The sequence below is a fragment of the Streptacidiphilus alkalitolerans genome (assembly GCF_042511045.1).
GTDB lineage: Bacteria > Actinomycetota > Actinomycetes > Streptomycetales > Streptomycetaceae > Streptacidiphilus > Streptacidiphilus alkalitolerans.
Genome location: NZ_JBHEZX010000013.1, coordinates 56,235 through 113,905, shown reverse-complemented (window position 1 = coordinate 113,905; position 57,671 = coordinate 56,235). Strand labels below are relative to the sequence as shown.

The 57,671-nt window shown below is 68.8% G+C and carries 45 protein-coding genes and 1 pseudogene (2 of these 46 cut by a window edge); 35 read left to right on the top strand and 11 right to left on the bottom strand.

Going from position 1 to position 57,671, the window contains the following annotated elements; all coding sequences use genetic code 11:
- From ACEZDG_RS26520 to ACEZDG_RS26450, 15 genes are all read left to right on the top strand, one after another.
- On the top strand, window positions 1-195 hold the final stretch of the coding sequence (locus ACEZDG_RS26520; RefSeq protein ID WP_380513882.1) for a hypothetical protein. Its footprint begins 1,434 nt before the window's first position; the window shows 195 of its 1,629 coding nt (coding positions 1,435-1,629); the start codon falls outside the window, past its left edge; it ends in the stop codon at window positions 193-195.
- The gene (locus tag ACEZDG_RS26515; RefSeq protein ID WP_380513881.1) at window positions 192-1,676 is read left to right on the top strand and encodes a hypothetical protein; all 1,485 of its coding nucleotides are present in this window, start codon (window positions 192-194) and stop codon (window positions 1,674-1,676) included. The genes ACEZDG_RS26520 and ACEZDG_RS26515 overlap by 4 nt, the downstream gene beginning before the upstream one ends.
- Before the next feature lie 32 nt (window positions 1,677-1,708).
- On the top strand, window positions 1,709-6,229 hold the full coding sequence (locus tag ACEZDG_RS26510; RefSeq protein WP_380513879.1) for a DNA translocase FtsK: 4,521 nt from the start codon (window positions 1,709-1,711) through the stop codon (window positions 6,227-6,229).
- Between the two features lie 196 nt (window positions 6,230-6,425).
- A complete protein-coding gene (locus ACEZDG_RS26505; protein ID WP_380513877.1) occupies window positions 6,426-11,732 on the top strand; it encodes a sacsin N-terminal ATP-binding-like domain-containing protein in 5,307 nt (1,768 codons plus the stop codon).
- Between the two features lie 366 nt (window positions 11,733-12,098).
- Window positions 12,099-12,248 carry a pirin gene (locus ACEZDG_RS26500; RefSeq protein ID WP_380513875.1) on the top strand — a complete coding sequence of 50 codons (150 nt, stop codon included), beginning with the start codon at window positions 12,099-12,101 and terminating at the stop codon, window positions 12,246-12,248.
- 557 nt (window positions 12,249-12,805) lie between these two features.
- The gene (locus tag ACEZDG_RS26495) at window positions 12,806-14,107 is read left to right on the top strand and encodes a glycoside hydrolase family 15 protein (RefSeq protein ID WP_380513873.1); all 1,302 of its coding nucleotides are present in this window, start codon (window positions 12,806-12,808) and stop codon (window positions 14,105-14,107) included.
- Between the two features lie 34 nt (window positions 14,108-14,141).
- The gene (locus ACEZDG_RS26490; protein WP_380513871.1) at window positions 14,142-16,067 is read left to right on the top strand and encodes a GMC family oxidoreductase; all 1,926 of its coding nucleotides are present in this window, start codon (window positions 14,142-14,144) and stop codon (window positions 16,065-16,067) included.
- Complete coding sequence (locus ACEZDG_RS26485) at window positions 16,064-17,128, top strand: ferritin-like domain-containing protein (protein ID WP_380513869.1); 1,065 nt, start codon at window positions 16,064-16,066, stop codon at window positions 17,126-17,128. The genes ACEZDG_RS26490 and ACEZDG_RS26485 overlap by 4 nt, the downstream gene beginning before the upstream one ends.
- Window positions 17,128-17,652, top strand: coding sequence for a hypothetical protein (locus ACEZDG_RS26480; protein WP_380513867.1), 525 nt, complete (start codon window positions 17,128-17,130; stop codon window positions 17,650-17,652). The genes ACEZDG_RS26485 and ACEZDG_RS26480 overlap by 1 nt, the downstream gene beginning before the upstream one ends.
- Window positions 17,649-18,563, top strand: a complete 915-nt coding sequence (gene iolE / locus ACEZDG_RS26475; RefSeq protein ID WP_380513865.1) for a myo-inosose-2 dehydratase — start codon at window positions 17,649-17,651, stop codon at window positions 18,561-18,563. Before ACEZDG_RS26480 ends, iolE begins: the two co-directional genes overlap by 4 nt.
- Window positions 18,564-18,593: 30 nt before the next feature.
- Window positions 18,594-19,616: a sugar phosphate isomerase/epimerase family protein gene (locus ACEZDG_RS26470; RefSeq protein WP_380513863.1), complete on the top strand. Its 1,023-nt coding sequence runs from the start codon at window positions 18,594-18,596 to the stop codon at window positions 19,614-19,616.
- Window positions 19,606-20,433 carry an MBL fold metallo-hydrolase gene (locus tag ACEZDG_RS26465; RefSeq protein WP_380513861.1) on the top strand — a complete coding sequence of 276 codons (828 nt, stop codon included), beginning with the start codon at window positions 19,606-19,608 and terminating at the stop codon, window positions 20,431-20,433. The genes ACEZDG_RS26470 and ACEZDG_RS26465 overlap by 11 nt, the downstream gene beginning before the upstream one ends.
- 23 nt (window positions 20,434-20,456) lie before the next feature.
- The gene (locus ACEZDG_RS26460) at window positions 20,457-22,112 is read left to right on the top strand and encodes an alpha-keto acid decarboxylase family protein (protein WP_380513859.1); all 1,656 of its coding nucleotides are present in this window, start codon (window positions 20,457-20,459) and stop codon (window positions 22,110-22,112) included.
- Between the two features lie 25 nt (window positions 22,113-22,137).
- Window positions 22,138-22,446 (top strand): EthD family reductase, encoded by a 309-nt coding sequence (locus ACEZDG_RS26455; protein WP_380513857.1) that lies wholly within the window; start codon window positions 22,138-22,140, stop codon window positions 22,444-22,446.
- A 105-nt stretch (window positions 22,447-22,551) separates the two neighbouring features.
- Window positions 22,552-24,267 (top strand): esterase-like activity of phytase family protein, encoded by a 1,716-nt coding sequence (locus ACEZDG_RS26450; protein WP_380513855.1) that lies wholly within the window; start codon window positions 22,552-22,554, stop codon window positions 24,265-24,267.
- A 72-nt stretch (window positions 24,268-24,339) separates the two neighbouring features.
- Here ACEZDG_RS26450 and katG read toward each other — a convergent pair whose 3' ends face one another.
- Window positions 24,340-26,574 (bottom strand): catalase/peroxidase HPI, encoded by a 2,235-nt coding sequence (gene katG, locus ACEZDG_RS26445; protein ID WP_380513853.1) that lies wholly within the window; start codon window positions 26,572-26,574, stop codon window positions 24,340-24,342.
- A gap of 328 nt (window positions 26,575-26,902) precedes the next feature.
- On the opposite strand from katG, the gene ACEZDG_RS26440 reads away from it, so the two are divergent.
- The 3 genes from ACEZDG_RS26440 to ACEZDG_RS26430 all read left to right on the top strand — a co-directional run bounded on the left by ACEZDG_RS26440 (window position 26,903) and on the right by ACEZDG_RS26430 (window position 30,179).
- Complete coding sequence (locus ACEZDG_RS26440) at window positions 26,903-27,346, top strand: Fur family transcriptional regulator (RefSeq protein WP_380513851.1); 444 nt, start codon at window positions 26,903-26,905, stop codon at window positions 27,344-27,346.
- A gap of 138 nt (window positions 27,347-27,484) precedes the next feature.
- Window positions 27,485-29,500 (top strand): glycosyl hydrolase family 18 protein, encoded by a 2,016-nt coding sequence (locus ACEZDG_RS26435; RefSeq protein ID WP_380513849.1) that lies wholly within the window; start codon window positions 27,485-27,487, stop codon window positions 29,498-29,500.
- Between the two features lie 91 nt (window positions 29,501-29,591).
- On the top strand, window positions 29,592-30,179 hold the full coding sequence (locus ACEZDG_RS26430; protein WP_380513847.1) for a hypothetical protein: 588 nt from the start codon (window positions 29,592-29,594) through the stop codon (window positions 30,177-30,179).
- A 46-nt stretch (window positions 30,180-30,225) separates the two neighbouring features.
- Here ACEZDG_RS26430 and ACEZDG_RS26425 read toward each other — a convergent pair whose 3' ends face one another.
- Window positions 30,226-31,626, bottom strand: a complete 1,401-nt coding sequence (locus ACEZDG_RS26425; RefSeq protein WP_380513845.1) for a class II fumarate hydratase — start codon at window positions 31,624-31,626, stop codon at window positions 30,226-30,228.
- 725 nt (window positions 31,627-32,351) lie between these two features.
- Between ACEZDG_RS26425 and ACEZDG_RS26420 the strand changes: the two genes are divergently transcribed.
- Window positions 32,352-32,822, top strand: coding sequence for an NUDIX domain-containing protein (locus ACEZDG_RS26420; RefSeq protein ID WP_380513843.1), 471 nt, complete (start codon window positions 32,352-32,354; stop codon window positions 32,820-32,822).
- Between the two features lie 93 nt (window positions 32,823-32,915).
- Here ACEZDG_RS26420 and ACEZDG_RS26415 read toward each other — a convergent pair whose 3' ends face one another.
- Entirely contained in the window at window positions 32,916-34,577 is a 1,662-nt protein-coding gene (locus tag ACEZDG_RS26415) for a fumarate hydratase (RefSeq protein ID WP_380514104.1), read from the bottom strand.
- A 101-nt stretch (window positions 34,578-34,678) separates the two neighbouring features.
- On the opposite strand from ACEZDG_RS26415, the gene ACEZDG_RS26410 reads away from it, so the two are divergent.
- Both ACEZDG_RS26410 and ACEZDG_RS26405 read left to right on the top strand, forming a co-directional pair.
- Window positions 34,679-35,383 carry a DUF1707 SHOCT-like domain-containing protein gene (locus ACEZDG_RS26410; protein WP_380513841.1) on the top strand — a complete coding sequence of 235 codons (705 nt, stop codon included), beginning with the start codon at window positions 34,679-34,681 and terminating at the stop codon, window positions 35,381-35,383.
- A 213-nt stretch (window positions 35,384-35,596) separates the two neighbouring features.
- Complete coding sequence (locus ACEZDG_RS26405; RefSeq protein ID WP_380513839.1) at window positions 35,597-35,944, top strand: WhiB family transcriptional regulator; 348 nt, start codon at window positions 35,597-35,599, stop codon at window positions 35,942-35,944.
- Window positions 35,945-35,968: 24 nt separating this feature from the next.
- On the opposite strand, the gene glpX is transcribed toward ACEZDG_RS26405, so the two are convergent.
- Window positions 35,969-37,009 (bottom strand): class II fructose-bisphosphatase, encoded by a 1,041-nt coding sequence (glpX, locus tag ACEZDG_RS26400; RefSeq protein ID WP_380513837.1) that lies wholly within the window; start codon window positions 37,007-37,009, stop codon window positions 35,969-35,971.
- 192 nt (window positions 37,010-37,201) lie between these two features.
- Here glpX and ACEZDG_RS26395 point away from each other — a divergent pair, with 192 nt between their 5' ends.
- Window positions 37,202-37,771, top strand: coding sequence for a DUF4245 domain-containing protein (locus tag ACEZDG_RS26395; protein ID WP_380513835.1), 570 nt, complete (start codon window positions 37,202-37,204; stop codon window positions 37,769-37,771).
- Between the two features lie 82 nt (window positions 37,772-37,853).
- Here the strand turns inward: ACEZDG_RS26395 and ACEZDG_RS26390 are convergent, their stop codons facing one another.
- The 3 genes from ACEZDG_RS26390 to xseA all read right to left on the bottom strand — a co-directional run bounded on the left by ACEZDG_RS26390 (window position 37,854) and on the right by xseA (window position 40,089).
- The gene (locus ACEZDG_RS26390; RefSeq protein ID WP_380513833.1) at window positions 37,854-38,450 is read right to left on the bottom strand and encodes a malonic semialdehyde reductase; all 597 of its coding nucleotides are present in this window, start codon (window positions 38,448-38,450) and stop codon (window positions 37,854-37,856) included.
- Between the two features lie 142 nt (window positions 38,451-38,592).
- Window positions 38,593-38,832: an exodeoxyribonuclease VII small subunit gene (locus tag ACEZDG_RS26385; RefSeq protein ID WP_380513831.1), complete on the bottom strand. Its 240-nt coding sequence runs from the start codon at window positions 38,830-38,832 to the stop codon at window positions 38,593-38,595.
- Between the two features lie 36 nt (window positions 38,833-38,868).
- Entirely contained in the window at window positions 38,869-40,089 is a 1,221-nt protein-coding gene (xseA, locus tag ACEZDG_RS26380) for an exodeoxyribonuclease VII large subunit (RefSeq protein ID WP_380513829.1), read from the bottom strand.
- 55 nt (window positions 40,090-40,144) lie between these two features.
- Here xseA and ACEZDG_RS26375 point away from each other — a divergent pair, with 55 nt between their 5' ends.
- Together ACEZDG_RS26375 and ppgK are read left to right on the top strand one after the other, a co-directional pair.
- Window positions 40,145-41,116 carry a 4-hydroxy-3-methylbut-2-enyl diphosphate reductase gene (locus tag ACEZDG_RS26375; RefSeq protein WP_380513827.1) on the top strand — a complete coding sequence of 324 codons (972 nt, stop codon included), beginning with the start codon at window positions 40,145-40,147 and terminating at the stop codon, window positions 41,114-41,116.
- 68 nt (window positions 41,117-41,184) lie between these two features.
- Window positions 41,185-41,925 (top strand): polyphosphate--glucose phosphotransferase, encoded by a 741-nt coding sequence (ppgK, locus tag ACEZDG_RS26370; RefSeq protein ID WP_380513825.1) that lies wholly within the window; start codon window positions 41,185-41,187, stop codon window positions 41,923-41,925.
- A gap of 36 nt (window positions 41,926-41,961) precedes the next feature.
- On the opposite strand, the gene ACEZDG_RS26365 is transcribed toward ppgK, so the two are convergent.
- Window positions 41,962-42,609: a DUF6542 domain-containing protein gene (locus tag ACEZDG_RS26365; RefSeq protein WP_380513823.1), complete on the bottom strand. Its 648-nt coding sequence runs from the start codon at window positions 42,607-42,609 to the stop codon at window positions 41,962-41,964.
- 240 nt (window positions 42,610-42,849) lie between these two features.
- Between ACEZDG_RS26365 and ychF the strand changes: the two genes are divergently transcribed.
- The 5 genes from ychF to ACEZDG_RS26340 all read left to right on the top strand — a co-directional run bounded on the left by ychF (window position 42,850) and on the right by ACEZDG_RS26340 (window position 45,234).
- Window positions 42,850-43,923: a redox-regulated ATPase YchF gene (ychF, locus tag ACEZDG_RS26360; protein WP_380513821.1), complete on the top strand. Its 1,074-nt coding sequence runs from the start codon at window positions 42,850-42,852 to the stop codon at window positions 43,921-43,923.
- 97 nt (window positions 43,924-44,020) lie between these two features.
- Window positions 44,021-44,215 (top strand): hypothetical protein, encoded by a 195-nt coding sequence (locus ACEZDG_RS26355; protein WP_380513819.1) that lies wholly within the window; start codon window positions 44,021-44,023, stop codon window positions 44,213-44,215.
- On the top strand, window positions 44,212-44,580 hold the full coding sequence (locus tag ACEZDG_RS26350; protein WP_380513817.1) for a type II toxin-antitoxin system death-on-curing family toxin: 369 nt from the start codon (window positions 44,212-44,214) through the stop codon (window positions 44,578-44,580). The genes ACEZDG_RS26355 and ACEZDG_RS26350 overlap by 4 nt, the downstream gene beginning before the upstream one ends.
- A gap of 121 nt (window positions 44,581-44,701) precedes the next feature.
- Window positions 44,702-44,983: a type II toxin-antitoxin system Phd/YefM family antitoxin gene (locus ACEZDG_RS26345; RefSeq protein ID WP_380513815.1), complete on the top strand. Its 282-nt coding sequence runs from the start codon at window positions 44,702-44,704 to the stop codon at window positions 44,981-44,983.
- Window positions 44,980-45,234: a Txe/YoeB family addiction module toxin gene (locus ACEZDG_RS26340; RefSeq protein WP_380513813.1), complete on the top strand. Its 255-nt coding sequence runs from the start codon at window positions 44,980-44,982 to the stop codon at window positions 45,232-45,234. The genes ACEZDG_RS26345 and ACEZDG_RS26340 overlap by 4 nt, the downstream gene beginning before the upstream one ends.
- 165 nt (window positions 45,235-45,399) lie before the next feature.
- On the opposite strand, the gene ACEZDG_RS26335 is transcribed toward ACEZDG_RS26340, so the two are convergent.
- Entirely contained in the window at window positions 45,400-46,227 is an 828-nt protein-coding gene (locus ACEZDG_RS26335; protein WP_380513812.1) for a class I SAM-dependent methyltransferase, read from the bottom strand.
- Between the two features lie 225 nt (window positions 46,228-46,452).
- Here ACEZDG_RS26335 and ACEZDG_RS26330 point away from each other — a divergent pair, with 225 nt between their 5' ends.
- The 6 genes and pseudogenes from ACEZDG_RS26330 to ACEZDG_RS26305 all read left to right on the top strand — a co-directional run bounded on the left by ACEZDG_RS26330 (window position 46,453) and on the right by ACEZDG_RS26305 (window position 55,923).
- Window positions 46,453-46,830: a VOC family protein gene (locus tag ACEZDG_RS26330; RefSeq protein ID WP_380513810.1), complete on the top strand. Its 378-nt coding sequence runs from the start codon at window positions 46,453-46,455 to the stop codon at window positions 46,828-46,830.
- Window positions 46,831-46,841: 11 nt separating this feature from the next.
- Window positions 46,842-47,609: pseudogene (locus ACEZDG_RS26325) on the top strand (carbon-nitrogen hydrolase family protein); the annotation flags it as partial.
- Between the two features lie 283 nt (window positions 47,610-47,892).
- A complete protein-coding gene (locus ACEZDG_RS26320) occupies window positions 47,893-49,599 on the top strand; it encodes a purine-cytosine permease family protein (RefSeq protein WP_380513808.1) in 1,707 nt (568 codons plus the stop codon).
- 165 nt (window positions 49,600-49,764) lie between these two features.
- The gene (locus ACEZDG_RS26315; protein ID WP_380513806.1) at window positions 49,765-50,265 is read left to right on the top strand and encodes a (deoxy)nucleoside triphosphate pyrophosphohydrolase; all 501 of its coding nucleotides are present in this window, start codon (window positions 49,765-49,767) and stop codon (window positions 50,263-50,265) included.
- A gap of 97 nt (window positions 50,266-50,362) precedes the next feature.
- A complete protein-coding gene (locus ACEZDG_RS26310; RefSeq protein WP_380513804.1) occupies window positions 50,363-53,089 on the top strand; it encodes a SpoIIE family protein phosphatase in 2,727 nt (908 codons plus the stop codon).
- 341 nt (window positions 53,090-53,430) lie between these two features.
- A complete protein-coding gene (locus ACEZDG_RS26305) occupies window positions 53,431-55,923 on the top strand; it encodes a SpoIIE family protein phosphatase (RefSeq protein ID WP_380513802.1) in 2,493 nt (830 codons plus the stop codon).
- A 143-nt stretch (window positions 55,924-56,066) separates the two neighbouring features.
- Here ACEZDG_RS26305 and ACEZDG_RS26300 read toward each other — a convergent pair whose 3' ends face one another.
- Both ACEZDG_RS26300 and ACEZDG_RS26295 read right to left on the bottom strand, forming a co-directional pair.
- Window positions 56,067-56,831 (bottom strand): succinate dehydrogenase/fumarate reductase iron-sulfur subunit, encoded by a 765-nt coding sequence (locus ACEZDG_RS26300; RefSeq protein ID WP_380513800.1) that lies wholly within the window; start codon window positions 56,829-56,831, stop codon window positions 56,067-56,069.
- Window positions 56,828-57,671 carry the final stretch of a fumarate reductase/succinate dehydrogenase flavoprotein subunit gene (locus ACEZDG_RS26295; protein ID WP_380513798.1) on the bottom strand. 1,118 nt of this gene lie beyond the right edge of the window, so 844 of the gene's 1,962 nt are visible here — the last part of the coding sequence; its start codon lies off the right edge, out of view; its stop codon occupies window positions 56,828-56,830. Before ACEZDG_RS26295 ends, ACEZDG_RS26300 begins: the two co-directional genes overlap by 4 nt.

Genomic DNA, 57,671 nt, shown 5'->3' with positions numbered 1-57,671 from the left:
AAGAAGCCTCGCTCAATCTATTCAGACCGCGAACAAGAGGCCCTGGATACGGCACTTGATCTGTTCATTGGTCAAGCACCCGTTAGTCCTGGGTTCGACCCCGAGATCGTAGCTGTCGACCACTCGACCGGGGTGACAACAAGGATGACTGTGCGAGGCGGATCGAATCCAATGTTTGAGGTGGCTCCCTCGTGACATTCATCGCAGGGTTGAACTTGACGGAATGGTTCAAGGATAGCATTTCGTCGACGCTTGGATTTACGACTGCCACAGTTAACGCCGAACCGGTTCATATTCTTAATGGCGTGCTAGCGCAAAGCCTGGAAGGGCCAAGGGCACCGAAGCTTGCACAAGCACTTATCTCCAAGAAATCTGGATCGTGGGCGACGAGCGATAGCATCCTGCGTCGTACAGCTGAGCGTTCAAACATTCCGCTGGTACTTCCCGCCGACCCTCTTGAACTTGGGTCCCTTAGGAACCTTCTACGGGAACTTCTTGGTAGCGATGGTGCTGTATTCACGGCAGAGCAGTCTTACCAGGTAGCGCATCCGGGTTTTGTTACTACTGATCGCACGGGTGCTCAAATGGGCCGCCTATGCGCTTCCCTATTGCTTCACCATGCGCACGCTGGGCCGGAAGTAATGGCTTTGGCAGAGCGACTGTGTAGCCCTCAGCCGAACCCGTATTGGGCTGTCCAGTCCGCCCTTGTCGGCGAACTCACTATAGATCAATTTTCAATTCCCGAGGTCGAGCCTGTTCCATGGGCACACGACGCGAAGACTGATCAATTTGCAAATGATCTCGGTGGGTTGCTTCGGCGCACTGTGCAGCTTGGCTCGGTGGCGGCTGACAGTCTTGATGCCCTCAAGGTTTTGGCCAACGCTGCGGAATTTGTTTGCGTCCTGGCTTATGCGCAAGTGCCGAGCTTGATGATGTATGGCGCTCATACACCATTGCTAGTTGCAGTCTCACAGGACGCTCAGACTGTCAGAGACGCATCTGCACGCGGGTCGCTACCGTCCGTGCACGCGGCAATGGATACTTGGGTTGCATCGAGACTGCAGAAAACCGTTTCCGAACGACTCGGCGCCGAAGTTACTGACAGATCCACTGTTGAGAGTTTCCTAGCGTCCACCATTCCCTACGGAAGAGGAGCCCAGCAGAAGAGGAGCGAGAAGAGCCAGAAGGTCATCGAGAAATCAAAGGAGATGCTGGCCCAGTATCTTCCAGTGGGATTGTCGGGTGAGTTTGACCTTAGTGAACCTGCTGCGCTAGCGCTACTCGATATGTTGCGCGCAACCATGGCACAGGGCTATTCTCACTGGTTTGAGCATCACGCGAAGCGTTGCGGATTTCTTGCACCCAGGCGCGGACGCACGATCAAGCGCCTATGTGTCGAGGCGACGCTCGCCACCACCTTGGTTCTGGCGGCTGTTGAAGAGGACGAGGCGAGTCTTCCCTACAACGAATGGCTCACGCGCCTTCACTCTCGATATGGAATCATCGTTGGGCCGGCAAGCCAAGCTCGCCATATGTCGCCGAGAGCTTCCGAATATGATCTCGAAGAGAACAGAGATGCGCTTGCCGTCTTGCTTACACGCATCGGCTTGGCCCGCGCGTATAGCGACAATACCGTAGAAGTGCTCAATCCACTTCAGATCTGGAAAACTGCGTGATGGACTCTCAGAGCGGAGAGATGATGCCGTCGATGAACGCCGGTGAACTTCTGACTTCGGTGATTGCCGAATCGATCACCCAGAAGTATAATTCAGGCGCTGGATTCATCCGCCTGCCTCAAATGGTTGAGTCAATTTCGTACGGTGAGATTGTTGATAGTCTCACAGTCCGTTTTTCAGATCTGCGTGTCGCTGATTTCACTAAATCGCTCCCCGAGTCCGACCGTATTACTGGTCACGTGACTCGAGCGATTCATTGGCGAAATAGGGGATACTTTCCCATGCTAATTCTCGGAGATTTGCATCGCAATCGCGCTCAGGGACTCGCGGGTGTGCCGCAGATCAACGAAGTAGAGATCCGGTATGGCCTCTTCCGTCTTCTGGCGGCTAATCAGGAAAATGGGGTTAGCCACAAGGCGGTTCAACTTTTCGACGTTCTTCGCCGTCGAAATATTCCTCTGGAACTCGTTGCCGACTACTGCGTTGCGCTTTCCCCGCTCCGCCCAGGTAGCGGAGATACTGCCCGTAAAGAGCTCTGGCGGCTGGGTCTGTTGCCTGATGAGCGCTTTTCTCAAGACATCAATCTCGCTCGAATTCAACTCAACGAGCAAACGGTCGACATCATCCGGAACGCGGATCCCGCGACCCTTCAGCGTCTAATCGCAGCTTCGACCCCTTCATACGCGAGACTTCGCACATTCGCGAGGCAAGGGGACCGGGAGTTGTTGAAATCCCTGAATCTCGATGAAGTTAGGGGCGCACTACTGTCGGCGCAGTCCAGGGCAGGAGTCTCTCAAGAGGAAGTCGGAGAAGAAGAAAGCAGAACCAGCATTGTCGACGTGGCTCAGTCAGGCGAGATCTCAGTGGACGACTTGCTAGAGGCTGTTCGGAACCATGATGGTTCTGGCACCCTCGATGTCAATGGCCAAGACATCGAGTGGGAAGCAGTCAGTCCTGCGGAAGTTCTCGACGATCCAACCTTGACAGGAGACCAGCCCACGCCGGCATCCGTCGGCGAAGGGTTTCTCGATGAGGACTTGAGTGAGACCAGCGGGGAGGACTGGCACTCGGGATTCTATGCATCGATCGCGGGTGGAGAGACTGCCAAATTCGGCACGGTAACTGCATGGCATTCATTTTCTGACGTTCGCACGAGGCTTGAGGACCTAGCAGAGAACGCTCCTATTTCGGGCAGGCGTGCACTAGACGCCCTCAATAGGTTGATTGAAAGGCGGGAGTCTCTCACTCCTTACATGGGATCGATTTTGGCTAAGGGCGTTGAACTCTTCCTTGCCTTTGATGAGTTGCTTTCTCGCGCCGATGATCTAATTCAGGCATGGGAAGACCTTTGGTCCGCCATGGGAGAAATGCGCGCTGAACTGCCTAAGCGCGAAGCTCCGTATGTGCGGCATTTGGCGAACGCGCTGACCATTGTTGATCTGGTGATTGAGCAGGGAGAACGCGGGACAAGGGCCAGGGTTCTCCCGCTGCACCCGGTCGTGCTGGAACCCAGGGTCCGTGCCGCAACCCTCTTCAGGGAGATGCCAGAAACGCCCGACGGCGATTTTCTAGAGACCGTCGCTGCGAACCTTGACCCAGCTGCTCCGTCCCTGGGGATCGTGGTGGGTAAGGACCCGGAAGCCCTGGCTTTCTCTGGAATCGCGGGCACCGGCGAGCCGGTCTATGGACGTCGGCGGCTTGCATCGGGTACACCAGAGACAACTCAAGTACTACGTCAGGTTATCGATCGCTTTCTAGTCGTTCACCCTTTCGCCGTTCTGAGTCTCTGTATTGCTCTCGTCGAGCCGACCCCTGAAGTGGCAAAGCGACTGTACGAGCAACTACAGGACCCGAAGTCCTGCGCAGCAGAGCAGATCACTCTGAGGATCTACGGCGTCAGTAACGTTGAGGAAATCCGTTCGAAGCTCGCGGCCACGGCCGCTGAGCACGATGATCGGATGCGCGTCCAAGTCGAGATTTTTGAGACTGTGCCTACGGCTGAAGCCCTTAAATCGGGCGGGGCGCCACACCTGGCCGTCCTTTTTGATCTTGCAGATTCCGGGACGGCAGGCTTTGGCGAGCTTTTCTCCTCTCCCCACCAGGGCAGTGTGGTGACTCAGTGGGAATTTGTTACACACAACAAAACTACCGTAATCAAGCCATCTGCATCAGGGCGACTTGCTTCTCTCCTTATTAAGCAGGCCGATCTGTCTAGTGCCGGACAGGTTGAGCTTGATCGCAGTCCGCTTCTTTCACAACAGGAAACTGATCGCCTTTCGTACTTGGGGAATGCGGCGAGTTGGCTTGTTCTAGTTGAATCAACTAGTGCGTTGGCAGCGCCAGAGGTAATCGATCCTCCCGAGAGTACGGTAGATCTAGCAGACGATGAGCTGGAGCGTCTCCATCTCCTCGGTCGGCTCGGAAGCGGTGCACATACAGCATATGTATATTGTCGTGACCTGCGACTTCTTGTGGAGCCCCCGCTGCAGATGATGCAAGGGAATAGCTGGCTCGACCCAGAGCCGGATAGCCTTTTGATGTTTTTGGCCAACACGGTTAGGCGAGCACTTCCTGAAGGGTTGCTTGGATTCTTTGGAATGAAGGGGGCTCTGGGAGATGACGCAATTCTCGGCAGGGTAGGTGTGGCCGCCGTACTTGCTGATCTCCAAGAGGACGAAGATAGTCTGGTTCTCAGCCTGGATACTGACGCTGCCAGAAAATGGCTTCAGAGAAGAAAGAGTAATCGGCGGGCGGACCTCCTTCAGCTCAAGTGGACCGATGAAGGTCCACTTGTGAAGGTAATTGAGGTGAAGGCGACCAGCGATCCGCTTATCGATGGAAACCTTCCGCCCCAGGTCCTGGAAGACGCGCCGGCTCAGGTCATTGAAATGATGGAGGTTCTCTCCGGAGTATTCCATCAGTCTGAGAGGGATCCATTTGCAGCAAGTCGCAGGGAAATCCTGAAGCGTCAGGTTTTCCTTGAAGCATTGCAGCAATGGGAAGATATCCGGCGTGTCGATTGGGCAGAGTATCGTCGCCGAGTGGTTCGCCTCAACGATCTTTTCGACAGCTCCGATGAGAGTGATTTGGTCACCATTCAAGGCGAGGTGGTTTTGGTCGGCATCGATGCGCCCGATTCAAGCTATCCTGAGCACATCGGCTCTAAGGGACTGCCTCTAAAGGTCTTGGGTGGCGACTGGTTGCGCCAAGCCCTACGACATGGTCGTGACACCGTGATGATCCCAGCAAGCCTTGGAGACTTGCTGCCTTCCCTGGTCGATCAAGTCAAGCCAAGTGATGCTGGCGAGCAACAGGCTTTTGACCTGAAGGGGGCAGATCTCGCGTCAGCGGATGTATTGGCCTCAGACGCTGAGCAGATTGACTCCCTTATTCCTCTGGAGAAGGCAGCAGAAGAGCAACAGGCGACGATCGTCTCGGATCTATTGGACGGCGTGGAGAGGGAGGAGCTTGCGCACCAGGTGGTTTCGGCCCTGCGGGCGCGGAACGTCCCTCTGCGTCGACTGGAAGCCGGGGACATCACTGTTGGCCCCTCTGTGCTGAGAGTTCCATTTGAGCTTGAGCCGGGGGCGCGGCTGGCCGTTATCGCCAATCAGGAGACTGATCTGGCGAGGGATCTAGGTGTTACCGGTATTCGGGTGGACAATCTTCCGGGTCGCGCGCGTTACGCCGTGTTGGAGATCCCACGGCGTCAGCGGTCGATTGCTGCCGTGACGGGACTGTCAGCCCCCGATGGAGAAACGCTTTCGGTGGCTCTCGGGGCCGACTTTGAGTTTCGCCCATTCTGGGTTCCAGTGCACGAATTGCCACATTTGTTGATCGGCGGTACTACAAACAGTGGCAAGAGTACTCTTCTTCGATCTATGCTCTGGCAGCTGACCCGTTTGCATTCTGCGACTTCTTTGGATCTGGTATTGATTGACGGAAAGGGAATCGGCGATTTTCGCGATCTTGCGCGAACGCCTCAAATCCGTCGAGGGTCCGACTATCACGTGGGTGCGTCTGGAGCCCTAGATCTGCTTGCTGAGATCGTCGAGCAGCGACTCCCCGAGCGTGTTGATGACTTCAACAGGTATGCTGACGCCGCTTTGTCGAGGACCGAGCCTAAGATCATCACCGATGTTGTTGGGTTGATGGCAGATGCCGCCGAACGTGGTGTTGAAGCGCCGCTGCGTCCGCTGGTGATCGTTATCGACGAGTTTTCCGAAATCTCGTTGTCCACCTCGGACAGGCGGCGTTTTGAAACGCTTGTGACTAGATTCGTTCAGCGTGCTCGAGCAGTAGGTGGACACCTCATCGCAGCAACCCAGCGTCCCAGTGTTGAAGTTGTTCCTGGAATCATGAAGGCCAATTTTGCTCGACTTTCTCTGCGAGTTCAGACCGCGATTGACAGTAGAGTAGTCATCGATGCCCTGGGTGCTGAGCGACTTCTCCCCTACGGGGACATGCTCTTCGCTTCACCGGGGCGGGGCTTGGTGCGACTTCAGGGATACTCAGCGGCTGGGCCCTACCCGCCAGTGGTGGAGCATCAGTGAGAGGTAAACTCTGGTAAACGGGCGGCGTTTCCATGCGGGCCTTGATCAAGTTCCGTAGTGGTCCGAATTGTTGGTGACGCCCACCGGTCACCGTGCAGTCCCGACGAGAGGGCGCCGGTCGGCTAACTCGCAGCTCACACGGCGACTGTCGCGGCGTGCGATAGCGTTTGAATGGACTCTGGGTTGAGGGGGTTTGGTGATCGACGGTGAGTATGCGGCCGCGCTGCGGGAGTACTCGCTGGAGGTGCTCGCGGACTGGCAGGGGATGAAGCGCTGGCGGGCGGCGGAGCAGTTGAGGGCAGCGTCGTTCAGCAATGCTCGGGACTACGCCGGTCGCTTCTTGCTGGAACTTCTGCAGAACGCGCACGACGCGCACCCGCGGCAGCAGCACGACGGTCGGGTGCATGTTCTCCTCGACGAGGACGACGGCGAGTTCGGCTCCCTGCTGGTCGGCAACGGCGGCACGCCCTTCACCTGGGACAGTGTCGAGGCTGTCTGCAAGCTGGCGATCAGTGAGAAGGTGGTCGGAGAGGGCATCGGCAACAAAGGAGTGGGGTTCCGGAGCGTCCTGCAGATCACGGACGCACCTGAAATTTGCAGCGCCCGCAGTGCGGGGCCGGGCCCCGTGGTGCTGGATGGCTACTGCTTCCGGTTCGCCCTGGAGGAAGAGCTGGCGGCTCTGCTAGAGGACCGGGATACGGCCCGGCGAGCGATGAAGGAACTGCCGCCGCTCCAGATCCCCTATCCGGTGGCCGAGGTGCCGGAGTCCTGTGAACGACTGGCTGCGGCGGGGAGCGTGACCGTGGTCCGGCTCCCGCTGCGCCACGCGGCCGCGCTCACCGAAGTGCGCCGCCGCCTGCAGGAACTGGCTGCGATCAAGGTCCCGGTGATGCTTTTCCTGGACCGGTTGTCCTGCCTGGTACTGGAGCGGCGTGTCGCCGGTGTGGTGGAGACCGTCAGCGAACTGACCCGCGTCGAGCGGCCGTTGGACCTGGTTGACCCCTCCCCGGCTGGCGCAGTTTCGCTCGCCGGGGTCGACCTCGGTCCGGCCGGGCGCTTCGTGATCGCCCGCCACACCGTCGACGACGACCGGCTGCGGTCCACCGTCGAGGCGGCGGTGGACCTGGGCCGGCTGGACGAATCCTGGCGGGAGTGGGCTGAGCCGGCCGTGGTCGAGGTGGCGCTGCCGGTGGTGGCCGCCAGGTCGCGGCGTGGGCAGACCTTTACCTTCCTGCCCCTTGGGGAGGGAGTTCTCGCACCCTTCCCGGGCCATCTCAATGCCCCCTTCTACACCAAGATGGACCGTACCGACCTGGACCACGAACACCCGCTGAACAGACTGCTGTTCGAGTTGGCAGCCGAGACTTGCCTGTCGGCGTCGGAGTACCTGCGAGCGTTGCCGGAACTGCGGATGCGGCAGATGGCGGTGGACCTGGTGAGCTGGGAGTGGACGGGTAGGTACGTGGGACTGCTGTCGGCGGCGGCCCAGCGGGTTCACGGCCGTGATCTGGACGAGGTGCCCATCGTGCCGACGGTGCGGAGCACAGGCACTCCGCAGGAAGAGCGCTGGGCAACGCCGAGGGAGGCGACGCTCTGGCCGGATCATGAACTCGCCCTGCTCACAACTGAGAAGGCGCACGCGGTCGGAATCTCCGTGGTGGATCCGGAGGTCGGCACCGACCGGCTCAAGCGACTGGCGGCGGTGTGCCGGGCGCTGAAGTACCCGCTGGATCCCGAGCCGTCGGAACTGGCGGAGTTGGTGGAACGGATCGTGGCTGCCGTGCCGCTGCCCAGGCCCGGCGAATCCTTGCAGGGATGGGACGTTCTGTATTCGGATCTTGCCACGCTCTTCGATGGCAACGGGGAAATGTTGCGTGGACGAATGATCCTGCTGGCCGAGGACGGGACGCTGCGGAGCGCGAACGGCGTCGGCGCCAACGGAAAACCGGAGCAGCGGCGGCAGGCGTTCTTCCAGCCCGGGCCCGCCGCACGCGGTGACAAAGGGACGCCCGCGGTGCCCGCGGTGCTCGGCAAGCGGCTCTTCTGCCTGCACCCCGATTTGAGCTGGGCCGAGAACGGCGACGGCGGGCACCGGCAGCGAGCCCGGTTCTTCCTGCAGTCGGCCGGTCTGGTCCGGCCCTTCGACTCCACGGGCCTGCTGGAACACGTCCGGCTGGCCCTGACCGGCAGCACGGACCAGAAGCTGCGATTGCAAGCCCTCCGTTTCGTCTTCCGGCTGTGGTGCTCGAAACAGCTCACGGGGGAGTCGGGGCTGCCCTCGGTGGGGCTGTATGTACCCTCTGCGGACGGGGCGCTGATCAAGGCCTCCGGGGCGGCTTTCGGCATGGGATGGAGGGGTACGACCGGGGACGACCTGGCGACGGTGGTGGCGGACGGGCGTGAACAGTCGGCTGCGCTCCGGTGGATCGCGCAGCGCCTTATCGCGCCGCCGGACGAAGTGGTGAAGCGGGGCGAGACTCTGGACGAATGGCGCGACTTCCTTACCGCCCTCGGGGTCACCGACGGACTGATACCCGTCATCACGCCAGGGGCCGGGCGCCGGGCCAACGGCGGAGCCTTGACGACGCGCAATCTGCTCAGGATGGCGAGCGTTCCCAAGGGGGTCGACGAGCAGTGGCTTGCGCACATGGGGCGGTCGTGGTCCACCGCGTGGTACCCCCAGACGCCTTACAATGGCGGCCACGCCTACCGGCTGCCGGGTCAGGAGGTCGTGGGGCGGCTCGGCGAGGCGGCCCGCCTGGCGTACGCCCGACTCGTGCTGCGCGGACTGGCGACCTGGAAGTCGGATCGTTTCACCACGGTCTGGACGAGTGAGAGCAGCCGCAAGACGGACCACGAGCTTGTACCAACGCCATTGGAGGCCTTCGTCCACGGGCAGCCCTGGCTGCCCGTACGGGGTGCCGGCAGCGCTGTGCGCTGGGTATGCCCGGCCGAGGCCTGGTACTGCCCGCCCGGGGCGGAGGATGAGTCCGCCTTCGCGCCGACGGTCGACCGGCGGCTGCGCTACCTGTTTGAGCCGAAGACCGTTCGGGATCGCCTCGGCAAGGCCGGCCTGTCCAACTGGGGAGATCCCGAGCACAGCGCGCGCCTTATCGTGGCCCTCGGCCGGCTCCTGGAGGACGGCGCGATCCGCGGCGATGACTGGCCCATGGCCCAACGAGCCAACGAGCGTGCCTGGAAGGAACTCGTCGCACAGCCCGACCCTGAGCTCCCGGAGAACGCCGTCCTGCTCGCCGAAGCGGGCGACCGGATGGTGGCCATGTCCCTCGCCGAACTCGCTGACGACAGCGCGGTGGTGTACGTCACCGGCGACCGCGACAGCCTCGCCGCCCGTCTGATCCGCGAGATGGAACAGCCGCTGCTCGTGCTCCCGGGCATCGCGCGGCAGGCCCGTGACCTGCTCGAAGAGATCTGCTCCGGCACGTTCCGGACTGTGGACTCCCTGGAGTTCTCGGCCACCGTCGACGGCGAGTTGGTGGACCCGGCGACTATGGGTGAGCCACTAGTCGACGAATACCCCTGGCTGACCCTGGCGATAGCCGCACTCGCCGATCACGATCCACACGCACCCCGGCCGAGCGATACCGCCCTCACAGAGCTGACGGGCGCGCTCCGCGCGGTTCGACTGCACCGCTACATCGACTGGGAGGTCACCCTCGACAAAGAACCTATCACCGTACCGGACCGGCTGGACGGAGTGCTGCCGCTGTCCGACGCTAAGCACCCACTGCTGCTGACGCGGGAGGGCGACCGGAACTGGCGCGAGGTCGCCCGGTTCTCCGTCGCCATGGCCGACCTGATCGGACACCGCGGCTTCGGCGACCGACTGCAACTGGCCGCTCTGAAACTCGGGGACGCCCACGCAGACCTGCGGGAACCGTCTGAGCAGGAACTCGCCCGGGCCCTTGGCCTCTCCATCCACCAGCTTGACCAGACCGGCCGGCGGATCGACGGGGCGGTCGGAGGCGTCCTGCAACGCGGCTACCCGCTGCTCGCGCACTTGCTCGGCCAGCCGAAGGCGGATGAGCTGACCGACCCAACACCCCGCGACGTCCAGGACCTCACCGCTGTGCTTCGCTCCTATGAGAACGAACTTCCGTTGGTTGCTGAGCAGTTTGTCGGTGAAGCCCGCGTGGCCAGGTCGACAGACGAACTCAGAGCGGCGCTCGGGATCGACTTCGCTGCGCTGAACCACACCCTGGCCACGCTGGCTCCGCGGTACCGGCCGATCAGCCACGGCGAGGCACACGAGGAAGCACTTCGGGCGTTCGTGGACCTGCACCGAAAGGAGCTGCTGAACCGGCTCCGCTGGTCAGCCCTGAAAGATTTCGACGCCAGGCGACCGCCGGCCGACTGGCCGGAGCTCCGCACCCTCGACTGGATCACCGCGCCCTCGGATTGGGCCCTGACCGTCGACGTCGCGGACACCGCGCTGCTGCGGGCGCAGGTCGAAGCAGCACTCGCCGTACGGCTGGGCGGGCCGGCTCCGGAGACGGGAGACTCGCTGCCGCCGATCGACCATGCGCGCGGCCGGAACAAGAGCGTGATCGCGGGCACAGCAGAGGACCTCGCCGCCCTGGTGACGGCGTCCGGGCGGACACTTCCCGCAGCACTGGCAGCCCCCTCCCCGGCAGAGCAGATCACCACCCGGTTGGAGGCGGTCGGTGCCCTCGACTTCCGCGTGCTGGGCCCGGACGATGTGGTCGCCTGGCTGGCCACGCTCGGACAGTGGCCGGCTGGCCTGCCCTGTACGGCTGACCTCGACCGCCACGGGCTGACGCCAGAGGACCTGGACCAAGCGCGGAACGAGACGAACCGGGCCCGCGCAGCACGGGAGCGTGCCCGACGGCTCATCTCGGTGGGAAGCCGGGAACTCGACGTGCACTCCGGGGACTTCACCGAACTCAACGCCGTCCTGCGCGAAGCGCTGGAGGGCAGGCCCGAGCTGGTCGGCGGCAACCACCACTTCGCCCACCTCACCCCGCTCGCGCCGCGAAGCAGGGAAAGCCGCGCCGGGCACCGACCGGGCGGCAGCCGGAGCCGTGCCGACAGCGGACTATCCCAAGCCCAGCGGACAGCGATCGGGTACGCGGGCGAGTGGTACGCCTACCACTGGCTGTGCCGCCAGTACCCCGGCACCGACGAGAGCAGTTGGGTATCCACCAACCGTCGCGGCGCGTTCCCCGGAACACCGGGGGATGACGGACTGGGCTTCGACTTCCGGGTCGGCTCAGGTAAGCAGCCGCGGATGTTCGAGGTCAAAGCGACACAGGGGCAGGGCGGACAGATCGAACTGGGTGAGAGCGAGGTCCGGACAGCCCAGCAGCATGCTGGCCACGACCGTTGGCGGTTGCTGGTGGTCACGTCGGTCCTCGATGCCGCGCGGCTCCAAATGCACATGCTCCCCAACCCCTTCGGCGCGCGGGGGCGCGGGTACTACCGGGAGGAGGGAGGTGCGTTGCGCTTCACCTATCGCTTGTGATTCCGAGCTGCCGTTGATCGCGCCGTGTCGATCCGCACGGGGGTCTGGCCGGATAATCACCAACGGGCGAGTCCGGAGCAGGCTCCCGCACGTCCACGAAGGCGGTGATTTTCCGGCCAGACCCAAGGAATGCACAGAACCGCTGAGCCCGGCAAGGCGCAACTCCACCCGGTAGCGGAGAGACGAAGCGTCCAGCGCCGCAAACGTGGAGACCGTGCTGATGAGGTGCTGCCATGCCCCAGAATCCACAAATTGTGCTAAATGGGATGCAAGCGAGGTGGTCCGATGCTGACTTATGCTGACTTGATCGACATTGCAAGCATCTGACCTGCGAAAACGTGGCGAACGAAGTGGTGGTGGAACTTCGTGGCCCGCACCGGTGAGGAGATCGGGCAGGCCCGCGAGGAGTGGATGAACGGCGACCGCTTCGGCACCGTCCACGGGTACGACGGCGCGCCGATCCCGGCTCCCGCGCTGCCCCCGGTGCCGCTGAAGGCCCGGGGACGCGAGCGCTGACCCTGTGGCGGGGGAAATCGGAATCCGGAGATTCTCAGGCGAACCACCAGGGTTCAATGCGCAGATTTGCCACAGTGGGCCGCATGCGCCCGTCCCGGCCCCATGCGCAACATTCGAGTTTTCCCTTGCGACGCCTATCGGCCTGTCGTAGGCTGCGCTACGAAAAGCATGAATGCCGCCAAAGGCCATGTCCACCGGGTTGGACGGCCACGTCCCAGGCTGCTTCGGAATGGCTTTGTGCCGCCCAGGAAAAGCTGCTGGTGGGACCCTTCCCTGCATCACGCGCTTGAGGGGGGTGTGTGGATGCATTTCCTTTGATCTGCCTTTTTCGGTGAACTGTAGAGTATACGTTCGCTAACGAACAGACATGCCTCGCCGCTGCGCGCTGTCCGTTCGGATGACGGTTATGGATCTGCTCGGAAAATCGGAGGCCAGCAATGTCGGAGTTCACACCCATGTCCGCCCGTACGAATCGGCCGGCCGAAACCTCCCGCGTGCGGGCGAGCGTCCAGACCTCTCTTGCCCCGGGGGCGGTCGACCTGCCGACGCTCGTGCCGATGATGTTCACCTTCCTGTTCCGGAACATCGCCAGCGACGGTTTCCTCTTCAGCGATCCGCAGTCGCCGGGCGACGTCTCCCGGGACTCGAAGCCGGGCTGCGTCATCGCCGCCCCGTCCTTCCCGGCCGACACCCCCGGCATCGACGAGGACTACGTCTTCAACTGGGTGCGCGACGGGGCCATCACGGCGATGGAGGTGGCCAAGGCCGACCTCCCCACCCGCCCGGGCGGGACGGTGCAGACGCTCAACGACTACGTGCAGTTCGCCGACCTCTGCCACTCCAACGCCCGGCCGCCGTTGACGAAGGGTCATGCCTGCTTCAACATCGCCGGCGACGCCCGCCCGTGGACCGAGCAGAACGACGGCCCGGCCCTGCAGACGCTCACCGTCCTGGCCGCCTACGACCAGCTCGACCTCGGCACCCAGAAGCGGGCGGTCGACCTGGTGAACGCGAACGTGGCCTACCTCCTCGGCGTCTACCGCGACCCCACCACGAACCTGTGGGAGGAGCACAGCGGGTACAGCTTCTTCGCCCGGTCCGCCCAACTGCGCTGCTTCGAGGCGGTCCAGGCCTCGGCCGTCGTCGGTGTCGACAAGCCGACCGGGCTGCGGCCCGCCGTCGACTGGCTGCGCCAGGCCCTCGCCGACCACTGGGACGGCAGCAAGTACGTCAGCATGATGGCCGACCCCGGCGACGGCTCCCAGCCCTCGCCGCAGAACCCGGTGGTCAGCGGCTACGACCCGAACATCGACATCGTCCAGGCAGCCGTCTACGGCGCCGTCCCGGTCACCGACACCAGGCTGCTGGCCACGGCGGCCCAACTGCGCGCGCAGTGGGAGGAGGGCGGCATCGCCTTCTACCCGATCAACAAGGCGGACAAGGAGCAGTTCGGCATCGGGCCGCTGTTTGGCCGCTACCCAGGGGACGTCTACGACGGCGACACCGCGCACCCGGTGCTCGGCGGCCACCCCTGGGCCCTCTCCACCTGCAACGTCGCCGAACTGCACTACTCGCTGGCCGCCGCGATCAGGTCCAGCGGCGCGGTGCCGGTGGACGACCTGTCCGGGCCCTTCTTCGCCCAGTCGGGCATCGACGCCTCGACCGCCCCGGCGGTGGCCGCCGCGGCGCTGACGGCGACCGGTGACGCCATGATGCAGGCCGTCGTCTACCACAGCGACAACCTGGAGCTCTCCGAGCAGTTCGACGGCAGCTCCGGCTACGAGCGCAGCGTCCACAACCTGACCTGGAGCTACGCCGCCTACCTGTCCGCCGTGCGCGCCCGCGCCGGGGCCGTGTGACCCATGGCCGACCGAGAGGAGGGGTGACCGCCCCATGTACGCGAGATTCCCGGACGGGGCGGCGCGGGCCACCGATCCCGCGGCGGCGGCCGAGGTCGTCTACGACGCCGTCGTGGTCGGCGGCGGGATCGCCGGCGCCCTCATCGCCTCGCGGCTGAGCGAGGCCGGCCGCAGGGTGCTGATCCTCGAAGCGGGTCCGGCCGAGGACCTCACCCTGAGGGGCTACGAGAGCTACCTCGACCGCTTCTACTCGGCGGTCAGCAAGGACAACCAGTCCCCCTACCCGGTCGCCGCCAACGCCCCGATGCCCCGCGGCACCGACGCCCGGCGGATCTTCCCCGGCGCGCCCGACGCCTCGGCCTACCTCGTCCAGAGCGGGCCGTTCGCCACCGACACCACCTACACCAGGGTCCTCGGCGGCACCACCATGCACTGGGAGGGCAAGACGCTGCGGATGCTGCCCGAGGACTTCCGGATGCGCACGCTCTACGGCGAGGGGGCCGACTGGCCGCTCGGCTACGAGGACCTCGCCCCGTACTACAACGAGGCCGAGCGCGAGATCGGCGTCTCCGCCGACGTGGCGGACCAGGACTACCTCGGGATCACCTTCGACCAGGACTACGTGTTCCCGATGAAGGGGCTGCCGCTGTCGTACCTGGACCGCATGGTGGCCCGGGACCTGGACGGGATGCCGGTCGAACTCGACGGTGAGCGACGGGAGTTGAGGGTCCGCCCGTTCCCGCAGGGGCGGAACGGGATACCCAACCCGGCCTACGACGGCGGTAAGGGCTATCTGCCGCGAGGGGCGGTGAGCACGTACCAGGTCGAGGTCGGCGGGCGCTGCCAGGGCAACAACAACTGCGTGCCCATCTGCCCGGTGCAGGCCAAGTACAACGCCGGCAAGACCCTCGCGGCGGCCCTCCGGAGCGGCCGGGTGGACCTGGTGGCCCAGGCGGTGGCCTACAAGGTGCACGTCGACGAGCAGACCCAGCGGGTGACCGAGATCGAGTACCGCCGCTACGACCGGCCCGACAGTCCGGGCTTCACCACGATGCGGGCCCGGGGCCGGCTGTTCGTGCTGGCCGCCAACGCGGTGGAGAACCCCCGGCTGATGCTGGCCTCCGGCCTGCGCGGTTCGAGCGGTCTGATGGGGCGCAACTTCATGGACCACGCCTACCTGCTGGCGTGGGCCCTGCTGCCGGAAGTGGCCGGCGCCTTCCGGGGCACCAACTGCACAGGCGGCATCACCGACCTGCGCGGGGGCCGGTTCCGCCGCCGCCAGGCGGCCTTCAGCGTCGACATCCACAACGACGGCTGGGGCTGGGCCAGGGGCGCGCCGATGACCGACCTGATCGACCTGGTGGACGCCGGCGGACGCTACGGCGAGTCGCTCCGCCAGGGCCTGGTGGACCGGGTGTCCCGTCAGCTGCAGTTGGCGTTCATGGTCGAGGTCCCCGCCAACCCGAGCAACCGGGTCACCGTGGACCCGGAGTTCACCGACGACCTGGGGAACATGCGGCCCATCCTCACCTACGACATTCCCGACTACACGATGCGGGGGGTGGCCTACGCCCGGCAGCTGTCGCGGCGGATCTTCGCCCGCCTCGGGGCCGAGGACCACACCGAGTACAACCCGAACTTCTGGGGCTACTCGGTGTACGCGGGCGAGGGCTACGAGATCCGAGGGGGCAACCATCTCGCCGGCACCCATGCGATGGGCAGCGACCCGTCGGCCTCGGTGGTCGACGCGGACCAGCGCTGCTGGGACCACCGGAACCTCTACCTGGTCGGCGGCGGGAGCATGCCCACCGTGGGCACCTCGAACGTGACGCTCACCATCGCCGCCCTGTGCCTGCGCAGCGTCCGGGCCATGCTGGCCCAGCTCGACTCCGAGACCGCGCCGATCGAGGTCGGCTCCAACGGCACGGCCCAGGGCCGGACCCAGGAGGTGTCCCGGTGACCGCGTCGACCATCGGCAGCCGTGACGACCTGATCAGCTATCTGCAGGCGGCGCTCGCGCTCGAACACGCGACCATCCCCACCTATCTGACCGCGTACTACTCCATCCGCTCCACCACCAACTCCGACGCCGCCCACATCATCCGGGTGACCGCGGTGGAGGAGATGCTGCACCTGGCGCTGGTCGCCAACGTCCTGAACGCGGTCGGCGGGCAGCCCGACCTGACCCGCCCCGGCTTCGTACCGGCCTACCCGGCCCACCTCCCGGACGGGGAGCAGGACTTCACCGTCGACCTGCGGCCGTTCTCCCCCGAGGCGGTGGAGACCTTCTGCAGGATCGAGCGGCCGGGCCGTGCCCCCAGCGCCGACGCCCGGCTGGTGCCCACCCCGGACCGGGAGCGGCCGCCCCTGGTCGCCAGTCCGACGGCCGAGGGCATGCACTTCTACAGCATCGGCGAGTTCTACGCGGAGATCATCGAAGGGCTGGCGGAGCTGGCGGCCGGCGACCCCGAGCTCTTCTGCGGCAAGCCGGACCTGCAGCTGGGGCCCGAGTACTTCTACTCCGGCGGCGGGGTGCTGATCACCGTCTCCGACCTGGACTCGGCCCAGCGGGCGCTCCGCTTCATCGCCGCCCAGGGCGAGGGCCTGGACTCCGGGATGTACGACGCGGACGGGGAGCTGGCCCACTACTACCGGTTCCGGCAGCTGCAGCTCGGCCGCTACTACCAGCTGGGCGACCGCCCGGACGCGCCCTCGGGCCCGCCGCTCGGCATCGCCTGGAACGAGGTCTACCCGGTGAAGGTGAGCGCCCGGCTGGCCGACTACCCCGAGGGATCCGAACTAGCCGCTGTGGCAAGGGAGTTCAACGCCGATTACGGAGCCTTCCTGGCCCTGCTCACCAGGGCGTTCAACGGGGAGCCGAGCCTGCTGGAGGAGGCCGTCTGCGACATGTTCCGGCTGCGCGACGGGTTCAACCGGCTGGTACGCAATCCGCTGCCGGGCAGCGACGGACTGCATGCCGGGCCCACCTTCGAGATTCCGACCGACCGGGCGGTGGGGTGATGAGCAGTCAGTCGTTCAAGGGGTTCCTGCTGCTGTCGGTCGACCTCACCGCCTTCGAGGAGTCCGACCTGCTCGGCACCGGGCTGGCCCGCCAGTACCTGGCCAAACTGCGGGCCACCTGCGGCGACAAGGTGGTCGCCGCGCTCCTGGACGCCCACCGGGCGGCCCGGGCCGACGCGGGCGGTGCCGCTGCGGGCGACGACTCGACGCCGCTGGACCGGGCCCGGCTGGACCGGGCCCTGCGCCACCGGATCTTCAGCGACGACTGCCTCGGCCCGGTGGCCCGCAATGTGATCAAGCTCTGGTACGCCGGGATGTGGTACGGGCTGCCGGCCGGGTGGATCGACACCTACGGGGCCCACACGGCGGCCGAGACGTCCACGGTCACCGCCGCCTCCTACCAGGAGGGGCTGCTGTGGCGGGCCATCGGAGCCAATCCGCCGGGCGCCAAGGCACCCGGCTACGGCTCCTGGGCCCGGCCGCCCCGGATCGAGGAGCGCTACCTGAAGGGGACGATCCAATGACAGGACTGGCCGACCGCCTCGGCCCGGACAAGGTGAAGCTCGGGGTCTGCTGCACCCTGTGGTGGAACGACGACTTCCCCGCCATCGACGCCGGCGTCTCCTTCGAGCAGGCCGTGAGCGAGATGGCCCTGGCCGGCTTCCAGGGCTGCAGCATCGGGCACAAGTATCCCGCGGACCCGGCCGTGCTCAAGGCCGCGCTCGACCTCCGCGGCCTGCAGGTGTCCGAGCCCTGGACCAGCACCTACTTCACCGTCAGCAGGATGCGGCAGAAGACGGTCGCCGCCTTCGAGGAGACGCTGGCCCACATCGGGGCGCTGGGCGGGACCGAGCTGGTGGTGGCCGAGTTCGGCGCCTCCTCGCACCTGCTCCCGGTCGACGTGTTCGCCAACCGGCCGGTCTTCACCCACGCCCAGTGGGACGCCCTGGCCTCGGGCCTGAACGAACTCGGCAAGATCGCCAACTCGGCCGGGATGAAGCTCAGTTACCACCACCACATGGGCACGGGCGTGATGACCCGGGCCGAGGTCGACCGGCTGATGGCCTCGACCGATCCGGCCCTGGTGCACCTGCTGCTGGACACCGCCCACATCGCCTTCGCCGGCGACGATCCACTGGACCTGGCCAGGGCCCACGCCGACCGCATCGGCCACGTCCATCTGAAGAGCATCCGGCCCGAGGTGGTGAGCCGGGTGCGTGAGGAGGGCCTGTCCTTCCAGGAGGCCGTCGAACTGGGCGTGTTCACGGTGCCCGGGGACGGCGCGATCGACTTCCGGCCGATCCTCGAGGTGCTGGCCGACGCCGACTACCGGGGATGGCTGGTCGTGGAGGCCGAGCAGGACCCCAACAAGGCCCTCCCGCTCGCCTGTGCCAAGAAGGCCCGGGCCCATCTGGCCGACGTCCTGGGCTGGTAGCGGACCGTCAGAACAGCGAGGACACCAGGGATGAACGCGATACCCGGACGAGACGTATTCTTCAGCTTCTTCATGTTCACCGCCGACCTGAGGCCGCAGGACCCGCGCTACACCAGGATCCTGATCGATCATCTGAAGGCCCTCACCGACATCGGCTACGACGGCTTCGACGTGCACATCGCCTCCCGGCCGGAGACCGTCGACCACAAACTCGAGACCGACGGCTACGTAGCCCTCAGGAAGGCGTTCGACCAGGCGGGGCTGCAGGGGGCGAAGTTCACCACCAACGTCGGGACCACCCGCACCTTCGACCCGACCTCGCCCTACGAGGAGCAGCGCCGGCAGGCCCTGTCCTACCTCAGGTCACGCGTGGACATCACCCGGATCCTCGGCGGCGACTCGATCATGTCGGGGCCGTTCCTCTACCCCTACGGGGTCTTTCCGCTCACCGACACCGGGGAGCCGCTGTGGAGCGACGCCCTCCAGGACTGGATGGAGCCGCGCTACCGCTCGGCGCGTTCGGTCTTCGAGGACCTGGCGGAGTACGCCGCGGCACGCGGGGTGACCCTCGCCATCGAACCCGTCAAGAGCTGGGAGACGCCGCCGCCCAACATGGTCTCGGAGGTACTGGACTTCCTGGAGGGCCTCGGCCTCCCGCAGGGCGGGGTGACCGTCGACACCGCGCAGGTCGTGATGGAGAGTCAGGGCCCGGCGGTCTTCCGGGAGAACGTCGCCCGGGCGGCGCGGCAGGGCCGGCTCTCCTACGTCCACATATCCGCGCCCGACCGGGGCGCGGTGAAGGACAGCTGGATCCCGTGGGACATCGTCCTGGACGAGATCGAGCCGGTCTACCGCGGGCCGTACCTGATCGAGGTGTTCAACGCGATCCCGCCGTTCGACAGCTCCATGCGGATGGCCCGCCGGCGCTTCTGGCGGCCCGGCGAGGACGAGCCGGTGCCCCACGCCGACAGCGCCTACGACGTGGCGCGGGCCGCGTTGGAGGAACTGCGGGAGCGGACCACTGCCCGGGGAGGGGCCCGGCATGCAGACTGAGGCCACGGATCCCCTCGTCCTGGTGGTGAAGCGGACCGGTGATGTCCGTATCCACACCTTCGTCTCCTCCTTCGCGGCCGGCAACATCGCGAACGCCACCCACATCGTCGAGACCAGGAACCAGCTGGTCCTGGTCGACGCGCAGTTCCTCACCCCCTACGCCAGGGCGTTCCGGGACTACGCGGACAGCCTCGGGAAGCCCATCGAGCGGCTGTACCTCTCGCACCGGCACCCCGACCACTGGTTCGGCCTGGGCGCGGCGTTCAGCGACGTCACGGCCTACGCGCTGGCGGAGACCATGGGCTTCATCCAGGACCACGGGGAAGCCTCGATCAACGACCACTGGAAGCTCGGCGACCTCGTCCCCGACCGCATCGTGGTGCCCAAGCACGCGGTGAGCCCCGGCACCGAGACCATCGACGGGGTGCGCTACGTCTTCGACCTGGTGACCGACACCGAGATCGACTTCCAGCTCACCATCGGGCTCCCCGAACTGGGGGTGTTCTTCGCCCAGGACCTGCTCTACAGCGGCACCCACCTCTATCTGACGAAGCACCTGGACCGCTGGATCCGGGTGCTGCGGGGCCTGCTGCTCTCGGACTACGAGGTGTTCCTGCCGGGCCACGGCCTGCCGGCCGACAAGAACGAGGTCGCCCGCAACGTCGAGTACCTCTCGGCGGCCCGGCAGGCGATCGCCGGCGGACTCGCGGACGACGCCTTCAAGGAATTCCTGCTCCAGCGGTATCCCGAACGCAGATGCCCGGGAATCTTCGACATCTACCTGCCGCGGCTGTTCGGCGGTGCGAGCGACTACTGACGACACGCGGAGGTGTCCGAACCATGGACGAGAGCTGCACGGTAGGGAAGTACCTGGTGGAACGGCTCCACCAGTTGGGACTCGAGCACCTTTTCTCCATCGCGGGCGACTATTCGATCGAATGGTTGAACCGCTGCGTCCAGCCCAGCGGCATCAGGATCGTCGAGGAAGTCAACGAGGTGAACGCCGGCTACGCGGCGGACGGGTACGCGCGGCTGAAGGGCATCGGCGCGCTCTGCGTCACCTATTCCGCGGGCGCGCTGTGCGCCGTGAACGCCGTCGCCGGCGCCTATGTCGAAAAGGTGCCGCTGGTGCTGATCAACGGCACCCCGAGCATCAAGAAGACCATCACATTCGAGCAGACCGGCTTCAGCGCGCACCACTTCATCACCGGGCGGGAAACGGACCTGCAGTCGTTCGAGCACATCACGGTCGCGGCCGTGCGCATCGAAAGCCCGGACCTCGCGCCGATGCTGATCGACTATGCGCTGACCCAGTGCGTGAGCGAGCGGCGCCCGGTCTATGTCGAGCTGCTCCAGGACATGGTCGACCTGGAGTGCGAACCGCCGCGGGGTGCGCTGCGGCCGGCCAGGACCCTGTCGGACCGGACCAGCCTGGAGCAGTCGGTCGCCCAGATCTGCGCGAAGCTCGACAGCGCCGAGAACCCGCTGGTCTGGGTCGGCGTGGAGATCGACCGGCTCGGCCTGCAGGAGAAGGCACTGACCCTGATCCGGCGGCTGAACGTCCCGTTCGCCACGGAACTCCTCAGCAAGGCCGTCCTCTCCGAGGACGACCCGCTGTTCGCCGGGGTGCTCGACGGCCAGGCGTCCTCGGCGGCCGTCCTGGAGCTGGCCAGGACGTCCGACTTCGTCCTGGCCCTCGGCGTCTGGCTGACCGACATCAACTCGCTGGGCTGGGACCCGGACTTCGACAAGACCGCCTTCGCGTCGCTGGACGCGGTCAAGTTCGGAACCTACTTCGGCGGGCAGGTCGCCCTGGAGCACCTGCTGGACGGCATTCTGGCCGAGAAGGTCCGGCCCAGGGTGCGGAAGGTGCCGGAGCGCCCGGCCCGCGGCGTCCTGGCCGTCGACCCGGCCGACCGGATCACCTACCAGGGCTTCTACGACTTCGTCCAGCAGTACATCGACGGGAACACCATCGTCGGCAGCGACGCGAGCCTGAACTACTTCGGGAGCCTGCTGCTCGACGTGCCGGCCCAGGGAGGGTTCATCGCCCAGTCGTCCTACTCGTCGATCGGCTACATCGCGCCGGCGGCCACGGGGGTCTGCCTGGCGAAGCGGCCCGAGCAGCGGGTCATGGTGTTCTCGGGAGACGGCGGCTTCCAGATGACCGCCCAGTGCCTGTCGACCCAGACCCGCTTCAAGCTCGACCCGATCGTCTTCGTGGTCGACAACGGCGTCTACGCGGTGGAGCAGTGGCTCGCCGACTCGTCGGTCTTCCACACCGACCAGCCGTTCTACCCGTCCTGCCTGCTGCACCCGTGGAACTACAGCAGACTGTCGGATGTCTTCGGTTGCCGCGGGTGGAAGGTCGGTACGTACCAGGAGTTGGCGGAAGCCGTGGCGGGAGCCCTGGCCAACACGGACAGCCCGTCGGTCATCCAGGTCATGGTGCCCGGCAAGTCGATCCCCGACAATGCGAAGTGGAAGGCACAGTAGGCAGGACGGACCAGGAGTAGGAGCCATGCCCACGAAGATCACCGCAATCTACGAGAACCCGAAGTCCCCGAGCACCTTCGAGGCCGGCCACCAGGAGCAGATCGCGCTGGCGAAGCAGATCCCCGGCGTCACCAGGATCGAGAGCGCGAAGGTCTGGCCGAAGGAGGACGGCAGCGAGACCCCGGCCTACCGTGTGCTCGACCTGTACTTCACCGACTACGACGCGGCCAGCAAGGCCGTCACGACCGAGGAGGCGGGGGCGTTCGTCGGCAAGGTCTTCGAGCTGGCGACCGGCGGTGTGCGGCTGCTCTTCACCGACGTCGAGGAGGTCTGAACCCCGCGCCGCCGAGGCTGCCGCCCGGTCAGCGTTCGCGTGCTGAACGTCGGGTGTTCACCGGACCTGGCCCCGGAATTCACCGACGGGGGCCAGGTTGGCGGCGTGACTCCAGGACTTCTCTCTCGTAAGCGCACCCGGGCGGCCCTCGCGGTCGGCGTCGTGATCGCCATGGCGGGCACCGGCACCGCTGTGGCCCACGGCGTCGGCTGGCTGTCCGCGCCGACCCACGACTTCGGCGCGGTCGCCGACTCCTTCACCGGGCACGGCACGGTGACCGGCGACGTCCTGCGCAACGACCACGGCGCGACCGCGGTCGTCCGGCACACCGACCCGGCCGACGGCACGGTGACGGTCGATCCGGACGGCAGCTTCAGCTACACGCCGAAGGCCGGCTTCAAGGGCACCGACACCTTCACCTACACGGCCACCGACGCCGTACAGCTGTTCAAGGACGCCACGGCCAAGGGCGCCCCGCTTCCGCCGCTGGCCACGGTGCCCGGCCCGAACGGCAGCACCACCTCGATCTCGGGCGAGGGCTACGGCTCGTCGCTGGCCCCCGTGCCCGGCCGGGCGGGCTGGTTCTACGGCCTGACCGACCGCGGCCCGAACGCGGACGACCCGCTCGGCAACAAGTCCGAGCCGCTGCCCGGATTCACGCCGCAGATCGGCGAGTTCAAGCTGGTGGGCGGCAAGGCCGAGCTCCAGCGGACGGTCACCTTGAAGGGCCCGAAGAGCGTCAAGGGCCCGGCGGGCGTCTTCGGGCAGCCCTACAGCGGGCGCCCCCCGCTGGCGCCCGACACCAAGGAGACCATCGACAGCGTCGCCGACAGCCACGGCGCGGTGGGCGTGCCGCTCGCCAACGACCCGGACGGATACGACTCCGAGGGCCTGGTGGCGCTGCCGGACGGCACGTTCTGGGTGTCGGACGAGTACGGCCCGTACGTCACCCACTTCGACGCGCAGGGCTACGAGCTCGGCCGGCTCACCCCCGACAAGGACAGCCCGAACAACGCGTTCCACAAGGTCGTCGGCTACCTGCCGGCGGTCCTGGCCGACCGCGCCAACAACAAGGGCATGGAGGGCCTGACGGTCACTCCGGACGGCTCGACCCTGGTGGGCGCCATGCAGGCCGCGCTGCAGCTGCCGGACCTCGGCAGCACCAAGTACTCCAAGGTCGCCGCGACCCGCATCATCACCATCAACCTGCGCACGTACCAGACCAAGCAGTACCTCTACCTGCTGGACAACCCGGCGAGCACCGGTGACGCCAACAGCGAGATCACCGCGCTGTCCAACACCAAGTTCCTGGTCGACGAGCGCGACGGCAACTTCGAGCCGTTCGCGGGCAAGACGCTCTACCAGGTGGACATCAACGGCGCCACCGACGTCAGCGACCTGACCATCGGCGGCAAGTCGCCGGAGGCGCTGATCGGCGCGGACAGCACCAACGCCGCGCTGGCCGCGCTCACCGCGGCGGGTGTCCAGGTGGCGCAGAAGCAGCCGTACGTGCAGGTCGGCACGCTGTTGAGCCAGCTCGACCCGACCGGCAAGCTCTTCGGCCACGACAAGGTCGAGGGCGTCGCCACCACGGACGCGGGCCGGACGCTGTACCTGTCCAACGACGACGACTTCGGCATCGACTACATCGGCGACAACGGCGACAGCAGTCCCGTCGCCGACCCCGACGGGACCTGGGGGGTGCACCAGAAGACCCTTCCCGCCACCGGCGAGGCGGACAGCGGCGAGATCCTGAAGGTCGACACCGCCAAGCTGCCGGCCGTGCTCAAGACCGTCACGGTGACGGTCCACGTGCGCTGACGCACTCCGGAACGCCGCAGGGCCCGCCCACGTCACCGTGGGCGGGCCCTGTGTCCGTCAGGCCGGCGGTGGTCAGACCAGGTCGAACCGGTCCAGCTGCATCACCTTGTGCCAGGCGGCGACGAAGTCGTTGACGAACTTCTCCTTCGCGTCGTCGGCCGCGTAGACCTCGGCCAGCGCGCGCAGCTCGGAGTTCGACCCGAAGACCAGGTCGGCCCGGCTGCCGGTCCACTTGACCTCGCCGGTGGCCGCGTCGCGGCCCTCGAAGGTGTTGGCGTCCGCAGACGTCGCCTTCCAGGTCGTGCCCAGGTCGAGCAGGTTGACGAAGAAGTCGTTGGTCAGCGTCCCGGGGGCGTCGGTGAGCACCCCGAGCGACGACTGCTGGTGGTTGGCGCCCAGCACCCGCAGACCGCCGATCAGGACGGTCAGCTCGGGCGCGCTCACGGTCAGCAGGTTCGCCCGGTCGATCAGCAGGTACTCGGCCGGCAGCCGGTTGCCCTTGCCGAGGTAGTTGCGGAACCCGTCGGCGGCCGGCTCCAGCGCCGCGAACGACTCCGTGTCGGTCTGCTCCTGCGAGGCGTCGGTGCGGCCCGGGGTGAACGGCACCTCGGTGTCGAAGCCGGCCGCCTTGGCGGCCTGCTCGACGCCCGCGCCGCCGGCCAGCACGATCAGGTCGGCGAGGGAGATCGCCTTGCCGCCGGTCTGCGCGGAGTTGAAGGTCTGCTGGATCCCCTCCAGGGTGCGCAGCACGGTCGCCAGCTGGTCCGGGTTGTTGACCTCCCAGCCGCGCTGCGGCTCCAGCCGGATCCGCGCGCCGTTGGCGCCGCCGCGCTTGTCGCTGCCGCGGAAGGACGAGGCCGCCGCCCACGCGGTGGACACCAGCTCGGACACCGACAGGCCGGAGGCGAGCACCTGGGCCTTGAGCGCGGCCACGTCGGCGGCGTCGACCAGTTCGTGCGTCACCGCCGGGACCGGGTCCTGCCACAGCAGGGTCTCGGCCGGCACCTCCGGGCCGAGGTAGCGGACGATCGGGCCCATGTCACGGTGGGTCAGCTTGAACCAGGCCCGGGCGAAGGCGTCCGCGAACTCCGCGGGGTTCTCCAGGAAGCGCCGCGAGATCGGCTCGTAGGCCGGGTCGACCCGCAGCGACAGGTCGGTGGTCAGCATGGTCGGGGTGTGGCTCTTGGACGGGTCGTGGGCGTCGGGCACGGTGCCCGCGCCGCCGCCGTCCTTCGGCCGCCACTGGTGGGCGCCGGCCGGGCTCTTGTAGAGCTCCCACTCGTAGCCGAAGAGGATCTCGAAGAAGCTGTTGTCCCAGGTGATCGGGGTGTTGGTCCAGATGCCCTCGAGGCCGCTGGTGATCGCGTCGCCACCCTTGCCGGTGCCGAAGGAGTTGCTCCAGCCCAGGCCCTGCTGCTCCAGCGGGGCAGCCTCGGGGTCGGCGCCGACGTTGTCCGCCGGGCCCGCGCCGTGGGTCTTGCCGAAGGTGTGGCCGCCCGCGATCAGGGCCACCGTTTCCTCGTCGTTCATCGCCATCCGGTGGAAGGTCTCCCGGATGTCGCGGGCCGCGGCCAGCGGGTCCGGGTTGCCGTTGGGGCCCTCCGGGTTGACGTAGATCAGGCCCATCTGGACCGCGCCGAGCGGCTCCTCCAGCTCGCGGTCGCCGGTGTAGCGCTCGTCGCCGAGCCAGGTGGTCTCCGGGCCCCAGTACACGTCCTCGTCGGGCTCCCAGACGTCGGCGCGACCGCCGCCGAAGCCGAAGGTCTCGAAGCCCATCGACTCCAGCGCTACATTGCCGGTGAGCACGATCAGGTCGGCCCAGGAGAGGCTCTGGCCGTACTTCTTCTTGACCGGCCACAGCAGCCGGCGGGCCTTGTCCAGGTTCCCGTTGTCCGGCCAGCTGTTCAGCGGGGCGAAGCGCTGCTGGCCGGCCCCGGCGCCGCCGCGGCCGTCGCTGATCCGGTAGGTGCCGGCGCTGTGCCAGGCCATCCGGATCATGAAGGGGCCGTAGTGGCCGAAGTCGGCCGGCCACCAGTCCTGCGAGCTGGTCAGCACCTCCGCGATGTCCGCCTTCACGGCGGCGAGGTCGAGGGACTTGAACGCCTCGGCGTAGTCGAACTCCTCACCCAGCGGATTGGACACCGCGGGGTTCTTGGCGAGGATCTTCAGATTGAGCCGATCGGACCACCACTGGCGGTTTCCGCCGCCCTGGGTCGGGTGCGGGGCGCGATCGTGCGCGACCGGGCAGCCACCGCCCCCGCCCTCCGTCTTCGCGTCTACGACGATTGCATCATGGTTCTCAGACATGGGAATCCTTCCGGACCAGGCGGATCACGGTGCTCAGGAACTTCGGGGGGTGGAGCGGAGGGTGGAACGGTCGGGGCAGGGCCTCGCCGACCGGGCGGAGGGGCTCACGCGCGACTCCAAGGGAGGATATGGCCCAGCTGATCGCATACCCCGGAGGCGATCGCCTCGACGCGGAGGCGGTCACCGTCACGTCTGTCTCCTGCCGTACTGGAGTCATCCCGTCCCTTGGCCAGCGCCGGAACCGATCCTACAATGGACAGAGTCTAAGTCAAGAAGCACCCCAAGCGCCCCCGGGCGCCCGGCCCGGCGGAGACCCCCAGGAGGCCCCATGAGTGATCTGCTGGAGCGGCTGCGGGGGCGCGGCTGGCGGATGACCGCGCAGCGGCGGGTGGTCGCCGAGGTCCTCGACGGCGACCATGTGCACTTCACCGCCGAGGAGGTGCACACCCGGGCGGCCCGGCGGCTGCCGGAGATCTCCCGGGCCACCGTCTACAACACCCTCGGCGAGCTGCTCTCGCTGGGCGAGGTGGTCGAGGTCAGCACCGACGGCCGGGCCAAGCGCTACGACCCCAATGCCCACCGGCCGCACCAGCACCTGGTGTGCTCCCGCTGCGGCGCCATCAGGGACGTCCACCCGACCGGCAATCCGCTGGACGGCCTGCCGGCCGGTGAGCGTTTCGGCTTCATGGTCCTGGCGGTCCAGGTGATCTACCGCGGCCTGTGCCCGTCCTGCGCGGGGGAAGACAATCCGTCGGCGCCCGACGGGAACTGACCAGCCGTCATTCCATATTGGTCCAGACCCTTGACGGGATGATTGGTCTGTACCACAGTCAATGGCAGGTACCTGCTCAACAAATACATGCGCATGCGCTCCCGTCCCCCTCAAACCCCCACACCGGGAGGACGCTCCATGCAACGTTCCCGACGCTTCGGCATGGCTGCCGCCGCCTGCGCGGCCGCCCTGCTCGGGCTGTCCGCTTCCCTGCTCGGCACTGCCGCAGGGGCAGCGACGCCCGCCACCAACACCACCGGGGCCGCCGCGACCAGCGGCGGCCTCAAGGTCGCCTACTTCGACCAGTGGTCGATCTACGCCAATGCCTTCTATCCCAAGAACCTGCAGACCGAGGGCATAGCGGGCAAGCTCAACTACCTGATCTACGACTTCGAGAACATCGACCCGAGCACGCACAAGTGCTTCGAGGCCAACTCCGCCGCCTCGCAGGACGAGAGCAACCCCAACGCCGGAGACGGCGCGGGCGACTCCTTCGCGGACTACGGCAAGTCCTACGATTCGAGCATCAGCGTCGACGGCACCTCCGACGCCTACAACATGCCGATCGTCGGCAACTTCCACCAGCTGCAGGAACTCAAGGCGAAGAACCCCAACCTGAAGATCCTGCTCTCGATCGGCGGCTGGACCTACTCCAAGTACTTCTCGGACGCGGCCGCGACCGACGCCTCCCGCAAGGCCCTGGTCTCCTCCTGCATCGACATGTTCATCAAGGGCAACCTGCCCTCGCAGAACGGCTACGGCGGCGCGGGCACCGGCAAGGGCATCTTCGACGGCTTCGACATCGACTGGGAGTACCCGGGCGGCGGCGGCCACACCGGCAACCACTCCAGCACCGCGGACAAGGCCAACTTCACCGCGCTGCTGGCCGAGTTCCGCAGCGAGCTCAACACCCAGGGCGCCGCGGACGGCAAGACCTACGCGCTGAGCGCCGCGCTGCCGGCCGGCCAGGACAAGATCAAGAACGTCGAGACCAACAACATCGCCCAGTACCTGACCTTCGGCGATGCCATGACCTACGACATGCACGGCGGTTTCGAGCCCACCGGTCCCACCAACCACCAGGCGCCGATCTACAACGGGCCCAACGACCCGATGACCCCGATCGCCCCCGGCACCGGCAAGTACTCGATCGACGCCGCGGTGAAGGCGTACACCGTCGGTGATCCGCAGTACGGCATCCCGGGCGGCTTCCCGGCCGGGAAGCTCACCCTCGGCATCCCGTTCTACTACCGCGGCTGGACCGGGGTGGCGGCCGGCGCCAACCACGGGCTGTTCCAACCCGCCAGCGCGCCGGCTCCCGGCGCCGCCGACTCCGGCAACGTGGCCGGCATCCGGATGTACAAGGAGCTCACCGGAGTCGTCGACAACGCGGCCGACACCTTCTGGGACCCGGCCGCCCAGGCGGCGTACTTCTACGACGGAACCAACTTCTGGAGCGGTGAGGACGCCCGTTCGATCCAGGCCACGACCGACTACCTGCACTGCAACGGCCTCGGTGGAACGATGATGTTCTCGATGTACGACCTGGACCCGGCCGCCACGCTGTTCAACACCACGGTGACCGACACCAACGGCTCCGCCGCCAGTTGCGCGGCTCCGCCGACCAGCGCCCCGCCGACCACGACGCCCCCGACCACGACCCCGCCCACCACCACCCCGCCCACCACCACCCCGCCCACCACGGCTCCGCCCACCACCACCCCGCCGACCACGACTCCGCCCACCACGACGCCTCCCGGCTCGGGCGCGGTCGTCAACGGCGGCTTCGAGACCGGCTCGCTCGCCCCCTGGACCTGCGCCGCCGCCGGCAACGCGGTCGTCCAGAGCAGCCCGGTCCACTCCGGCAGCCATGCGCTGACCGCCACTCCGACGTCCAGCGACACCGCCCAGTGCCAGCAGGTGCTCACCCTCAAGGCGAACACCGCGTACACCCTCACCGGGTGGGTCCAGGGCAGCTACGTCTACCTCGGCGTCAGCGGCGGGGCCACGGCCAGCACCTGGGCCAGCCCCGGCGCCACCTGGCAGAAGCTCACGGTTCCGTTCACCACCGGCGCGTCCGGCACCGTGACCCTCTACCTGCACGGCTGGTACGGGCAGCCCGCCTACTCGGCCGACGACATCGCCGTCGCCTGAGGTAGTAGGGCATTGCGGCAAACCACGGGTGTTGGCCGGAGGAGCACATATCCTTCAGCCAACACCCGTCCGCATGAGAAGGAACAAGCCCGTGACGACGCCGCCTCCCTGGAACGGGCCGAACCCTCCGCAGCAGCCTTCGGGCTGGGACAAGGCCACCCCGCCGCCGATGCCGCCGCCGCCCGGCTGGGACGCGCAGACCCCGCCGCCGATGCCGCCGCCCATGCCGCAGCAGGCCCCGCCGATGCCGCCGGACGGCATGTACGGGACCCCGGCGATGCCCGGTATGTCCGGCATGCAGCCGATGCTGCAGCTGCCGGCCGAGACCCTGGTCACCATCGGCGACATCATCTGCACCCAGACCGAGGTGATCACGCCCAGCGGTCGCCGTCCGATCGGCCAGGTGACCTGGTCCTTCACCGACATGTCCCGGACCACCCGGTCCATCCCGACCTGGGCGATCGTCTGCGCCGTCGTCTTCTTCTTCGTCTGCTTCCTCGGCCTGCTGTTCCTGCTGGCCAAGGAGGACCGCACCGAGGGCAGCGTGCAGATCGTGGTCCAGGGCCCGGGGCTGCTGCACCAGCTCCAGGTCCCGGTCTACTCGGTGATGCAGGTCCAGGACTACAGCGCCCGGATCGGCTACGCCCGCTCGCTGACCGCAGCCGCGTACGGGATGTGACCGCTCAGGGCCCGGGCCCGGGTCAGGGCCGGGGTCAGGGCCGGGGTCAGGGCCGGGTCATCCGCAGTACGTCCAGGGCCCGGTCCAGCTGCTCCTCGGTCAGCTTCCCCTGCTCGACGTAGCCGCGCTCCAGCACCACCTGACGGATCGTCTTCCGCTCCGCCACCGCCTGCTTGGCGACCTTCGCGGCCTCCTCGTAGCCGAGGTAGCGGTTCAGCGGGGTCACCACGGAGGGCGAGGACTCCGCGTACTCGCGCAGCCGCTCGACGTTCGCGGTGATCCCGTCCACGGTCCGGTCGGCCAGCAGCCGGGCGACATTGGCGAGCAGCCGGACCGACTCCAGCAGGTTGCGGGCGATCACCGGCAGCATCACATTGAGCTCGAAGGCGCCGGCCGCGCCCGCGATCGCCACCGTGGCGTCGTTCCCGGCCACCTGCGCGGCGACCATCACCACGGCCTCCGGGATCACCGGGTTGACCTTGCCCGGCATGATCGAGGAGCCCGGCTGCAGGTCGGGGAGGTTGATCTCGCCGAGGCCGGTGCGCGGGCCCGAGCCCATCCAGCGCAGATCGTTGGCGATCTTGGTGAAGCCGACCGCGACCGTCCGCAGCTGACCGCTCAGCTCGACCAGGCCGTCCCTGGCGCCCTGGGCCTCGAAGTGGTTCCTGGCCTCGGTCAGCGGCAGCCCGGTGGCCCGTGCGACCTCGGCGATCACCGCGGCGGAGAACCCGGGCGGGGTGTTGATCCCGGTGCCCACAGCGGTTCCGCCCAGCGGCAGCTCGGCCACCCGGGGCAGCGTCGCCCGCAGCCGCTCCACCCCGTACCTGACCTGGGCGGCGTAGCCGCCGAACTCCTGGCCGAGGGTGACCGGGGTGGCGTCCATCAGATGCGTCCGCCCCGACTTCACCACCTCGGCGAACTCGACCGCCTTCCGCTCCAGCGCCGCCGCGAGGTGCTCCAGCGCGGGGACCAGGTCACCGGTGACGGCGGCCGTCGCCGCGATGTGGATCGAACTGGGGAACACGTCGTTGGAGGACTGGCTGGCGTTCACATGGTCATTGGGGTGGACCGGCGACCCCAGCCGCTCGCTCGCCAGCGCGGCGATCACCTCGTTGGCGTTCATGTTGGACGAGGTCCCCGAGCCGGTCTGGAACACGTCGATCGGGAACTCCCCGTCCCAGCGCCCCTCGGCCACCTCGTCCGCGGCCTCGGCCACGGCCTTCGCCATCGCCCCGTCCAGCACCCCGAGCCCGGCGTTCACCCGCGCCGCCGCCGCCTTGATCCGCGCCAGCGCCTCGATGTGCGGGCGCTCCAGCCGCTGGCCCGAGATCGGGAAGTTCTCCACCGCGCGCTGCGTCTGCGCCCCCCACTTCGCCCCCGCCGGGACCCGAACCTCCCCCATCGAGTCATGCTCGACGCGGTAGTCACTGCCGTGCTGCTCACCCATGTCCATAACCTCCACCTACCCACAGCGACGCAGGCCCCGCCCCTGTTCCCGCGTTACTGCGTCCGAACGGGGACGATCGGGGAGCGCGCCCGTGCCGGTGCCGCCCTGTGCACCGCTGTGATGTGTCGGTGCCAGAGGACGCGGACATCTGTGCGACGCGAGTAGTCGGCGGTCAACATAGCGGCCTGCTCCTGCTCGGCCAGCCGCAGGCACTCCGCGCAGCCCCCATCCCCCGCGCACACTGCTCAGCCTCGCAGTCGTCGCAACGCTGCGTGCGAGCCAGGAGAACGGCTGATGGGCGCGTCCAATCGATGGTGCGCCGCGGTGTACCTGGGAGAGGCTGTCGGGGGCGGCTCTACGCTGGCCAGGAGCCTTCTGGGAGAGGCGGCCTGGAGGGTGGACAGGCACTCGCCGGACATCTGTACGCGGCGGAGGTCGGCGGGCCCTACTTCGTGAACGTGTACCTGCACCGCCTGTGAGGCCAAGGGCCCCGCTCGCGGGGAGCGGGGCCATCGCGGCAAGCCGCAGGTTGGAGGGTTACTTCGCGGCGCGTACCGGGATGCTGGTGATCAGGGGCTGGGCGTCGGCGGAGGGGTCGGTGAAGAAGTCGTTTGGCTTGTTTGGTTCACGGCAACCCCACTCATTGATCGTTGGGGCGTACGGGCGGATGGCCTACTGAGCCGTCTGGGCAACAGCGGCATGCGTCGAGCAGGAAGGCTGAGCCCATGGCGCGCACGGAGTTCTACGACGACCCGGATGCCCCGAAGCCGAACAGTCTCGTCGTGGCGGCCTCTGCTGTCGTCATGGACGAAGGTGGGCGCATCCTGCTCCAGCGCCGGACCGACAACGGCCTGTGGGCGCTGCCGGGCGGCGGCATGGAGATGACCGACTCACTACCGGGCACTGCTGTCCGGGAGGTCAAGGAGGAGACCGGCCTGGACGTCGAGATCACCGGCCTGGTGGGTACCTACACCGACCCTCGGCACGTCATCGCCTACAGCGACGGGGAAGTGCGCCGACAGTTCAATGTCTGCTTTACGGCGCGTGTCGTCGGCGGACAGTTGGCGATGTCGGACGAGTCGACAGAACTGCGGTTTGTCGCACCGGAGGACTTGTCAGCGCTGCCCGTGCATCACACCCAACGGCTTCGGCTCGACCACTTCCTGGAGCAACGGACGACGCCCTACCTCGGGTAGGCGGTTGCTTCGTGAACGTGTACCTGCACCGCCTGTGACGCGAGGGCCCCGCTCGCGGGGAGCGGGGTCCTCGGGGCGCCGCAGGTCGGAGCGTCACTTCGCGGCGCGTACCGGGATGCTGGTGATCAGGGGCTGGGCGTCGGCGGAGGGGTCGGTGAAGAAGTCGTTGCCCTTGTCGTCGACGACGACGAAGGCGGGGAAGTCGACGACCTCGATCCGCCAGACGGCTTCCATGCCCAGCTCGGCGTACTCCAGCACCTCGACCTTCTTGATGCAGTCGAGCGCCAGCCGGGCGGCCGGGCCGCCGATGGAGCCGAGGTAGAAGCCGCCGTGCTTGGCGCAGGCGTCGGTGACCTGCTGGGAGCGGTTGCCCTTGGCGAGCATCACCATCGAGCCGCCCGCGGCCTGGAACTGGTCGACGTAGGAGTCCATCCGGCCCGCCGTGGTCGGGCCGAAGGAGCCGGAGGCGTAGCCCTCGGGGGTCTTGGCCGGGCCCGCGTAGTAGACCGGGTGGTCCTTGAGGTACTGCGGCATGCCCTCGCCCGCGTCCAGCCGTTCCTTGATCTTGGCGTGGGCGATGTCGCGGGCGACCACCAGCGTCCCGGTGAGCGAGAGCCGGGTCTTGACCGGGTGCTTGCCCAACTCGCCGCGGATGTCGGCCATCGGCTGGTTGAGGTCGATCCGGACCACCGCGTCGTCCAGGTGCTCGTCGGTGGTCTCCGGCAGGTACTTCGCCGGGTCGGTCTCCAACTGCTCCAGGAAGACGCCCTCGGCGGTGATCTTGGCCAGCGCCTGCCGGTCGGCCGAGCAGGACACGGCCATGGCGACCGGCAGCGAGGCCCCGTGCCGCGGCAGCCGGATCACCCGGACGTCGTGGCAGAAGTACTTGCCGCCGAACTGGGCGCCGATGCCGATCTTCTGGGTCAGCTCCTGCACCCGCGCCTCCAACTCCAGGTCGCGGAAGCCGTGTCCGGTCGCGGAGCCCTCGGTCGGCAGGGTGTCCAGGTAGTGCGCCGAGGCGTACTTCGCCGTCTTCAGCGCGAACTCGGCGCTGGTCCCGCCGACCACGATGGCGAGGTGGTACGGCGGACAGGCGGCGGTCCCCAGCGAGCGGATCTTCGCCTCCAGGAAGGCCATCATCGACGACTCGTTGAGGATCGCTTTGGTCTCCTGGTACAGGTACGACTTGTTGGCGCTGCCGCCGCCCTTCGCCATGAACAGGAACTTGTACGCGCCGCCGTCGGTCGCGTAGAGCTCGATCTGCGCGGGCAGGTTGCTGCCGGTGTTCTTCTCGTCCCACATGGTCAGCGGGGCCATCTGCGAGTAGCGCAGATTGAGCTTGGTGTAGGCGTCGTAGATGCCCTGCGACAGCGCGGACTCGTCGGTGCCGGAGGTCAGCACGTTCTGGCCGCGCTTGCCCATCACGATCGCGGTGCCGGTGTCCTGGCACATCGGCAGGACGCCGCCGGCCGCGATGTTGGCGTTCTTCAGCAGGTCCAGGGCCACGAAGCGGTCGTTGGGGCTGGCCTCGGGGTCGTCCAGGATCCGGCGCAGCTGGGCCAGGTGGGCCGGGCGCAGCAGGTGCGAGATGTCGTGCATGGCCTCGGCGGCCAGCAGCCGCAGGGCCTCGGGCTCGACTTGGAGGAACGTCCGCCCGTTCGCCTCGAAGGTGCTGACGCCCTCGCTGGTGACCAGCCGGTACGGGGTGGGGTCCGCGCCCAGCGGCAGCAGGTCGGTGTAGGCGAAGTCGGGCATGGCGGGGTCCTCAATCATCGGCAGTCAGGCGATCCGAGCTCGGCCACCAGGGTACTGACCGGGGCTGTCATGGACGGCGGCCGGGTGACTATCCTCACCCTGTGGACAACTCTTCCCTTCCGGACCCGTTGAAGAAGCCCTACGCCGACCCGGTGGAGGCGGATCTCCGTGCCTCCGACGCGGATCGCGAGCGGGTGGCCGAGGCACTGCGCGAGGCGTACGCGGAGGGGCGGCTCACTGCCGAGGAGCACTCGGAGCGGGTGGACTCCGTCTACGCGGCGAAGACGCTCGGCGAGCTCGTCCCGCTGACCGTGGACCTTCCCTCGCACGCCGCCACCCACGGCGCCGCCGCCCGGTCGACCGCCGCGCCGCGGCCGGCCGCGCAGCGGACCCAGTCGGCGCTGCCGTCCCGTACCGAGCCGGAGACCATGCTCGCGGTGTTCGGCGGGGCGCAGCGCAAGGGACGGTTCCGCGCCGGGCGGATGCTCAAGGCGGTGGCGGTGTTCGGCGGGGTGGAGATCGACCTGACCGAGGCCGTCTTCGACGCCCCCGAACTAGTGATCCACTGCACCGCGGTGTTCGGCGGGGTGGAGATCAAGGTCCCGGAGCAGGTGACCCTGCGCGGCGGCGGGGCCGGCGTCTTCGGCGGCTTCGACGTCAAGCAGCAGGAGGGGACGGATCCGCACGGCCCGGTGGTGACCATCAAGGGCTCCGCGGTCTTCGGCGGCGTCGAGGCGAAGCTGCGGAAGCCCAGCAAGATCGCGATGAAGGCCCGGGACATGGCGCGGAAGTTCCTGGACGAGTAGCCGGACGGGCGACCGGGCGAGCAACCGGGCGCTCCGGATGGGCAGTCGGGCCGACTGTCTGTTGGTCGGATTGTGTGCGCAGTGCATGAATCGGTGTGCAGCAGGGTAGATCTGGCCTCACACCGCCTGGTCGTGCGGCGGTGTGCGGTACCCCTCACCGTGCTCTCATCGCTGCGTCAGGAGTGTGTCGTGCTTCATCCGATAGAAGCCCGTATGGACGATTCCGGTGCTTTTGTCCCGGTTCAACGCGGGTCCACGGATGACACTCCCTGGCATTCCAATGCCGCCTGCCGCCGCGACGAGGCAGGACTGTTCTTCGCCCCCTCCAAGGAGCCCACGGCCGCCCGGCTGGCCCGTGAGGAGCACGCCAAGCGGGTCTGCGCGCGCTGCCCGGTGCTGCTCTCCTGCAGGGAGCACGCGCTGCTGCAGCCCGAGCCGTACGGCGTCTGGGGCGGGCTGACCGCCGCCGAGCGCCGGGTGGTGCTGGCCCGGCGCCGCCGCCGGGAGCAGGAGCTCCGGGAGGCGGCGCGGGCCACCCAGCCGATCGCCGCGGCGGGCTAGCCACCGCGGACGGTCAGCCGGCGGTCAGCGGGCGCGGTCGAAGTCGATCGCGCTGTACGCCCGGAGCTTGGACAGCCGGTGGGTGCTCTCGATCCTGCGGATGGTGCCGCTCTTGGACCGCATCACCAGCGAGCTGGTGGTCGCGGTCTCGGGCCCGTAGTGCACCCCGCGGAGCAGCTCGCCGTCGGTGATCCCGGTGGCGACGAAGAACACGTTCTCGCCGCTGACCAGGTCGTCCACGTGCAGCACCCGGTCCAGGTCGTGCCCGGCGTCCAGGGCCTTGCGCCGCTCGGCCTCGTCCTTGGGCCAGAGCCGGCCCTGGATCACGCCGCCGAGGCACTTTATGGCGCAGGCCGCGATGATGCCCTCGGGCGTCCCGCCGATGCCCAGCAGCAGGTCGACGCCAGTGCCCTCGCGGACGGCCATGACCGCGCCGGCCACGTCGCCGTCCGAGATGAACTTGATCCTGGCCCCGGTGGCCCGGATCTCCTCGGCGAGCTTCTCGTGCCGAGGACGGTCCAGCACCACGACGGTGACGTCCTCCGGGGTGCCGCCCTTGGCCCGGGCGACGGCCCGGACGTTGTGCTCGACCGGCGCGGTGATGTCGACGAGCCCGGCTGCCTCCGGGCCCGCGACCAGCTTGTCCATGTAGAAGACGGCGCTGGGGTCGAACATGGTGCCCCGGTCGGCGACGGCGAGCACCGCCACCGCGTTGGGCATGCCCTTGGCGGCCAGTGTGGTGCCGTCCACCGGGTCGACGGCGACGTCGCACTCGGGGCCGGTCCCGTCGCCGATCCGCTCGCCGTTGAAGAGCATCGGGGCGTCGTCCTTCTCGCCCTCGCCGATGACGACGACGCCGTTCATCGACACGGTGTGGACGAGGGTGCGCATGGCGCGTACGGCGGCGCCGTCCGCACCGTTCTTGTCGCCGCGGCCGACCCAGCGCCCGGCCGCCATCGCGGCGGCCTCGGTGACGCGGACCAGTTCCAGGGCGAGGTTGCGGTCGGGCGCCTCGGGGGCGACCTCGAGGGAGGAGGGAAGACTGTGTGACTGTGGTTCGGTCATCGGTTGCGTACCTCTCTGTACGACGACGGCCGGATGAGGGTGTGCCGATGGTATCGACGACCTGCGGAGATGTCTGTGGCGTGCGGCACTGGTTCCGCTCGGTGACCGGCCGCCGGCGGGGCTGCGACCGGCCGCGGGCCTTTCGGGACCCCGGTGCCGGGCCCGTCGCCGGCCATGGGTCACCATGGAGGGGTGGCAACTCAGAGCGCGCCGGCGCAGACCGGGACAGCAGCGGCACCCGCCCCGAAGCGGCGCGGGATGGCCAACAAGTCCGCCCGGGACATGGTCCTCTCGATGATCCTGGTGATGGCCGCGGGCGTGGTCATCTACCTGTTCATCCCGCACAGCGGCGGCGACGGCGTGCACCCGGTCGAGTACAACGCCGCGCTGCAGTCGGCCCGCCGGGCCGCCCCGTACCCGGTGCTGGCGCCCGAGGGCCTGGCCAAGGGCTGGAACGCGACCGCGGTCGAGTACGACGGCGCGGACCCCGCCGACGCGCAGTGGACGCTGGGCTTCATCGACCCGGCCGGCCAGTACGTCGCGGTGCGCCAGAGCAACGGCCCGGCGGCGGACTTCCTGGCCGACGCGACCACCAACGGCGTCAAGCAGGCCGGTACCAGCACGGTCGACGGGACGGTGTGGAGCCACTACCAGGGCGACCGCTACCGGGCCCTGGTGCTGCAGACGGCCAAGGGCACCACGGCGGTGACCGGCACCGAGTCCTTCGCCGACCTGGCGCGGTTCGCCGCGAAGCTCAAGTAGGCACGCGGTACCAGAAGAAGCCCCGCCGTCGTTCGACGGCGGGGCTTCTGCTGCTGTGCTGCGATCAGACGGTTCAGACGGTTCAGACGGTGGTGACGACCTCGTCGAAGGACAGCCGCGGGTTGCGCGGGTACCAGGCGTCGGCGCCGGGCTTGCCGATGTTGACGACGGCCAGCACCGAGTGGTCGGCGTCCAGGAACTCCTTGTTGATGCCGGCGGCGTCGAAGCCGGTCATCGGGCCCGCGGCCAGGCCGGCCGCGCGGACACCCAGCACGAAGTAGCCGGCCTGCAGGGTGGCGTTGAAGTTGCTGGAGCGCTCGCGGACCGGGCGCTCGGCGAAAAAGACGTCCTTGGCCTGCGGGAACGCGGGGAACTGGGCCGGCAGCTCCTCGTGGAACTCATGGTCGGCGGCCAGGATGGCGACCAGCGGCGCGGAGGCGGTCTTGGCCTTGTTGCCGTCCGACATGTGCGCGACCAGGCGCTCGCGGGCCTCGGCGGAGCGGACCAGGACGACGCGCAGCGGCTGCTGGTTGAACGCGGTCGGCGCGTACTTGACCAGGTCGTAGATCGCCTGGATCTGCTCGTCGGTCACCGGCTCGTCGGTGAACGTGTTCGCGGTGCGGGCCTCGCGGAACAGCAGGTCCTGGGCGGCGGCGTCGAGTACCAGAGCGTCAGACATGGAGTCACCTTCGGGTTCAGTACTGGGGGCGGTGCGGCCGGGGTGCCGCTGCCACAGTGCTCAACGTAGGTGAAGTTTCAACCATTTCCCAAACAGATGATCTGCGGAGTGATTCACCTCACTCCGGTTGCGGTCACTGCGGTCACTTCTCGGCCTGCTCCTCGTCGCCCTCGGCCAGCGCCGCGTCCAGCCGGGCCCTGGCCCCGTCCAGCCAGCGCTCGCACACCTTGGCCAGCTGCTCGCCCCGCTCCCACAGCGCCAGCGACTCCTCCAGCGAGGTCCCGCCCGTCTCCAGCGTCCGGACGACCTCCAGCAGCGCGTCCCGCGCCTGCTCGTACCCGAGGCTGTCGTCCACCGCGTCTGCTGCTGCCTGCTTCGCCATGGCTCCAGGGTAGGGGGCGGGACCGACAATCCCGGCTCAGTCCTGAGGCGCCGTCACGACCGTCACGGCGAACTCGCCCTCGGCGACCCGGGCCCGCAGCGCGTCCCCCGCGCCGACCTGGGCCGGGTCGCGGACCACCGCGCCGTCCTCGCGCTGCAGCACCGCGTACCCGCGCTGCAGCGTCGCCGCGGGGGAGAGCGCGACCACCCGGGCCAGGGTGTGCGCCAGCTCGGACGCGGCCCGGTCCAGCCGGTGGTCCAGGGTCCGCCGGGAGCGTTCCAGCAGCGCGGCCAGCTGCGCGGCGCGCTCGTCCACCATCCGGTGCGGGGCGGCCAGCACCGGGCGGCTGCGCACCGCCTCCAGGCCGCCGCGCTCCCGCTCCAGCCGGGCGCGGATGCCGTGCCTGGCCCGGTCGCGCAGCCCGTGCACCCGGGCCAGCTCCTCCCGGACGTCCGGGACCACCCGCTTGGCGGCGTCGGTCGGGGTGGAGGCGCGGAGGTCGGCCACATAGTCCAGCAGCGGCTGGTCCGGCTCGTGGCCGATCGCGCTGACCACCGGCGTACGGGCCGCCGCGACCGCGCGGACCAGCTGCTCGTCCGAGAACGGCAGCAGGTCCTCGACGCTGCCGCCGCCCCGGGCAATGATGATCACGTCCACCTCGGGGTGCTCGTCCAGCTCCTTCACCGCCGCGATCACCTCGGGGACCGCGTGCACCCCCTGCACCGGGACGTTGCGCACCTCGAAGCGCACGGCCGGCCAGCGGCGCTGCGCGTTCTGCAGCACGTCGCGCTCGGCTGCAGACGCGCGCCCGGTCACCAGGCCGACGCACTGCGGCAGGAACGGCAGCGGCCGCTTGCGCTCGGCGGCGAACAGGCCCTCCGCGCCGAGGGTGCGCTTCAGCAGCTCGAGCCGGGCCAGCAGGTCGCCGAGGCCGACCAGTCGGATCTCGGCGGCGCGGAGCGACAGCGTGCCGCGCGGCCCGTACCACTCGGGCTTGGCGTGCAGCACCACCCGGGAGCCCTCGGTGACCAGTTCGGCGACCGGGTCGAAGGCCGCGCGGTAGCAGGTGACGGACAGTGAGACGTCCTGCGAGGTGTCACGGAGCGTCAGGAAGACCACGCCGGCGCCCGGGCGGCGGCTGAGCTGGGTGATCTGCCCCTCCACCCAGACCGCGCCGAGGCGGTTGATCCAGCCGCCGATCAGCTGGGAGACCCGGCCGACCGGGATCGGGGCGTCCGGCGAGTTCTCGAGGGCCATGCTCCGAGACTAGCCGCAGGGTCGGACAGCGGGGGCCTGCCGGTACGCTAGCGGTATGCCTGCTACTGCTTCCCGTCGTGTCCTGCTCGCCGCCCCGCGCGGCTACTGCGCGGGTGTCGACCGCGCCGTCATCGCTGTGGAGAAGGCCCTGGAGCAGTACGGGTCTCCCATCTACGTCCGCAAGGAAATCGTCCACAACAAGTACGTGGTGCAGACCCTGGAGCGGAAGGGGGCCGTCTTCGTCGACGAGACCGAGGAGGTGCCCGAGGGCTCCATCGTGGTCTTCTCCGCGCACGGCGTCGCGCCCTCGGTCCACGACGAGGCGAAGCGCGGCAAGCTGGCCACCATCGACGCCACCTGCCCGCTGGTCACCAAGGTGCACAAGGAGGCCCTGCGCTACGCCGAGGAGGACTACGACATCCTGCTCATCGGCCACGAGGGCCATGAGGAGGTCGTCGGCACCATGGGCGAGGCGCCCGAGCGCACCCACCTGGTGGACGGCGCCGAGGACGTCGCGAACGTCCAGGTCCGGGACGAGTCCAAGGTCGTCTGGCTGTCCCAGACCACCCTTTCGGTGGACGAGACCATGGCCACCGTCGGCGCCCTGCAGCAGCGCTTCCCGCTGCTGACCAGCCCGCCCAGCGACGACATCTGCTACGCCACCTCCAACCGGCAGACCGCGATCAAGCAGATCGCGGGGGAGTCGGACCTGGTCATCGTGGTCGGCTCGCGGAACTCCTCCAACTCGGTGCGGCTGGTCGAGGTCTCGCTGGAGGCCGGCGCCAAGGCCGCTCACCTGGTCGACTTCGCCGACGAGATCGACGAGGCCTGGCTGGAGGGCGTCGGCACGGTCGGTGTCACCAGCGGCGCCTCCGTCCCGGAGATCCTGGTCGAGGGCGTGCTGGAGTGGCTGGCCGCGCGCGGCTACGGCGACGTGGAGCAGGTCCGTACCAGCGAGGAGCACCTGCAGTTCTCGCTCCCCAAGGAACTGCGCCGCGACCTCCGGGCCGAAGCTGCGGGTAAGTAAGGCACACGATCGGGGTAGGCCCTACGTTGGCAACAGGTCAGTTCAACGACGAACAGGGGAACCCCAGCGTGAATGTCTTCGGTGTGGACATCGGCGGATCCGGGATCAAGGGCGCTCCGGCGGACCTCGATCGCGGAGAGCTGGCCCAGGAACGGCACAAAGTGCTCACTCCACAGCCGTCCGAGCCCAAAGCGGTGGTGAAGGCCGTGCAGGAAGTGGTCGGGCACTTCGACTGGAAGGGCCCGGTCGGTCTGACCTTCCCGGGTGTGGTCGTGGACGGCCACACCCGGACCGCCGCCAATGTCGACAAGGGCTGGATCGACCTGGACGCCGGGGCCCTGTTCGCGGAGGCCCTGGACCTGCCGGTGGCCGTGGTCAACGACGCCGACGCGGCCGGTCTGGCCGAGGTCGCCTACGGGGCCGGCAAGGGCCGCAAGGGCGTGGTGCTGCTGCTCACGCTGGGCACCGGTATCGGCAGTGCGCTGTTCATCGACGGCGCGCTGGTCCCGAACACCGAGCTCGGCCACCTGGAGCTGCACGGCAAGGACGCGGAGCGGCACGCCTCCTCCGCGGCCAAGGAGCACCACGACTGGAGCTGGTCGGAGTGGGCCGAGCGGCTCGACGACTACTTCGGCATGGTCGAGCAGCTGTTCTCGCCGCAGCTGATCATCATCGGCGGCGGGGTCAGCCGGAAGGCGGACAAGTTCCTGCCGCTGCTCAAGCCGCTGCGGGCGGAGATCGTCCCGGCGGAGCTGCAGAACGACGCCGGCATCGTCGGCGCCGCGATGGCCGCCTCCAAGCTGCGGTAGGCGCCGTGGCCCTTGCGGGCCGGCCGCTCCGCTCCGTCAGGAGTTCCGGCGCCTGGCCCGGGTCAGCGCGATGTGCCGGGCCAGGACGATCAGCAGGGCCACCGCCGTCCCGGTGAACAGCCAGCCCGCCTGCAGGGCGAGTGCGGTGGCCAGGCCGACGACCCGTCCCAGGAAACTGTGGTCGGGTCCGGCGCCCAGCAGCACCAGGGTCGCCGCGAAGGCGATCGGACCGCAGATCGGCGCGATGGCCAGGTCCGCGGCCCGTACCCGGACCGCGACCTGGAAGCAGGTCGCGACATAGACCAGTCCCATCGCGATCCCGGCGCCGCCGAACAGCCAGAAGTCGGCGGCCCCGCCGAGCAGCGTGGCGCCCAGCATCACCACCGCCCCGCCCACGGCGGTCAGCCGGTGCGGGGCCGACCCGCCGCCGGCCCGCGGCGCCGGGCGCGAGCCCGGGCGCTGGCCGCCCGCCGCCCGGGGCTCCGGGGGACGGTGCACCGGCTCCGGGCCGGTCCCGGGCCCGGGCTTGGACCCGTTCCCGGCCTTGGCCCCCGGCTTGGCTCCGGCCTTGGTCCCGGGCTTGGTCCCGGTCTTCGGCGGACGTGCGGGTCCGGGCACGGCTGCGGGCCGCCGGGGGACTGCCGCGACACCGGGGCGGTCGTCGGTCGTGCGCGCGTCAGGCATGCGTCGGTACTCCACGAGACCAACGTACGGTCGGATGAACGCCACTCCCGGTGACGGACACGCCGGGACCCCGCACTGTCACCCACTGTGCCTATCGGAGGGCCTGTCGGCAGGCCGCTCCGGACGGAGCGGGACGGACCCGGACGGTCCCGGCCGCCCCGCGGCGCTCTATAGACTGGGGAGCCGTCCCCGTCGTCCCGTCACGCCTCCGGGCTGCCTCCTCCACCAGGATCTCGCCACATGTCGCTCTCCATCGGAATCGTCGGCCTGCCGAACGTCGGCAAGTCCACGCTCTTCAACGCCCTGACCAAGAACGACGTGCTGGCAGCCAACTACCCGTTCGCGACGATCGAGCCCAACGTCGGCGTCGTCGGCGTCCCGGACCCGCGGCTGGCCGTGCTCGCCGGGATCTTCAACTCGCAGCGGATCCTCCCGGCGACGGTGGACTTCGTGGACATCGCCGGCATCGTCCGCGGCGCCAGCGTCGGCGAGGGCCTGGGCAACAAGTTCCTCGCGAACATCCGCGAGTCCGACGCGATCTGCCAGGTCATCCGGGCCTTCGTGGACCCGGACGTGGTCCACGTGGACGGCAAGGTCTCGCCCAAGGACGACATCGAGACCATCAACACCGAGCTGATCCTGGCCGACCTCCAGTCGATCGAGAAGGTCGTCCCGCGGCTGCAGAAGGAGTCCCGGCTCAAGAAGGAGTCGGCGGTGCTGCTGGCCGCCGCCGAGGCCGCCCAGAAGATCCTGGAGGAGGGCCGCACCCTCTTCGAGGCCGGCTTCGACCGCGACTCGGTCCGCGAGCTGCACCTGCTCACCGTCAAGCCCTTCCTCTACGTCTTCAACGTGGACGAGGACGAGCTGACCGACGAGGAGTTCAAGGAGGCCCAGCGCGCACTGGTCGCCCCGGCCGAGGCCATCTTCCTCAACGCCAAGATCGAGTCCGAGCTGATCGGCATGGAGGAGGACGAGGCCCTGGAACTGCTCCAGTCCATGGGCCAGGAGGAGGCCGGCATGGCCACCCTCGGCCGCGTCGGCTTCGAGACCCTCGGCCTGCAGACCTACCTCACCGCCGGGCCCAAGGAGGTCCGCGCCTGGACCATCAAGAAGGGCGCCACCGCCCCCGAGGCCGCCGGCGTGATCCACACCGACTTCCAGAAGGGCTTCATCAAGGCCGAGATCGTCTCCTTCGACGACCTGGTCGACTGCGGCTCCATCCCCGAAGCCCGCGCCAAGGGCAAGGCCCGCATCGAGGGCAAGGAATACATCATGCAGGACGGCGACGTGGTCGAGTTCCGCTTCAACGTCTGAACCAGCCTGGATCTGTCTACGGCCCGGGCGCCCGTTGTGGAGCTCCGGGCCGTATGCGTGGGTGACTTGCGTGATACCACGGTGATACCATGGCTGCATGGCGATGACACTGCGACTTCCCGAAGCCGATGACAAGCTGCTGACTGAGCGGGCTCAGGCCGAGGGCCGCAGCAAGCAGGAGCTGGCCACGGAGGCGATCCACATCTACGTGACCCGGCGAACCGAGCTGTTCGGCGACATCCTGGACCAGATCATGTCGGAGGACGCCGAACTGCTGGAGCGTCTGGCGTGATCTACCTGGAGTTGCCGGAGCTGCTGCTGATCGTGGAGCGCGTCACCGGCTCCCGTCACACCGTGCGCGACTTCGGCCTCCTGCAGTCCGCGTTGTACCGTCCCCGAACCGACGTATTCGGCGTCGAGGCGTATCCCACGCTCATGGAGAAGGCTGCCGCACTGCTGCACTCCTTGGCCCGCAATCACGCTCTCGTGGACGGCAACAAGCGCACGGCTTGGATCGCCATGCGGGCCGTGCTGCGGCTGAACGGTGTCAGCCTGGCCGCGCCGGTGGACGATGCCGAAGTGTTCGTCAATGCCGTGGCCACGGGCGAGATCGAGGTCCCCGAGATCGTCAAGCAGCTACAGCTCTGGGTCGCCTGACTCACGACCGGCGCCGGCCCTCCGTCGACGGTGCTGGGTGGGATGTTCCATCGACGCCCGACGACGTCCGCTCGCTGTAGTGGTACGTTATTTGGTACCACTTGATGGAAGGGGTCAGGTCATGTCCATAACTGCGAGCGAAGCCCGCAAAGAGCTCTTTCCGCTGATCAAGAAGGTCAACGACGATCACGAGGCCATCGAGATCGTCTCCAAGCACGGCAACGCCGTGCTCATCTCCGCGGAGGACTACGCTTCTTTGCGTGAGGGCTCCTACCTGCTGCGCTCGCCGGCGAACGCACGCCGACTGCTCAAGGCCTACGAGAACGCTTTGGCCGACATCAACGTGTCGGAGCGGGAGTTGATCGACCCTGGCGCTCCCGATGAGGGCGCAGGTGTCGGGTGAGGCTTGTCTTCGAGGACCAGGGCTGGGAGGACTACACGTCCTGGCTCAAGAATGACCGCAAGATGCTTGCTCGGATCAACAAGCTCGTCAATGACATCAAGCGCGACCCCTTCTCCGGGGTCGGCAAGCCTGAGCCGTTGAAGTACCACTTGCCCGGGGCGTGGTCGCGGCGAATCGATGACGAGCACCGTCTCGTCTACCTGGTCACGGACAAGGAGATCGTCATCCTCGCAGCTCGTTACCACTATTGATCGCTCTGTCGGCAAGGAGTCCCGTGAGCGCCCCGGCCGGGAGACCGGTGCGCTTCGGCTGGGGCTGTCCGTTGTCGGCTCCGCCGCGACACCGCCGCTTGCGTCGGGCCGCCATCTGCTCACGGATCCCGACGGTCGGACCGTCGATGTCCAGGCGGGCTGACGTCAGGGCTGATCGCTGGTCCGGGCCAGGTAGAGGTGGGTCTCCACCTCCAGTTCGAACGATCCTCCCCGGTCGTCGACGGTCCGGGCGATATCGGCGAAGAGCGGCACCCGCCAGCTCTCCGGGAGCATCCGGTAGGCGGAGATCGATGCCAGGAGGTCGAGGTAGCGGTCCCGGGTGAACGTATGACGGGCCGGGTAGCGGCGGGTCTCGGCGTCGCGGTAGCGGGTGTCGGCCAGCAGGTCCGTCAGCGGCCAGGCGGGGGCGGGATCCGCCACCGCCGGTTCGGGATCGCCGAGCGTGTTCGGGGCCAGCTCCGCGGCGTCGTGGCGGGAGTGGGCCGCGGTGAGAGCGGACCGAAGGGCCGTGTCGTCCACGCTGAACCGGTTCCAGAACAGGGCGATCGTCCCTCCGGGGCGGAGGGCGTCGAACGCGAGGGTCCACCGGGACGCCGGATCGACCCAGTGCCAGGCCTGGGCGGAGAACAGCAGTCCGAACCGCTCGGCCGGGGGCTGCCACTGCTCGAAGCCGGTCACCACCACGGCAGTGCCCGGATACGGCGCGCAGGCCCTGGTCAGGACGGCGGCCATCCGTGCGTCGGGCTCGAGGCAGGTCAGGGCGAGGCCCCGGCCGGCGAAGGCGACGCTGGCCTTGCCGGTCCCCGCGCCGACCTCGAGGACGGGCGCGTCGCCGGCTCGGGCATGGGCGAGGACGTCGTCGACGAGGTCGCTCGGGTAACCCGGCCGGGCCGCTTCATAGGCGTCCGCCGCCTCGCCGAACACCGCTCGCCGCTCACGTATCCCGGTCATCGCCACCCCCAAGCTCGCCACTGCGGCCACCCTATCGGCCAGTGGATCACCCGGTCACGGCTGTTGCCGCGCAATTGCTTCGACGCCCAGAGCGTTGCGGTTCATCTGCGGGCCTCCGCGGCACTGGCGCGGACCGCGGTCTACGGTGAGGATGCACGGAGCCTGCTGGGCGAGGCCGAGCGGCACTGGCGCTCCGGCGCCGGGCCCGTCCCCGGGCGTCCCTGACCATCCGTAGGAGGTTTCCCGATGTCCGCAGCGCGCTTCAAGGACCTGGTGCTGGACGCCGTCGACCACCAGGAGCTGGCCGATTGGTGGTGTACCGCCCTCGGGTACCGGCGCCGCCCCGAGGACGAGGGGGAGGTGCGGGATCCGGCCTGGGCGGTGCCGATCGAGGATCCGGCCGGTGCCGGGCCGCTGATCTGGATCAACCCGGTCCCTGAGGCGAAGGTGCTCAAGAACCGGATGCACCTGGACGTCTGGGGCGGCGTCGACGAACTGGTCGCCCTGGGCGCCACGGTGGTCCGTCCGCTTGAGGACGACATCGACTGGCACGTTCTCGCCGACCCCGAGGGCAATGAGTTCTGCGTCTTCGCGCCCCGGGCTGACCCCGCGAGGGCCTCGTAGGGTGGGCTTCCGTGACCCCGTACGCGCTGCCCACCAGGCCCCTCCGGATCGCTGCCGCCCAGGCCGAGGCGGTGCCGGGTGACGTCGAGGCCAATGTCGCCACCGCCGCCGCGATGGTGCGGGAGGCGGCGGGGCTGGGCGCTCGGGTGGTCGTCTTCGCGGAGAAGTTCCTCAGCGGGTACGAGATCGAGCTGATCCGCTCCGATCCTCGCCGGCACGCGGTCCAGGCCGGCGGCGACCGGCGGCTCGCGCCGCTGCGGGAGGCGTGCCGGGAGAGCGGGACGGTGGCCGTGGTGGGTGCGGCGGTGCACGACGACGGCGTGCTGCGGGTCTCCGCGCTGGTCATCGGCCCGGACGGTCGGGACGTCGTGCGCTACGACAAGCAGCTGCTGTTCAAGCACGAGCGCGAGGTGTACCGGCCGGGAGCAGCGGGGTGCACCCTGGTGCTCGACGGGGGTTGGCGGCTCGGGCTGGGGATCTGCTACGACTCGGGCTTCCCAGAGCACGCGCGTGCCGCCGCGCTTGACGGGTGCCACGCGTACCTGGTCGGCGCGCTGTTCAGCGTGGGCAACGGCTACCACGAGTCGCGGATCTGGTTCCCCGCGCGGGCGTTCGACAACACCATGTACGCGGTGCTGGCCAACCACATCGGGGTGACCGGTGGTTGGGACGCCTGCGGCTCAAGTGCGGTCTGGGGCCCCGACGGACGGGTCGTGGCCGAGGCCGGTCCGGACGGACGCCAGCAGCTTGTCTGCGCCGAGCTCGACCCGGAGCGGTTGGCGTCCCTCCGCGAATCCGAGCCCATGCTGCGCGACCTGCGCGACCTCAGCAGCGTGTCCGGCCGGCACGGCACCGGCGGCCCGCAGGGCCCGGGGGACGGATCGGGGCTGCGCCAGCGCATCCGGGGCGGGTGGCCGCCCCGATCCCGTCATCGGATGGAAACGCCGCATGTACGGCGGGCTTTACACGGGTTACCTAACGTGTCGGCGACGAGTCCAGCGCCGTACTCGGGGCTTTCTGCACCGCGCACCACGACCCCTCCTTCCAGTCCCAGGAGCCGTGATGACCGACACCGCAGCAACGACCACGGAGCAGCCGGAGGCCCCCAAGGCCCACCGCTCCTACGCCAAGTCCGCCGCCGACGAGTCCCTCGAGGACTACTCACTCCGCTACGCGCCGCACTCGTTCCGCCGCTGGTCCCCGTTCGCGGTCGCCACCACCGCCCTCGGCGGCATCGCCTACCTCGCGGACTACGCGATCGGGGCCGGAATCGTGATGTCCTACGGCTTCACCAACGCGCTGGCCGCGATCCTGGCCGCCGCCGTGGTCATCTTCCTGACGGGCATTCCGATCGCCCGGGCCTGTGCGGCCAACGGCGTCGACATGGACCTGCTGACCCGGGGTTCCGGCTTCGGCTACTTCGGCAGCACCCTGACCTCGCTCGTCTACGCCAGCTTCACCTTCATCTTCTTCGCGCTCGAGGGCTCGATCATGGCGCAGGCCTTCCACCAGGTGCTGCACATCCCCACCCCGATCGGCTATCTCCTCACCACGCTGATCGTGATCCCGATCGTGTTCAAGGGGATGGCCTGGATCGCCAAGATGCAGGCGTGGACCCAGCCGCTGTGGATCCTCGGCCTGGTCGTCCCGTTCATCATCCTGGCGGTGCACAGCCCGCACACCTTCTCCGCGTTCACGCACTTCGGCGGGACCCACGGGGTGGGTTCGGGCTTCACGGTCATGGGCTTCGGCCTCGGCACCGGGATCGCGCTGAGCCTGATCGCGCAGATCGGCGAGCAGGCCGACTACCTGCGCTTCATGCCGCAGAAGACGGCGGCGAACGCCCGCCGCTGGAACTTCGCGGTGCTCGCGGCGGGCCCCGGCTGGGTGGTCATCGGCGCGGCCAAGCAGCTCGGCGGCGCGCTGCTGGCCTTCAGCGCGCTGGGCGTGGTCGGCAATACCAAGGCGCTGGAGCCGATCGCCCCGTACGTGGAGTCGCTGCGGCCGTGGTTCGGCGCGGCGGCGCTGCCCCTCGCCGGGCTGTTCGTCATCGTCTCCCAGGTGAAGATCAACTCGACCAACGCCTACTCGGGCTCGCTGTCCTGGTCGAACTTCTTCTCCCGGTTGACGCACCGTCACCCGGGCCGGGTCTGGTACATCTTCCTCAACTGCGGCATCTCGCTGCTGCTGATGGAGCTCAACATGTTCAGCGCGCTGAACTCGCTGCTGGGCTTCTACTCCAATGTCGCCATCGCCTGGATCGGCGCGGTCACCGCGGACCTGGTCATCAACAAGCCGCTCGGCCTCAGCCCCAAGTACATCGAGTTCAAGCGGGCCTACCTGTACGGGGTGAACCCGGTCGGCTTCGGCGCGATGTGCGTCGCGGCCGGTGTGTCCATCTTCGCCTTCTACGGCTTCTTCGGTGACTACGCCAAGGCGTTCTCGCCGTTCATCGCGCTGGCCCTGGCGATGCTCTGCAGCCCGCTGATCGCCTGGGCCACCAAGGGCCGCTACTACGTGGCCCGACCCAACCCGGACGCGCTGGCCGCCGCCGACAGCGTCGAGCCCGGCGCGGAGATCACCACCCACACCTGTGTGGTCTGCGACGGCGCGTACGAGACGCCGGACACGGCCGACTGCCCGTTCCACAGCGGCACCATCTGCTCGCTGTGCTGCAGCTTGGACGCCGACTGCCACGACGCCTGCACCAAGGGCGGCGCGGCGGAGGAGGGCCCGGTCCTGCTGGGCATGCCCTCGGTCCAGCCGTGAGCCACCGCCGCGGCACCTGAGCTATCCGCACCCGCCGCACCAGCCTCACCCACCACCCCCACCGCACCACCCCCCTGAGCGCCGGACCCGCCTTCATCCCCCACGGAGGCGGGCCCGGCCGTTTCCGGCTGCCTCCGCTACCTGCGCAGCACCTACGCTCGTCCCATGGATCAGCACACCGCCCTCCCCGCTTCCAGGACCGTCGCTCCCCGGATCGTCGTCGGCGGCGCCCTGATCGCCGGCGGCCGGGTCCTCGCCGCCCGGCGCAGCGCGCCCGCCGAGACGGCCGGTCGCTGGGAGTTCCCGGGCGGGAAGGCCGAGGCGGGCGAGACGCCGCCGGAGGCGCTGGTCCGGGAGCTCCGGGAGGAGCTGGGGGTGGAGGCGCGGGCGCTGGCGCGGATCCCCGGCGCGTGGCCGGTGCGGGCGGATCTGGAGCTGCAGATCTGGACGGCCGAGCTGCTGTCGGGCACCCCGGCGCCGCTGCAGGACCACTCCGAGCTGCGCTGGCTCTCCGCCGCCGAGCTGGACCGCGTCGACTGGCTGGACCAGGACCGGTTCGCCCTCCCCGCCGTCGCCCGGCTGCTCGCCGCCGCCGAGGCAGCGCTCGACCCCGCAGCGCCCGACCCAGCAGCGCCCGGCCCCGCGCCCGACCCCGCCGCAACTTGACCCATACGGCGGGGTAGAGCGAAGTTTGAACGGGTATGTCAGTATTCGGCTGCCCCCCGAGCGGCGGCCGGCGCCGCGATTTTCGGACGGGACGTACGTGAGGGAGCCACGCCGCAGGCCCAGCACCGCCGCCGCTCGCGCACGTCTGCGCAGGCGCTCGGTCGCCACCAGGCCGCCCCAGGAGCAGCCGCCGGGCGCGGCGGCGCCCGCACCCGCGCCCCCGCTGACCCCGACCGAGTTCCGGTCCCGCCGCCCGGTGCCGTTCCCGACCTCCCCGCAGCTGGGCCTGTTCCAGCCGCAGACCTCCGACGAGAAGCGGCTCCGGGCCGACCCGCAGGACAACCCCCGGCCCAACGCCCAGGACGGTCCCCAGGAAGGCTCCCGGGGCCGCGGCAGCGGCGGCGTGCTGGAGGACGTCCGGGTCGCCATCGTCATGATCGACGCGGCCGGCACCGTCGTGCTGTGGAGCCCCGCCGCCGAGGAACTGCTCGGCTGGCCGAGCGAGGCGCTGGTGGGGCGGGATCTGGACGTGCTGGTCGGCGGCGACGCCGAGCTGCTGCGCCGCGGCCACGAGGTGATCGCCGCGGCGGTGGCCCAGGGCGGCTGGCGCGGTCCGGTGGTGCTGTGCAACCGGGACGGCGCCAAGGTCGTGCTGGACGCCCGGGTGTCGCTGCTGCAGAACCGCGCCTCCTCCTCGTACCTGCTGGTCCGGCTCGCCGACGCGAGGAGGCTGAACGCGGTCGAGCACGACCTCGCGGTGCAGGACGCGCTGTTCGAGCAGTCCCCGCTGGGCATCGCGGTGCTGGACGACCGGCTCCGCTACGTCCGGGTCAATGAGACGCTGGCCCGGATGAACGGCCTGCCGGTCGCCGACCACCTCGGGCGGACCACCGGCGAGACCCTGCCCGAGGGCGCGGCCGACGAGGTGACCGCGATCCAGCGGCAGGTCCTGGCCACCGGCGAACCGGTGGTGGACCTGACCGTGGCCGGGCCCAACCCGCGCCGGGCCGGATACCGTTCGATCTCCTACTCCCGGCTGCACGACCGGGCCGGGCGGGTGCTCGGCGTCACCGGCATGATCATGGACGTCACCGACCGCTACCGAGCGGTCGCCAAGGTCGAGCACGCCCGCCGCCGGCTCGCCCTGCTCAATGAGCTGGGCACCCGGATCGGCGACCTGCTGGACGCGGTCCGGATCGCCGAGGAGCTGGCCGCGGCCCTGGTCCCGGCGCTGGCCGACTACTCCGGGGTGGTGCTGCTGCAGGCCGTCGCCGACGGGGACGACCTGCCCCGGCACGCCCACACCCGGCTCACCCGGCTGGTGATGACCGGCACCGCCGCCGTCGAGCCCAGCGACACCGCGGACGTGATGATGACCAAGGGGGCGAGCATCGACATGGCCGAGGGCTCACTGTTCGCCCGGGTGCTGCGCAGCGGCCTGGCCGAGCAGCTGGAGTCCCCGGCCCTGCTGGAGGAGACCACCAGCCAGGACGACCCCCGGGTCAGGGCCGCCTACGAGCTGGGCGTGCACTCGATGCTGGTGGTGCCGCTGCGGGCGCGCGGCATCGTGCTCGGGCTGATGGTGCTGAGCCGGGCCGGGCGGCGCGAGGGCTTCGACCGGGACGAGCTGGCCTTCGCCGGGGAGCTGGCCGACCGGGCCGGGTCCTCGCTGGACAACGCCCGGCTCTACGCCCGGGAGCGGGCCGCCGCGCTGATGCTGCAGCGCAGCCTGCTGCCGCAGACCGTGCCGCAGCCGCCGGGGGTGGAGATCGGCTACCGCTATGTCCCCGGCAGCAGCGGGACCGAGGTCGGCGGGGACTGGTTCGACGTGATCCCGCTGCCGGACGACCGGGTGGCGCTGGTGGTCGGCGACGTGATGGGCCACGGCCTGCGGGCGGCGGCGACGATGGGACGGCTGCGTACCGCCGTCCGCACCCTGGCGATGCTGGGGCTGCCGCCGGACGTGCTGCTGCAGCACGTGCACGACCTGGCCGACGACCTGGCCCAGGGGCCGGACGAGGCGCTCATCGCCACCTGCGTCTACGCGGTCTACGATCCGGCGACCCGGCAGCTGGTGCTGGCCAAGGCGGGGCACACCCCGCCGCTGCTGATCGTCCCGGGGGAGCCGGCCCAGGTGCTCGACCTGCCCTCGGGCACCCCGCTCGGGGTGGGCGGGGTGCCGTTCGCCTCGGTGCAGCTGACCGCGCCGGAGGGCAGCCTGCTGGTCCTCTACACCGACGGCCTGGTCGAGTCGCGCACCGAGGACATCGATGTGGGGACCCGGCGGCTGTGCGCGGTCCTTGAACAGGAGTTTGATTCGGTCGAGGAGGCCTGCGACCGGGTGGTCGGCACCCTGGAACGGGGCCAGGAGCCGGACGACGTCGCCCTGCTGGTGGCCCGGCTCGGCAGCTCGCGTGCTGAGGCCGGCCGGGAGACCCTCTCCTGGACCCTGACCGCGGTGCCCACCGCCGCCTCCAGGGCCCGCCGGCTGGTCCGCTCGGTGCTGGTCGAATGGAGCCTGGTGGCGCTGCTGGACACGGCGGAGCTGCTGGTCAGCGAGCTGGTCACCAATGCCGTCCGCTACTCGGAGGCGCCGATCGGACTGCGGCTCAGCCGGACCGGGCGGACCCTGCTGGTCGAGGTCTCCGACCCGCTGCCCGACCCCCCGCTGGAGCGGGTCTCGGCCGGCACCGACGAGGGCGGCCGGGGCCTGCAGCTGGTCCATCAACTCGCGGACAGCTGGGGCACTCGGGCCGAAGGAGCAGGAAAGGTGGTCTGGTTCGAACAGGCGCTACCCGCAGCCCCTCCCGTTCCGGTTGACTGAGGCGTAGGGTTCCGGTCCCGTGGCTGTCTCGTCGCACTCAGGCAGGTGCCACGTGTTCTTCCCCGCGATGAGCGTACTTAGACGGTTATGGCAATTCCTTACCTCGTTTTGATGTTGTGTACCCCTGGGACGTGTGCTGCCGCACCGAGATGATGAATACTCGGACCAGCGACATCCAGGTGCCGATGGCTGGAGGAGTCGGGCAGTTGAGCGAGATGCCGACACGCAGGGCGTCTCTGGGCAGCGGGACGGGCCCAGAGCCCGCCAAGCATGGCCGGGAACAGCGGGAGCACACGCGGGGCGGCGTCCCGCACCCCGCAGGCGAGGGCCGATCGGATGCCATGGACCATGAGACCGCCGCGGTGGAGGCCCCCGACGTCGACATCGAGAACTGGGGGCACGGCGAACCGGGCTCGATCTACGACTACATACGCGTCGCTGCCTTCTCCATCGGCGCCGACGGCCTGATCAGCCAGTGGAGCGACCGCGCCGCCGAGTTCTTCGGCATCCCCGCCGAGGAGGCGGTCGGCCACGACCCGGTCACCAGCTTCGCCCCGCGCGAGCTGTGGCGGCGCGGCCGGGAGCGGATGGCCGAGATCCTGGCCGGGCAGGAGTGGGTGGGCACCGCCCCCTATCGCGACAGCGACGGCCAGGAGAGCGTCGCCGAGCTCTACCTGATGCCGGCCAGGGGCGAGGACGGCCGCAACGGCGTCGTCTGCATGGCCGTGGACCTGCGCAAGCTGCGTCGGATCGAGACGGATCTGGCCGCTTCCGAGGCGGTTTTCGGTCAGGCTCCGACCGGGTTTGTGCTGTTCGACCAGGACTTCACCGTCCAGCGGGTGAACGAGAGCTTCGCCGAGGGTCTGGGGATGACCCCGGGCACCCTCCAGGGCGTCACCGTGCACGACCTGCTGCCGCGGCCCGAGGCGGACCGGCTGCACCAGGCGCTGCTCTCGGTGATGGAGTCCGGCGACCCGGTGGTCGACCTGCGCTTCAACGGCACCGTGCCGACCAAGCCGGGCCGCCGACGATGGTCCATCTCGCTCTACCGGCTGCTCAGCGCCAGCAACCGGCCGATGGGCGTGGCAGGACAGGTGGTCGACGTCACCGGCCGCCAGCGGGCCGAGCGGGAGGCCGCCAGCGCCCGCCGCAGCCTGGCCCTGCTGAACGAGGCCGGGGCGCACATCGGCTCCACCCTGGACCTGGAGACCACCGCCCGCGAACTGCTGGACGTCACCGTCCCCGGCTTCTGCGACGTGGCCTCGGTCGACCTCTACCAGGGCGTGCTGGCCGCCGACACCGACCCGGGCCTCGGCCTGCAGGTGGGCCGGGCGGACGGGGCCGGCGAGCTGCGCCGGGTGGCCTCGGCCAGCACCGTGTCGCACACCTCGGTGCTCAACCCCGGGGTCGGCCACCAGGGCCCGCGCGCGGAGATCGGCGGCAACTTCTGCTACCCGCCGCGCTCGCTGTACGCCAAGGCGCTGCGCACCGGCCGCAGCATCACCCTGACCAGCCCCGGCAATCCGGACCCCGACCCGCTGATCGCCAGCACGGTGATCGTCCCGATGGTCGCCCGCGACACCGTCCTCGGCCTGGTCCAGCTCTCCCGGGCCAAGGGCAGCGAGCCCTTCGACTCCAGGGACGTGGCCATCGCCACCGAACTGGTCGCCAGGGCCGCGGTCTGCATCGACAACGCCAGGCTCTACCGCCGGGAGCACGAGCGGGCGCTGATCCTGCAGCGCAGCCTGCTGCCCCCGGGCAGCCCGGCCGCGTCCGGTCTCGAGATCGCCTGCCGCTACCGTCCCGGTAGCAGCGGCACCGAGGTCGGCGGCGACTGGTTCGACATCATCCAACTTCCGGGCAACCGCACCGCGCTGGTGATCGGCGACGTGATGGGCCGCGGCCTGCGCGCGGCCGTCGCCATGGGCCAGCTGCGGACCGCCGTCCGCACCCTGGCCATGCTCGACCTGGACCCGGCCGAGGTGCTCACCGCGCTGGACGAGATCGCCCGCGGCCTCGGCGACGGGGACGACGACCCGGACGACTCCGACCGGGTCGAGCTCTACCTCGCCACCTGCGTCTACGCCGTCTACGACGCGGTCACCCAGCGATGTACCTTCGCCAACGCGGGCCACCTCCCGCCGGTGCTGGTCATCCCGGGCGAGGAGGCGCTGATGCTGGACGTCCCGCCGGGGCTGCCGCTGGGCGTCGGCGGCGAGCCGTTCGAGGAGGTGACCGTCGACATCCCGGACGGCGCCCTGCTCGGCCTCTACACCGACGGCCTGGTCGAGTCCCGCAAGCACCAGCTGGAGGAGGGGCTCTCGGCCCTGCGGGAGACCCTGTCCGGGCCGCCGCGCGAGCTGGAGGACCTCTGCGACCACCTGCTCACCGCGCTCGACCCGCACCACGGCGAGGACGACATCGCGCTGCTGATGGCCAGGGTGCACGCGCTGCCGGCCGACGCGGTCGGCGACTGGACCCTGCCGTCCGAGCCCACCTCGGTGGCCCGGGCCCGTGAACTCGCCTGCGGCTGGCTGCTGGCCCGGGGGCTCGACGACCTGATAGACACCAGCGAACTGCTGGTCAGCGAGCTGGCCACGAACGCCCTGCGGCACGGCCGGGGCAATATCCGGCTGCGGCTGCTGCGGGACACCAAGCTGGTCTGCGAGGTCTGGGACAACGGCTACGCCCAGCCGCGGCAGCGGCGCGCCCGCGACACCGACGAGGGCGGCCGGGGCCTGCAGCTGGTCAGCATGCTCGCCGACCGCTGGGGCTCCCGCCGGACTCCGTCCGGCAAGACGGTGTGGTTCGAGCTCAGCCTGCCCCGGACGTAAGGTGCGGCACCTGCCTGGTTCCCGTTCGCGCAGTTCCCCGCGCCCCTGAGGTTTTGCAGCTGGCCCAGTTGCAGCCCCCCAGGGGCGCGGGGAACTGCGCGAACAGCAACCGACACCGTCGTACAGCTCCCCGCAGACCTTCCCTACTTGCGACGCGAGATCTTGGCGCCCAGCCACACCAGCGGATCGTACTTCCGGTCAACCGCCCGTTCCTTCAACGGAATCAGCGCATTGTCCGTGATCTTGATGTGCTCCGGGCACACCTCGGTGCAGCACTTGGTGATGTTGCACATCCCCAGCCCGTGCTCCTCCTGCGCCGTCCGCTTCCGGTCCAGACCGGCATCCTCCGCCGCGTCCAGCGGGTGCATGTCCAGCTCCGCCACCCGCATCAGGAACCGCGGGCCGGAGAAGGAGGGCTTGTTCTCCTCGTGGTCGCGGACCACGTGGCAGGTGTTCTGGCACAGGAAGCACTCGATGCACTTCCGGAACTCCTGCGAGCGGTTCACGTCCGCCTGCTGCATCCGGTACTCGCCGGGCTTCAGGCCGGCCGGCGGGATGAAGCTCGGCACCTCCCGCGCCTTGGTGTAGTTGAAGGACACGTCCGTCACCAGGTCCCGCAGCACCGGGAAGGTGCGCATCGGGGTGATGGTGACCGGCTCGTCCGGCGGCAGGGTGGACATCCGGGTCATGCACAGCAGCCGGGGCCGCCCGTTCACCTCGGCGCTGCAGGAGCCGCACTTGCCGGCCTTGCAGTTCCAGCGGACCGCCAGGTCCGGCGCCTGGGTGGCCTGGAGCCGGTGCACGATGTCCAGCACCACCTCGCCCTCGTTGACCTCGACCTCGTAGGGTTCGAGCGCGCCGCCCGAGGAGTCGCCGCGCCACACGCGGAAGTTGGCCAGATAGCTCACTGCTCGGCTCCGTCCGGGACCTCGGCGTCGGTGGGGGTGGTGCGCTGCTCGGGGACGTCCGCCGAGGGCAGCTCGTCGTCGGTCAGGTACTTCTTCAGCTCGCCGGTCTCGAACAGGTCGAGCAGATCGGCCCTGATCGGCGGGTTCGCCTTGTGCTGCAGGTGGATCTGGCCCTCGGTCGAGGGCTTGTCGGCGATCGAGCAGATCAGGTTGACCTTCCGCCAGCTGCTGTCCATCGCCGGGTGGTCCTCGCGGGTGTGGCCGCCGCGGCTCTCGGTGCGCTCCAGGGCCGCGCGGGCCACGCACTCCGAGACCAGCAGCATGTTGCGCAGGTCCAGGGCCAGGTGCCAGCCCGGGTTGAACTGCCGGTGGCCCTCCACCACGGCCCGCTCGGCCCGCTCCCGCAGTCCGGCCAGCCGCTGCAGCGCCTCGGCCATCTCGCCCTCCCGGCGGATGATGCCGACCAGGTCGTTCATGGTCTGCTGCAGCTCCTGGTGCAGGGTGTAGGGGTTCTCCACCGGGCCATCGCCGTCCACCCCCTCGAACGGCGCCAGGGCCTCGGCCGCGGCGGCGTCGATCTGCTCCTGGTCCAGGGTCGGACGCTCGGCCAGGGCCGCCGCGTACAGGGCCGCGTGCAGCCCGGCCCGGCGGCCGAAGACCAGCAGGTCGGAGAGCGAGTTGCCGCCCAGCCGGTTGGAGCCGTGCATCCCGCCGGCCACCTCGCCGGCCGCGTAGAGGCCCGGCACCGAGGCGGCGGCGGTGTCGGGGTCGACCTCGACCCCGCCCATCACGTAGTGGCAGGTCGGGCCGACCTCCATCGGCTCGGCGGTGATGTCGACG

Coding starts and splice junctions, on each gene's coding strand:
- ACEZDG_RS26460 (WP_380513859.1), top strand. CDS start 20,457: ATGGACGAGAGCTGCACGGTAGGGAAGTACCTGGTGGAACGGCTCCAC.
- ACEZDG_RS26470 (WP_380513863.1), top strand. CDS start 18,594: ATGAACGCGATACCCGGACGAGACGTATTCTTCAGCTTCTTCATGTTC.
- katG (WP_380513853.1), bottom strand. CDS start 26,574: ATGTCTGAGAACCATGATGCAATCGTCGTAGACGCGAAGACGGAGGGC.
- ACEZDG_RS26465 (WP_380513861.1), top strand. CDS start 19,606: ATGCAGACTGAGGCCACGGATCCCCTCGTCCTGGTGGTGAAGCGGACC.
- ACEZDG_RS26480 (WP_380513867.1), top strand. CDS start 17,128: ATGAGCAGTCAGTCGTTCAAGGGGTTCCTGCTGCTGTCGGTCGACCTC.
- ACEZDG_RS26390 (WP_380513833.1), bottom strand. CDS start 38,450: ATGTCTGACGCTCTGGTACTCGACGCCGCCGCCCAGGACCTGCTGTTC.
- ychF (WP_380513821.1), top strand. CDS start 42,850: ATGTCGCTCTCCATCGGAATCGTCGGCCTGCCGAACGTCGGCAAGTCC.
- ACEZDG_RS26490 (WP_380513871.1), top strand. CDS start 14,142: ATGTACGCGAGATTCCCGGACGGGGCGGCGCGGGCCACCGATCCCGCG.
- ACEZDG_RS26375 (WP_380513827.1), top strand. CDS start 40,145: ATGCCTGCTACTGCTTCCCGTCGTGTCCTGCTCGCCGCCCCGCGCGGC.
- ACEZDG_RS26345 (WP_380513815.1), top strand. CDS start 44,702: ATGTCCATAACTGCGAGCGAAGCCCGCAAAGAGCTCTTTCCGCTGATC.
- ACEZDG_RS26415 (WP_380514104.1), bottom strand. CDS start 34,577: ATGCCCGACTTCGCCTACACCGACCTGCTGCCGCTGGGCGCGGACCCC.
- ACEZDG_RS26495 (WP_380513873.1), top strand. CDS start 12,806: ATGATGTTCACCTTCCTGTTCCGGAACATCGCCAGCGACGGTTTCCTC.
- ACEZDG_RS26440 (WP_380513851.1), top strand. CDS start 26,903: ATGAGTGATCTGCTGGAGCGGCTGCGGGGGCGCGGCTGGCGGATGACC.
- ACEZDG_RS26320 (WP_380513808.1), top strand. CDS start 47,893: ATGACCGACACCGCAGCAACGACCACGGAGCAGCCGGAGGCCCCCAAG.
- ACEZDG_RS26435 (WP_380513849.1), top strand. CDS start 27,485: ATGCAACGTTCCCGACGCTTCGGCATGGCTGCCGCCGCCTGCGCGGCC.
- glpX (WP_380513837.1), bottom strand. CDS start 37,009: ATGACCGAACCACAGTCACACAGTCTTCCCTCCTCCCTCGAGGTCGCC.
- ACEZDG_RS26305 (WP_380513802.1), top strand. CDS start 53,431: ATGGACCATGAGACCGCCGCGGTGGAGGCCCCCGACGTCGACATCGAG.
- ACEZDG_RS26405 (WP_380513839.1), top strand. CDS start 35,597: ATGGACGATTCCGGTGCTTTTGTCCCGGTTCAACGCGGGTCCACGGAT.
- iolE (WP_380513865.1), top strand. CDS start 17,649: ATGACAGGACTGGCCGACCGCCTCGGCCCGGACAAGGTGAAGCTCGGG.
- ACEZDG_RS26365 (WP_380513823.1), bottom strand. CDS start 42,609: ATGCCTGACGCGCGCACGACCGACGACCGCCCCGGTGTCGCGGCAGTC.
- ACEZDG_RS26385 (WP_380513831.1), bottom strand. CDS start 38,832: ATGGCGAAGCAGGCAGCAGCAGACGCGGTGGACGACAGCCTCGGGTAC.
- ACEZDG_RS26420 (WP_380513843.1), top strand. CDS start 32,352: ATGGCGCGCACGGAGTTCTACGACGACCCGGATGCCCCGAAGCCGAAC.
- ACEZDG_RS26455 (WP_380513857.1), top strand. CDS start 22,138: ATGCCCACGAAGATCACCGCAATCTACGAGAACCCGAAGTCCCCGAGC.
- ACEZDG_RS26510 (WP_380513879.1), top strand. CDS start 1,709: ATGAACGCCGGTGAACTTCTGACTTCGGTGATTGCCGAATCGATCACC.
- ACEZDG_RS26355 (WP_380513819.1), top strand. CDS start 44,021: ATGGCGATGACACTGCGACTTCCCGAAGCCGATGACAAGCTGCTGACT.
- ACEZDG_RS26315 (WP_380513806.1), top strand. CDS start 49,765: ATGGATCAGCACACCGCCCTCCCCGCTTCCAGGACCGTCGCTCCCCGG.
- ACEZDG_RS26330 (WP_380513810.1), top strand. CDS start 46,453: ATGTCCGCAGCGCGCTTCAAGGACCTGGTGCTGGACGCCGTCGACCAC.
- xseA (WP_380513829.1), bottom strand. CDS start 40,089: ATGGCCCTCGAGAACTCGCCGGACGCCCCGATCCCGGTCGGCCGGGTC.
- ACEZDG_RS26425 (WP_380513845.1), bottom strand. CDS start 31,626: ATGGGTGAGCAGCACGGCAGTGACTACCGCGTCGAGCATGACTCGATG.